This window comes from Desulfosarcina sp., from assembly GCF_055467485.1.
The window spans coordinates 1-57671 of record NZ_JBUOIV010000030.1; the positions used below are offsets into that span (position 1 = coordinate 1).

Here is a 57671-nt window from a genome sequence, read left to right on the forward strand (position 1 = left end):
GCCGCCAGCGTTCATTCTGAGCCAGGATCAAACTCTCCAATTAAACTATTTAACGTTACTTGCGTAACAAATTGACTTAAAGAGACCCAACTCTTAAAAACCTGTCACTATTTAGTTTTCAAAGATCAAAAATGTCGCCTTTCATCGGCTGACGAAAAGCTTAAATATACCATCCAAACGCCTACTGTCAACAATTAAAATATTATAATTTGAGTTGACGGGGAACATTTTTGAAGCCGCCCGAAAAGACCCACTTGAATACCGCCTGAGGCGTGACTGGATCCTTTTCGAAAGGCATATTTTTAAAGATCACAAAGGATGGTTCAGTTGTGTTTTACACACTTGAAAAACGAAGCGCTATCTACACGGCCCTGATGCCATTGTCAACGCTTATTTTAACTTAAAACCACGATCTTGAAAAAATGCTTTTTCCCTGCACGCAGCAATATTTGCATGTCACTGATATCCTTGCTGGTTATCATTTCATCAAAGCGCTCCAACCGCCGGCCATTCACATATCCGCCGCCTTGTTGAATTAAACGCCTGGCTGCTCCGGAAGAGTCGGCCAAGCCGACACGATGGAACAACCTGAAGCTGGGAATGCCATCTTTAAACTCCGCTACGTGCATTTCAACGTGGGGAACCGTCTCGTCATCAGACGTGTCATAAGCCCTCGGGATCTGACTTGACGGCAGCAGGCCATCGGGGATTCGCCTATAACCAAACATTGAAGAGGCGGATTGATTGGCTTTCTGGGCTTCTTCTTCGCCATGTGCCAACCGGGTCGCCTCAAATGCGAGGATCGATTTAGCCGCATTCAGATCTGCCCCCTGGAGGTCGGCAAGAGATTCGATTTCATCCAAGGGAAGAAAGGTGAAAAGAGCCAAGAATCGCATCACATCCCGATCGTCCGTATTCACCCAGAACTGATAATAATCGTATGGGGAGGTTCGATCGGGGTCGAGCCAGACGGCTCCGGCGGCAGTTTTGCCCATCTTGGCGCCACTGGCGGTGGTGATCAACGGAAAAGTGATCCCAAAGGCGCTTTTGCCCTCAACACGCCGGATCAGATCGATCCCGGCCACAATGTTGCCCCATTGATCGCTGCCACCCATCTGAAGGCAGCAATCATATCCCTTGCGTAGTTCTAAGAAATCGTAAGCCTGAAGGACCATGTAGTTGAACTCGATGAAACTCAGCCCCTCCTCCGAATCCAGACGCATTTTGTAGCTTTCCGCCTTGATCATTCGATTGACGGAAAAATGCCGTCCGATATCTCTTAGAAAAGGGATGTATTCCAATTTGGTCAGCCAGTCTGCGTTGTTGACCATAATGGCTTTGTTGTCTGAAAAATCGATAAAACGGGACAGTTGGTTTCTGAGGCCGATAACATTGGCGGCCACATCTTCCACCGTGAGGAGCTTCCGCATCTCGGTCTTTCCGCTGGGGTCTCCGACAAGACCGGTGCCACCGCCCACCAAAGCAATCGGCCGATGTCCGTTTCGCTGCATATGAGCCAGGGACATGATCGGGACCAGACTACCCACGTGAAGGCTCGAGGCTGTCGGGTCAAAACCGATATAGCAGGTCACCTGTTTGGCATCCAGATAGTCGTGCAAAGCCTCATCGTGGGTCGTCTGTTCCACAAATCCGCGCGCCCTTAGTATGTCCAGAACATTTTTCATTTCACATCAGCCTTTTGAGATCAGCGTTTACTGGGCCGCCACAGGTTTATTTATTGGCGTATTCAACCACGCGTGTCTCCCGGATGACCGTCACCTTGATCTGCCCGGGAAATGTCAGTGATTCTTCAATTTTTTTGGCAATATCGCGACTTAACAGCACCGATTCTTCATCCGACACCTTATCACTTTTTACGATCACACGAATTTCACGACCCGCTTGGATCGCATACGTGTTTGCCACCCCCTGAAATCCGTTGGCGATGCCCTCAAGGTCCTCGATACGTCTGATGTAATTTTCAAGCAGTTCCTTTCTTGCCCCGGGACGCGCCCCGGAAAGTCCGTCCGCTGCCTGCACCAGCAATGCATAAACAGAGGATGGGGGGATATCCTCGTGGTGGGCCCCGATGGCATGCACGACGCCGGGAGTCTCCCCAAATTTCTTGGCCAGCTTGGATCCGATCACCGCATGGGGGCCCTCGACTTCATGGTCAATCGCCTTACCGATGTCATGAAGCAGTCCCATACGTCGGGCGACCTTCTCCTTCAGCCCCAATTCAGCGGCCATGATGCCGCACATCACGCCCACCTCCACCGAATGCTGAAGCACATTCTGGGCATAGCTGGTACGGTATTTCAGGCGGCCCAGGTATTTAATCAATTCGGCATGGATACCGTGGACACCTAAATCAAAGGCGGCCTGTTCGCCGGCTTCCTTAATGGCCGTATCGACTTCCTGGCCCGCCTTCTTTACCACATCCTCTATGCGGGCAGGATGAATTCGTCCGTCTGAAATGAGCTTGATCAGGGCCAATCGTGCGACTTCACGACGGACCGGGTTGAAGCCGGAAAGGATAACCGCCTCCGGTGTATCGTCAATGATCAAATCGATACCCGTGGCCGCTTCAATGGCTCGTATGTTCCTGCCTTCTCGGCCGATGATCCGCCCCTTCATTTCATCACCGGGCAACTGAACGACCGAAACGGTCCGCTCGGCAACAAAATCACCGGCATAGCGCTGGATAGCGGTGGCGATGATCTTTTTGGCCTTTTTATCCGCCTCCTCGTTGGCCTCGTTTTCGATACGTTTGATCAGCTTGGCACCTTCATAACGGGCTTCATTTTCCATGGCACGAATCAGTAATTCTTTGGCCTGATCCGCGGTCAAGGTAGAAATCCTTTCCAATTGCGCCTTTTGTTCCGACAGCAGAGTGTTGTATTTTTCCTCTTTATTGGCAAGGGTCTTATCGCGATCAGATAGAGACTGCTCTTTTTCGGCGATTTCCTTTTCACGCTGATCGATCATGTCGGTCTTGCGGTCAATATTTTCCTCTTTTTGAATCAGGCGATGCTCTGCCTTTTTTAATTCCGAACGGGTTTCTTTGGCTTCAGCCTCGAATTCGCTCTTCATCTTAAACAGGAGATCTTTGGCCTCAATGCCCGCCTCCTTGATTAAACTGTCAGCTTTGGCTTTAGCCCCCTTGACGATTAAACCAGCTTCGTTTTCGGCGTTCTTCAGTTTTTTTGATCCCAACGCGCCTTTGAGCAAGAGTGCCACAACACAGCCGATGGCAGCTGATCCCGCAGCGATAATGATGGTATATATGTCCATGTGAATCTCCGATTCCTAAACATTATATATGTAGAGGGTTATCATCTGACAACCAGATGATGCCCATGTTACTCTCAAGGAAAAAGAAAAGGGAACGGGCAGGCGAGCAAAGCCTACGCGGGAATGAAGGAAGGCGGTTGAGAAGCGGGAATGGAACCCCCACCATTGTGCCGTGTTGGCCGGTCTTTGATCCAAAGGATCAAGTGGGCACCTTGTAGTTTCTTTAGGCTTTTCTGTACGGGCAGAACTTGCTCACCAAAACTAGTGAAGGTTCCCGATAAGTAAGTGTTGGGTCAAAGTTCACTTTCCAATCACGAACACGGCAGGGGTTGATTCGATACGCCGTTTGTCAATCACGATTACAGAACCAGTGCTTAACGTCGGTCACCGCTTTGGCAGCAATACACGACCACTTTTGCTATCGTTTTTTGTTTCGGGACATTAAGCAATCGCTTTTTCCAGTTCATTGAGAACCACTGCAGATTTTTTGGTCATACGGGTAAAAAATTGGTGATAACGTTCTTCGCGCTTAAACTGTTCGCTGGCAATATTCAGCCCTGTCAGGACCAAAATCGTTTCTCTATCGACATTAACCGGTTTACCGTCAAACTGGGATTGAACCTTCTGGACGGCATCCTCAAAGTGTGCTGCCACCTTTTCTGCATCGGGCACACCGGAATCTGTCTGAAAAGTAAATTTGCGACCAAATATGTGCAGTGTAACCGTTTGTTCCAATTAGCGTTCGTTCCTATAAATCCCGCAGGTCGGCTTTCTATTCCTCTGTAATCCCTTCTAGTCTTCCGATCAGGCTGTCAATTTTTGCTCTGACGAGTGCCGTCAATTCCTCATGTTTCTTTTCGGCCTCGTCTTTTTCCTGTATCAATTTTTCCAGTTGTCCAATTCGATTGTTCAGATCGTCGTTTTCCTTTTTAAGCTGCTTGCGGGCCTGAACAACATGCTCAACTTTTTGTTCAATGAGTTCAAATTGTTGAAGTATTGCTTCTATATCCAGCATATTAGTTTATCCTTCGCTATATCAATATAACCAGCCAACGGTTTTTAAGTCAAGTGCTTTTCATTAAGGTCAAATCCGGTGGGCATTGATTAACAGGGACGACCATTTAAATTAAACAGTGCATTCGCTGATTCAAAATTCGTTTTTCAATTCGACGTAAAAGGGGCAAACCGAATCCGGTTTACCCCTTTTTACATAATTACCTTCTACCATTTTTCATTGCGCCCCCACCAACGCGAGGGATCAGGGTCGCTATTATTTTTTGTCAGCGCGTTTCGGCGAGTTGTATCCTGCTGATGGCACGAAGCAGTGCCGCCTTGGCACGAACGTAATCGACATCCTTACCACCGGAGTCGAGACGCTTTTCCGCACGTTCAACAGCGGCCTTGGCCCGCTGTATATCAATGTCCTTGCGTCGCTCCGCCGATTCCGCCAAAACCGTCACGCGATCGGGAAGGGCTTCGGCGAATCCGCTGCTGACGAAAACAAACCGCTCGCGGCCACTTTCGTCCTTGTATTTCAGGGCGCCGGTCTTCAGCGTGGTCAGAAAGGGGGTATGACCGCTAAGCACACCGAACTCACCCATTGAACCGGGAGCCATGACAATCTGTGCACTTTCACTGACAACAGACTTTTCGGGAGTAACCACTTCGAGTCTAATGCTTTCAGCCATTTGCTACCTCTTTCTCTCCATTAAGCCTCGGCCATTTCCTTTGCCGCTTCAAGGACTTCTTCGATTCCGCCCCTCATGTAAAAGGCCTGCTCTGGAATGCTGTCGTGAACGCCTTCACAGATCTCTTTGAACGCACGGACCGTGTCTTCAACCTTGACGTATTTTCCGGCTTTACCGGTAAATGTTTCAGCCACGTGGAACGGTTGGGAGAGGAATCGCTGGATTTTACGGGCACGCTGTACAGTCAGTTTGTCTTCATCGGAGAGTTCTTCCATGCCAAGAATCGCAATGATGTCCTGAAGTTCCTTGTATTTTTGCAGCATGTTCTGAACTTGACGGGAAACCAGGTAATGTTCCTCACCAATGACCATGGGATCCAGGATCCGCGACGTTGAGTCCAGAGGATCCACCGCAGGATAAATGCCAAGCTCGGCGATCTGGCGCGACAGCACCACGGTTCCGTCAAGGTGGGCAAAAGTGGTGGCAGGCGCCGGGTCGGTCAAGTCGTCAGCAGGTACGTAGACACATTGAACAGCCGTAATAGAGCCCTTGTCCGTTGAGGTGATACGCTCCTGCAGGCCTCCGAGGTCAACAGCAAGCGTGGGTTGGTAACCCACCGCGGAAGGCATGCGGCCGAGAAGCGCCGACACTTCGGAGCCAGCCTGGGTGAAGCGGAAGATGTTGTCGATAAAGATCAGCACGTCCTGGCCTTCCTTGTCGCGAAAGTATTCCGCACAGGTCAAGGCGGAAAGTGCCACCCGTGCACGCGCCCCCGGCGGTTCGGTCATCTGGCCATATACCAGCGCCGCTTTGGGAAGAACCCCGGACTCCTTCATTTCGTGGTACAGGTCGTTGCCTTCACGGGTACGCTCGCCCACACCGGCAAACACGGAGATACCGCCATGCTGCATGGCGATGTTGTTGACCATTTCCATCATGATAACCGTCTTGCCAACGCCAGCGCCACCGAACATCCCCATTTTTCCACCGCGGGGAAAAGGCACCAGAAGATCGATCACCTTAACACCGGTTTCAAGTACGCGGACTTCCGTGTCCTGCTCGGTGAAAAGCGGTGCCGGACGGTGGATGGGCATCATTTTTTCCTGGCTGACCGGACCCAGGCCATCCACGGGACGCCCGACGACGTTGAGCACACGGCCCAGACTGGCTTCGCCCACGGGCATCATAATGGGGGCGCCGGTATCTTTTACCGCCATACCACGCACCAGGCCATCAGTAACGTCCATGGCGATGGTTCGCACCACATTGTCGCCGAGATGTTGGGCGACCTCGACCACCAGATTGTCCTCCTCGTCACTGATGGTAGGGTTGGTGATCAACAGTGCAGTGAGGATATTCGGCAGCTGCGCCTGTTCGAACTCAACGTCTACGACAGGTCCCATAACCTGTGTGATTTTGCCTATATTCTGTGCCATTTACAGCCTCCTAAAATGTGTTTTACCCCTTGAGGGCCTCGGCGCCGCCGACAATATCCATCAGATCCGCAGTAATGGCTGCCTGTCGGGCTTTGTTGTAAGCGAGGGTCAAATTGTCGATCATATCGTTGCACGCCTTGGTGGCGTTATCCATGGCGGTCATCCGGGCGGCATGTTCGCTGGTGGATGTTTCCAGCAATGCCCGGTAGATCTGAACATACACGTTGCGCGGCAGCAAATCGCCGAGAAGCTCCTCCGGCGATGGTTCACAAATGTGCTCGGCCTGGTATTCCGCAGAACCGCCATCTTCCGTTTCATCTTTTTCGATGGGCGGTATGGGCAGCAGTTTCTGGACTACCGGGAGTTGCTTGGCCATGCTCACGAATTCTGAATAAATAATGTAGACTTCGTCATAGTGACCGTCCAGAAATCCGTCCACCAGCTTTTTACCGGCGGTCGAGGCGACATTGAATCCGAACTTGCTGCCGACAACACCGAGATGCGCATCGACGATCTTACGGTTGTTTTTACGGCACCAGTCTCGCCCCTTCTTGCCGAAGCAGGTGAAGGAGTATTCGGCGCCTTCGATAGAATTGTTTTTAATGTGGTTTTTCGCCCCATCGGTTAGGTTGATGTTAAAGCCGCCGCACAACCCCCGGTCGGACGTGCATAAGACCACATGGATCTTTTTCACGTCCTCCTTGGGAATCAGCAACGGGCTGGCTTCATCACCGGCTTTTTCCGCCAGGCTGCCAAGGACTTCAGAAAATTTTTCGGCATAGGGGCGGAATCCGTCCATCGCCCCCTGCGCACCGCGCAACCGCGAGGTTGCCACCATGTTCATGGCTTTGGTGATCTGCTTGGTCTTCTTGACACCCTGGATTTTTAACTGGACTTCCTTTAACGTTGGCATAAAGTTTACGTCCTTATCGCATATGGGCTGAGTTCAGCAGTTTTCCAAAAGCCTTATTTGATGGTGTCTTTAAATTCTTCATTATACGCCTCAAGGGCGGACTTGAGCAGCCCTTCGATCTCTTCCGTGATATCCTGAGCCTCTTCCAGTTTGGAAAAAATCTGCGGGTAGCGCTCTTCGACGAAGGGATAGAGACCGGCTTCATACTTGGCGACGACGTCGGTGGGGAACTTGTCCAAATACCCACGTGTCGCGGCATATAGGATGGTTACCTGCTTTTCGTGAGAAAGGGGCTTGTACTGGGGCTGTTTAAGCACCTGAATCAGGCGCGCCCCGCGGGTAAGCTGCCGCTGCGTGGCGGCATCCAGGTCACTGCCGAAGGCGGCAAAGGCCTCCAGTTCGCGGAACTGGGCCATATCCAGGCGCAGCGTACCGGCCACTTTTTTCATGGCCTTGGTCTGGGCGGCACCGCCGACACGGGAGACTGACAGACCGACGTTGATAGCCGGTCGAACACCGGCGAAAAACAGCGCGGGCTCCAGGTAGATCTGGCCATCGGTGATCGAAATCACGTTGGTCGGAATGTAAGCCGAAACGTCACCGGCCTGGGTCTCAATGATCGGCAGGGCCGTCAGGGAGCCGGCGCCGAGTTCATCGCTGAGCTTGGCCGAACGTTCCAACAGTCTGGAGTGGTTGTAGAAAATGTCGCCGGGGTAGGCTTCGCGTCCCGGCGGCCGTCTGAGCAGCAGGGAGACCTGCCGGTAAGCAGCAGCCTGCTTGGAAAGATCGTCGTAAATGATCAGGGCATGCTGGCCTTTGTCGCGGAAGTATTCACCCATGGCACATCCGGCGTATGGTGCCAGATACTGCAAGGTCGCTGGGTCGGAGGCGCAGGCGGCAACGATGGTGGTGTATTCCATGGCCCCTTCCCTTTCGAGAACGGCCGCCACCTGGGCAACGGTAGACTTTTTCTGGCCGCAGGCCACGTAGATGCAATATACATCGGTGTTCTTCTGGGCCAGGATGGCATCCACGGCCACCGCGGTCTTGCCGATCTGGCGGTCGCCGATGATCAACTCACGTTGCCCCTTGCCCACCGGGGTCATGGCGTCGACCGCCTTCAGGCCGGTGTAGCAAGGTTCGTGAACCGACTTTCTGGCGATAACACCCGGGGCCACCATTTCCACGCGGCGAAAATCCGGTGTGTCGATGGCGCCCTTGCCGTCGATGGGCTCTCCAACACCGGAAACCACGCGACCGAGCACCGCCTCGCCTACCGGCACCTGGGCGATTTTACCGGTCCGTTTGACCATGTCACCCTCTTTGATGCCGGTGTCCTCGCCCATGATGGCGATACCCACGTTATCCTCTTCCAGGTTGAGCACCAGGCCAAGAACGCCGCCGGGGAACTCCACCAGTTCGAGTGCCATGACTTTTTCCAGGCCGTATACCCGGGCAATGCCGTCACCCACGGAAAGCACGACACCGGTTTCGCTCAGTTCGATCTTCTTGTCATAATCCGTGATCTGCTCTTTGATGATCTGACTTATTTCTTCAGCTCTTAGTTCCATTAGACACGCTCACCCCTTTTTAAAGATTCTCTCATATTGAGCAACTGCGTCCGGACACTGCCGTCCAGAACCAGATCGCCGATGCGGGTCACAATACCGCCGATCAGTTCCGGATCCTGCTCAACCTCCAGAATGATATCCTTACCTGTCCGTTTGGACAGGGCTGACCGAATTTTATCAACGGTTTCGGATGAAAGTTCGGTTGCCGAAACCAGACTGGCCCGGGCGACGCCTTTGAGTTCATCGGCAAACTTTTGAAAAAAGTCGTTGATGTTACTCAAAAACCCGATCCGCCCCTTGTCGAATAGAAAAAGAAGAAAGGTGGCCATGGCCTGAGACAGCTTCAGATTATCCATTACGGTCGTCAGGACTTTTTTGCGCCCATCCGCATCATAGAGCGGATTGACCAGCACCTGTTGAAGGCTCTTTTCCTGCTCGATCAGATTAGCAAAAGCACCCAATTCTTCCCGGTAGGTCTCTGTTTTCCCATCCTCCTTACCGATCAGCAGGAGTGCTTTGGCGTACCGCCTTGCAATCGCCAGATTCTTCACTATGCCACCACCTTCTCTAAGTATTCATCCACCAGTTTTTCCTGGTCTTCCGAGTTGATCCTTTCCTTGATGATCGCCTCGGCCTTTGCCAGGGCCTTTTCCACGATGATCGCCTTGAGTTCTGTTTTGGCCTGTAGGAATTCGTGCTCGATATTCTTGCTGGCCTGCTCTTTGAGCCTTTCTGCGGCCGCCTCGGCTTCTTTCAGGATTCTGGCCTTGGCCTCTTCGCCCTGCTTCACGTACTCGGCCAGCATGGCTTCGGTTTCTTTGTCCAGATCAGCCATTTTGGCATCGTACTCGGCCAGCTTGGCTTCCGCCTCCCGCTTCTTTTCTTCCAATGCCGCCAGCTGCTCTTTGATGCCCTGGATGCGTCCGCCCAGCGCCTGGGAGACCGGTTTCTTGAGAACCAGAAAGAGTCCGATCGCCAACACGGCAAAATTCATCACCCGGTAGGTGTCCGTTGCCATCCATCCCTTGGCTCCTGCCTCACCGTGTCCGCCTCCACTTTCCGCAAAAGCGACAGCGCTTCCAAACAAAAGAAGCGCAGCCATAGCCAGTGGCAACATCCACCCAGCGCTACGGCGGCGCTTCTTGCTGAAAATTGGAACGTTCATTAAGCAACCCTCCCCAATATTTTTTGTCCAATCGCATCTGCAAATGCGTCAATTTCATCCTCCAGCGCGGCCTTGACGGCACCCATATCCTGCGCAATTTTTTCCTTGACTTCCTTGAGCTCGGCCTGGGCGCTATCGTTGATCTTGCCCATGATCGCCTTTTCTTCATCTGCAGCGGCCTGCATCAGTACTTCCTTTTCTTTCTGGCCGGCAGCCCGGGCCTGACGGACACCATCGGCATATGCGTCCTCTTTGTTCTGGACCTGTTGGGCGGAGCCGTCAATGTCGGACTGCATTCCGACCATTTTTTCTTTTCTCTCCAGCAGTATTTTTCGAATGGGCCGGTAGAGCACCATGTTCAAAATCCAAATTAACAGTAAAAAATTCGCAATTTGCAAGACTATGGATCCATCGACGCTTACCATCTAAGAGCCTCCGTTGAAGTAGGATTAAATATCCCAAAAAACAATATATTGTCTATAAATGATATGACTTACGAAAGGTGCGAACTCCGGCGGTCTATACCATCAGCACCGTCGAAATGTCAAAGGTTTTTTAAAATTTAATCCGTCATCCGGATTTCTTTTCATCACGCGTTGTTTCTATCGCTTTTCTTTCGACAGGCATCGGTTGCGGTTTGACCATGCTGCAATTTCCGTTAAAAAAAACCCCTGTTTCAATGGAAATCACCGGCGCCTGGATATCCCCGGTGATTTTGGCCGGCGGATAGACGTCGATTCGCTCGCCAGCCTGAATATGTCCATTGACCGTTCCCTTGACGATGGCTGTTCCCACATGGATATGTGCCTCCACCACTGCTCGTTCACCGATGATCACGGTGCCCTTCTCCGAAACGATTTTTCCACTGACCGCACCGTCCAGCCGGATGGTGTCTTTGAATGACAGGGTCCCTTCGATGGTGGTTCCGACACCCAGCAGTGTGGAAATATGGTCCGAGCTCTCTTTTTTTTTCATCGTATCTCCCTGTTTACGAATAAATAACAAGGTTTTGACACCTCGACCGCGATGGCCGCCCGCTGCGGTTATTCAAATTTGAACCGGCGCATGCTCACATTCATGAGCAGGCCGATGCCCATCATCATGGTGATGATCGACGACCCGCCATAACTCACAAAAGGCAGGGTCACGCCAACCACCGGCATGAGCCCCATGACCATACCGATGTTGATGAGGACCTGCCAGGCGATCATGGCGGTCACCCCCACGGAAAGCATGGTGCCGAAAGGATCACGGCAGCGACCGGCAATGCTGAGCCCCCAGGCAATGATAATCAAAAACAGAACGACCACCGACAACGACCCCATCAGCCCCCACTCTTCAGCCAGCACTGAAAAAATGAAGTCGGTATGCTGTTCCGGCAAGAAAGAAAGCGCGTTTTGGGTCCCCTTTAAGAACCCTTTGCCCGTGAGCATTCCAGACCCGATGGCGATTTTTGATTGGATGATGTGATAGCCGGCACCCAGCGGGTCACGGTCCGGATTCAAGAACGTCAGGATGCGCTGCTTTTGGTACCCACGCAAGAAAAACCAGACCAGGGGGACGAGCATGGTAAAGGTGGCGATCAGCCAGCTCAATGCCCTACGCTCGATCTTGGCAAAAAGCGTCATGGCCCCGGCAATCAGCGCAATCACCATTGCCGTACCCAAGTCCGGCTGGCGAACAATCAGGGCAAAGGGCACCGCTGTAAGAAAAGCCGGGACCATCAGGTCGCGCAGGGTGAGTCCGTCGGTATTGATCATCTTCGCAAAATAACGGGCCAGGACGATGATAACGGCGACCTTGGCCATCTCGGAAGGCTGGAGGGTAAAGGGGCCAATGGCCAGCCATCGCCGGGATCCGCTCACGTACTTGCCGAAGAACAGCACTGCCGCCAATGAACCCACGGATGCCAGAAAAATGAAATTGGCAAACCGTTCGAACTGCTTGTAGTCGAACAAAAAGCAGAAAATCATGACTCCGAAGCCGATACCATACCAGATCAGCTGTTTCCGGAACAGGGTGAGGTCAGGGTCGACGGCACCGGCGGTTACGGCACTGTAGAGCACCACCAGCCCGGCGGTTCCGATGGAAAGGGTGAGCGCCAGGAGCCCCCAATCAAAGCATTGCAGCAATCGTCGGTCAAACATGACTTCCTATTCCCAAAGCGTCTTGTTAAATCGGTTAAACTGGACGGACATACCGGTTATGAAACGATGCTGAGTCCACGTGGAAAAAAGGCCATGCGTCAAACCCCCGATGGCACATGAGGTTTTACCCGCTCATCATTTTTTATTCTTATGCAGCCGCGGCGCCAATCCCCACCACCATAATAGCCAACAATGCCGTGAAGTCACGCAAAACCATGCGGAACTTGACTAAAGCGCCTCATTGACGGGCGATGCACGAGCATTTTTTAACGTGTCGATACCAAATACTGCCAGCGCGTGAGCATGGCGACAAGGGGTCAATCGCCTTCGGCGGAGGTCGCCGGTTCGACAGCCGGTGGCGCATCGGGTTTGGGTTGTCCCCCGGACAGATAGAACCGGATCATTTCAGCCGCCACCGGAGCGGCCGCGCTGGATCCATGCTCTCCATGCTCGATGATCACCGCCACGGCGATCCTGGGATTTTCCCGGGGCGCATAGGCAACAAACCAGGCGTGGTCCTTGATTGAGCCCCAATCATTTTCTCCTTCGGCGGCATCCTCTCGCCGTCCTGCGACCTGGGCAGTGCCTGTCTTGCCGCTCATGCCCATTCCCTCCAGCCGACTGCGCCAGGCAGTTCCGTGCCGATCATTGACGACGTTGAACAGTCCCTCTTTCACCAGCCACAAATTTTTTTCGCTGATTGGCAGCCGGCCCACAACCTCGGGTGTGCTCTCGTACTTGGTCTGCCCGTCCGCTGTCCGAATGCTTTTAACGATCATGGGGCGATAACGCGTCCCCCCGTTGCCGACTGCAGCAGCCACCATTGCCATCTGCAAAGGGGTTGCCAGATTGAACCCCTGACCGATTGACACCGACAGGGTTTCGCCCTTCTGCCAGGAAACCCCCACCCGTTTTTTCTTCCACTGGGCGGTTGGAATCAGGCCGCCCTCTTCATGATCCAGATCGACGCCGGTGGGTTCCCCCAGGCCAAAGGCATTCGCGTACCATGCCAGGCGGTCCACGCCGAGTTCGAGCCCCACTTTGTAAAAATAGACATCGCAGGATTCGCTCAAGGCCTTTAAGACATCCACCTCGCCATGTCCCCACTTCTTCCAGCACCGATAGGACCGGTTGCCGAATTTAAGAAAGCCGGGACAGAAATGGGAGGTATTTTCATCGATAACGCCCTCTTCGAGCCCAGCGGCGGCAACGATGATCTTGTAGGTAGACGCCGGTGGGTATTCGGCCTGGATGGCCTTGTTTTCCAATGGGTGCGAGGGATCCGATACCAAGGCATTCCAGGTTTCATGCGACATGCCCGAAATAAAGGCATTCTGATCGAAGGAGGGGCTGGATGCCATCGCCAAGATCTGACCGTTTGACGGATCCACCGCCACGGCCGCCCCCGCCTGACCCGTCAGCAACTGCTCCGCCGTCGATTGGAGGGCGTGGTCGATGGATAAAACGATATTGTGGCCTGGGGTGGCATCCACCGTATTGATCGCCCGAACCACCTGGCCAGTAGCGTTGACCTCCACCTGCTGGCCGCCGCGCTTGCCGCGAAGCCAATCTTCCCTGACCCGTTCGATACCATATTTTCCGATAAAATCGCCGCTTTTACAGTCGCCATAGATCTTGTTCTTCAGTTCCTCGACGCTGATCTCCCCCATATAGCCCAGGATATGCGCCGAGCTGGGGCTGAAAATATAATCCCGACGGGGAGAGACGCTGACCAGGATACCGGGCAGGTCCCATCGGTTCACCTCGATGGCTGCCAGTGCGTCCCGACCGATATCGGGTTTGAGCAAAACGGGTTTGTAGGCGCGCGTCCCCTTGGCTTTCTCCAGGCTGTCCAACAACAGCGTTTCGTCGATACCCGTATACCGGGATAGCTTTTCAATGGTCCGTTCAAGCGGATGGGCATCCTTGACAGTAATACTCAGGTCATAGGAAGGCCGGTTGTCCGCCATGAGCCGGTCATGGGCATCATATATCAACCCACGGGGCGCATCCACGCTTCTTAACCGAATGCTGTTGATCTCCGACAATCGCCGAAGCTCACCGCCTTCGATCACCTGAAGAAACAGCAGCCGGGCAATCAACACGACGAATGCGGCAATCACCACTGTCAGTGCAGCGCTCAACCGCTTGCTGAACCAGTCGCTGTCCACATTGTCCAGGTAGTTGGTCAAGATGTCCTCAGAGGGCCTTTTTCCGCATAGAAGGATTTTTTCGCCCGATCGACCATTTTCTGACCGCGGATGAAAAACAGCATCAGAAAGGGACCGGTCACCGCCCCCCACAGCACCTGCCCGGAAACGACGGGAAACATGGATTCCACCGGCCAGGGGGCCGACGCCAGCACCACAGCCGAGAAAGCCACCACCAGGCTTTCGAAAGCAACACCGGCGCTGACCAGTAGCGGCAGCAGGATCACATTGCCCACTTGCAGGAACTGGATAGCCCAGCGCACGCCCACGTACATCCACAAATAGGCGGTCAGGTGGACGCCAAATACACCGCCGGAGATGCCGTCCATGGCCAGCCCACTCAACACGAGGACGGGGATGGCCCCGCGCGGCAGGTGGTAAACCCCCAGGTAAACCACGAACGGAGCCAAGAGGTCGTAAAGGTGCACCGCTCCTCCGCCAACCAGCATCGTCGTCTGAAGAATAATCAAAAACAGGCAAATGATCAGATGATAAGCGTAAATCATGGGTCCCCGAGAGGCCTTGGGTAAGCCGGTTCGGAAATGATAAACACTTCTTCGAGAATCTCGAAATCTACATATGGGGTAACCGACACCATCTGAAAGATACCGGCGTTTTGGCGAACGATTTCGGAAATGCGCCCCACCCGGAACCCCTTGGGAAACACGCCGTCCAGGCCGGAAGAGACCACTATGTCCCCCACACTGATCTCATGCTTCCTCAGGACATAGTCGAACACGCAGAAATCAGCCCCCCCGCCTTTGACAATGCCCCGCGCCCGGGTTTGCTGCACCAAGGCATCCACGGCACTGTTGGGATCAGTCAGCAGGAGCACCTTGGCATACTGGGCTGTCGCATCCACAACCACGCCGACAATCCCCTCGGGAATCACCACGGGAGCGCCCTGCCGGACGCTGTCCCGGGTTCCCTTGTCCACAATGATGGTCTTCGACCAGGCAGACGGATCCTTGCCAACTACCTGGGCGGCGATCATTGGTCGCGGAATCTCTTTTTCAAAACCCAGCAGATGGCGGAGCCGGTCGTTGGCAATGTTGGTTTCGCTGCAGTGGTTGAGTTGCTCCAGGCTCTGCCCCAGCGCCTTTTTCAGTCGCTGGTTCTCTTCAGTCGTGGAAACCAGGAAGAAATATTGATTCCACAGGTCCTTGACGGAATTTAAAAATGCGGTGAGCTGTTTCTGGAAGGGCGAGACGATGACGAGGGCACTCCTGCCGAGTCCGGAAGGCGCCTGGGTGTGTTTGCCGGTTATCGTCAAAAGGATGATATTCACCGCGACCAGAACGATCACCAAGGCAACCAGAATCATCCTTTTGGAAAACATGGGATCCGTTAAACGATGACAATCTGTTTGAGGATTTCGAGGCTGTCCAGCATTTTGCCGGACCCTAACGCCACAGTGGACAGCGGATCTTCGGTAACCGTAATGGGAAGCCCACTCTCCTCTCTGAGCAGCTTGTCCAGGTTCTTCAGCAACGCACCGCCGCCGGTGAGCACGATCCCCCGATCCACGATATCAGCTGCCAGTTCGGGCGGGGTCTGCTCGAGGGCTATTTTCACCGTTTCCACGATGGCTTCAATCTGTTCGGATATGGCTTCCCTGATCTCTTCGGAATCGATGGCCAGAATCTTGGGAATACCGGTAACCAGGTCCCGCCCCTTGACCTCGATGGTCTCTAATTTGTTGGGATCCGGATAGGCGTTGCCGATGGTGGTCTTGATGATCTCGGCTGTGCGCTCACCGATGAGCAGGTTGTATTTGCGTTTGACATATTGGATGATGGCTTCGTCCATCTTGTCGCCGGCCACCCGCAGGGAGCGGCTGTAGACGATTCCGGCGAGGGAGATGACCGCCACCTCGGTGGTCCCGCCGCCGATGTCCACCACCATGTTGCAAGTGGGTTCGGTGATGGGCAGGCCGGCGCCGATGGCTGCCGCCATGGGCTCTTCGATCAGGAATACCTCGCGGGCGCCTGCAGATTCCGCCGACTCGCGCACGGCTCGCTTTTCAACCTGAGTGATGCCCGACGGCACGGCGATGATGATGCGCGGCCGGACGAAGGTCCGCCGGTTGTGGACCTTGTGGATGAAGTGGCGCAGCATGGCCTCGGTCACTTCGAAATCGGCAATCACGCCGTCGCGCATAGGCCGGATGGCCACGATATTCCCCGGCGTCCGGCCAAGCATGTTCTTAGCTTCCATGCCCACGGCCAGCACGCGGTTTTTGGTGCGGTTGTCCGTTCGAACGGCAACCACGGAGGGCTCGCTGAGAACAATGCCCTTGCCTTTAACGTATACCAGCGTATTGGCCGTACCCAAGTCGATAGCCAAGTCGCTGGAAAAGACACCCAGAATGGAATCAATGAAGTTCATGCCGCCTCTTTTTCGTTTTGAATCTCAACAGCGCCAATTAAGTCTTGCACGAGGGGCAACGGCAATAGGGCCGGCCTTTCTGCGCAGTAAACGAGCTCAACGCACCGCTACCAGAAATAGCCAGTGATTTCAAGACTTGATTTGTTGAATTCGGCTTTAATCCAATTAGATTTCAAAATGTTCCATGATCCGCTCGTGGATCAGGGGACGGAACCGACCCAACCGGGTATTCCAACGAAAGGGATGCACCCGGTTGGTAAGCAGGATAACGCAGAACTCTTTTTCCAAATCCAACCAGACGGAAACTCCCGTAAAACCCAGATGGCCCACAGCGTCGGCTGAAAAATAACGGCCCGCGCTGGAGTTTTGCGCCGATGGGCGGTCGAAGCCCAGCGGCAATCGATGTTTGCCCTCTCCGTTGAATACACCGGAAAGGATCTGCTTTGAGAAAACGGATGCTGGCGAACGGCCCCGATAGTCGGCAACCAGGAACCGCAGAAGCCGAAAGACGGCCTCGGCCGTGCCAAACAGGCCGGCGTGCCCGTCAACACCGCCGGCAAACCAGGCATTGTCATCATGCACTTCGCCGACCAGCAGTCGGTTCCGAACCGGGCAAAGTTCGGTGGCGGCAAAGGGCCTGCAGGGCAGAAGGTCCCGGGTGAGATCCACGAAAAAAAGATCGGTCAACGCCATTGGGCCATAAATTTCGTCCTGGAGAAATTCATTCATGGGGCAACCGGCCGCCGCTTCGACCAGCCGGCAAAGCAGCATGAAACCCAGATCGCTGTATCGGGTCGTCTCCCCCGGTCGGTCCTCCAGCGGGGTAATTTTCAGCAGATCCAGCACAGCCGCCCTGCGCTTCAACGGTGCAAGGGACTTTAGCGTCATGTAGAAAAGACGGTGGGCGGGGAAACCACTTTGGTGGCAAAGCAGTTGCCGTGCCGAAATAGCCGCCTTGTCGCTGCCGGCCAACGCGGGCAGCCATTTTTCCACAGGCTGGTCCAGATTGATCCGTCCTTGATCCGCCAGCCTGGCCACCGCCAGGGTGGTGGCCAGGGGTTTGGTCAGCGATGCCAGGTCAAACACGGTATCCCGGGTCATGGGTTGGCCCGAGAAAAGGTTGGCCTTTCCATAAGCCTCGAAAAAAAGCCGGGTATCGCCTTTTCCCACCAGGAGCACGGCTCCGGGGAATACATGCTCCCGAAGGCCCTTGTTCATCAGATCGTGGATGGAAGAGTTATTCATCGCTGGCTTCCACTAACGGACGGCAGGTCCCGCAAACGTCAACCGTCCGGAGTCGGTGTCCAGCCGGACGGGCAGGCCCACCGGCAGCGTCATGTTGACCGCGCCGTGGCCCACGTCGAATCCAGCCAGAATGGGGAGGTTCAACCCGCCCAGCCGATCGGCAACGATGCGGTGGACCGTCTCGGCAGATCCGCAGCCGGTAAAGGTCCCCAACGCCAGGCCGGCAAGACCGTCGAAGCAGCCGGCCATCCTCATCTGGGTCAACATGCGGTCGATACGGTAGGCGGCCTCTCCCCGATCTTCGATCAGCAAAATGCCTCCGTTGAGATCCGGCTGAAACGGGGTGCCCGTGAGGTGGCCAAACAAGGTCAGGTTGCCACAAAAAAACCGCCCCACACCGATGCCGGAATGAATCACCCGGCTCGCCGAGGCGCAAAGCGACAGCGGCTCCGGCGTTGACAGCGCCAACAGAAAACGATCCCGGGTCGACGGGTCAGCTTTGCCCAATGTCGTGACCGTCGGCCCGTGGAAGGCCACCATGCGGCAACGCTGTACCAAAAAATCCAACAGCACCGTGATATCGCTAAAGCCGACAAACACCTTGGGATGGTGGAAAATGGTATCTATGTCCAGTAACGGCAGGATGCGCATGGCCCCGTACCCGCCGCGGGCACAGATAATGCCGTCAATGTCGGGATCGGCGAACAGCCGGTTCAGCACGTCCGCCCGGTGCTGGTCCGAACCGGCCAGATAACCGTTTTGGTCGAATATCGATTGCGGAATGACGAGGTTGAAATTCATCGATTCCAGGACCCGAATGCCGGCCTCAAATGATTCACGATCAAACGGGCTGGACGGTGCAACGATGCCAAGGGTATCGCCGGGTTTGAGGGCCGGCGGCAACACCGGCTCGGGTTGGCTCTGGGGGTTCACTTTTTTACCTCTGCCTCCTTGACACCGGTTGATGATGATGCTAAAGAACTGTTTTCTCGTCGGGGCGTAGCGCAGACTGGTAGCGCACTTGAATGGGGTTCAAGGGGTCGGAGGTTCAAATCCTCTCGCCCCGACCAGAATCAAAGCAATCAAGCCACTCAGCAGCACTGGGTGGCTTTTTTTTATTGATCAAACATTGTAGCCCAATTTGTGCAAAAGCTAAAGGCCGGAGTTGCTATTCCGGACGGAGAACATCTTTGATCTCCTCTTCAACGGTGGCCGGTGATACCCTGACCACCCCTTCCGGTTCCACCGCAACGGGGCAACCGAAGAACGATCGGCAGATCGGTAACCATTCATATCTTCAGTTGAAAATCATTTACGAAGTTTATTTAAAAAATGTTGTTCAAGTGCTCACAGACGTCTCCTATCGCAGGTATATTCATTCAATTTGGCGGTGTCCCAAAGGGGTCATGGAATGAACGTCTCGATCACAGGAATCTGAAGCAGGCCAAACAAGGCGTGTAACGGAGAGCGGAAAAACCGTCGACCGGCAATCATCTCAATGGTCGCTAGGTTGTGCGGCAACCTTGGCATCATTTGCCGTGGAATACGGGCTCACGTTTTTCCATGAAGGCGCTGACGGCTTCCATCAAATCTTCGGAAGGCAGGGCCGCGGCGTTTTTCTGGGCCACATAGGACAGCCCGGCATAGACACCGTTGTCCCGGCTGTAGTTGATCACCTCCTTGACGCCTTGAACGGTGAGCGGAGCCATGGCGGCGATCTCTTTCGCCAGATCACCGGCGGCCAGGATTAGCGCCTCCCGGTTCTCGCAGACTCGGGTGACAAAGCCCATCTGAAGGGCCTCATCGGCAGCGAAGTCTCTACCGGTGAGAGCCAGTTCCCTGAACCATCCCTGGCCGATGATGTGGGGCAACCGCTGCAGGGTTCCCAGATCGGCGATGATGGCCAGCCGCGTTTCGCGAATACTGAACAGCGCATCGGCTGAAGCCAGCCGGATGTCACAGGCGGACAACAGGTCCACGCCGCCGCCGATGCAGTGGCCATGCACTGCGGCGATCACCGGCTTCCTGCAGCGCTCGATGGCGTTGTTGCTCTCTTGGAATTCCAGAATGGTTTTCTTCAAGCGTTCCCGGTCGTCGGCACCTTGGCCGACCAGCATGGCCCCGGCTTCCAGAAGGTCCAGGCCCGCAGTAAAGTTTTTACCTTCGGCACGGATGACCACGGCCCTCACGGTGGGGTCTTCATCAAGCCGCCGGAAATGCCCGGTCACTTCTTCAAAAAACGTCATGCCCATGGCATTGTGCCGTTCGGGCCGGCATAAGTTCAGCCAGGCGACATGCCCGTCGATCTCCACCTCGATCGCTTTGGTTTTACTCATTGAGCAATCCCTTTAATGATTCGTCACGAACCGGTCCTTTTTTCAGGTTCTGTCGTTTTTTCTCCATCGCCGAGGCCGCGTTTCCCGTTCGGATGATTAACTTGCAGACGGAGAAAAAATCGTAGCGGAGCCCAGCCCTTCATTCGGGGGCCAATTCCCTTGATTCCCACCACTCTTTTCCGTAATTGACGAAAAGCTGATTGCCGGCAGCTACCGCCTTGATGGTGTGAAACACAATCAGGTCCCGGTCGGTATCGTGCCAGTATTCGGTATTGTGATGATAGGAGTGGTTGAACAGGCTTCCCCATCCAAGCACCAGGGAATAATAGTCCGAATCACCATTATCTTCCTTTGATTCCAGATTGAACACGTAGTCATCGAGTGAGCCGGCGCATTCGCTGGCTTTAATCCGAAGATAAGGGCACTCTTCGAGCGTCGTGTCTGCAGGGATGAACGTTGTCGTGAAAATCCCGTGGCCGAAGCCACATGGAGAAATGACAATCTTGGGATGTCTGAAAAGCGGGTTTGGCTTCATTTTAGCGGCTCGTATCAATTCGAGTTCCTATCAATCCGGTCAGGGATTTACCAACCTGCATGCACAAAGTCAATCCGCAGGATCATCGTCGGCCGGGTGGTCGAGTGAAGGCTCAACAGCGTCGGCAAAATGGTCACCGATTATCGATCATGGGAACCTTCAGCAGCTTTGGTCTGAGATTTTGCCGTGCAGGCGGCGGATTCTCATGCTGAGAACCCGGCAGACATGCAAAGCGATCTGGGGATACTCGCGCACGATTTCCTGAAGTTCCTGCTTGTTCAGGGTCAGGAAACGGGCGTTCTTCTTTACCCGGATGGTTGCCGAGCGGCGATCATCGCCGAAGAGGGCCATCTCCCCGAAGTAGTCGCCCGGTCCGATACTGTCCAACTCGAATTCCCGTTCCGAATTGCAGTCCTTGATCACCGCCACTTCGCCTTCCAGAATCAGAAAAAGGGTGTCGCCGATCTCTCCTTCCCGAAAAACCATTTCATTCTCGTCAAAAGCCGCCTCCTCAGTAACCGAAGCCACCGCTGCCAGTTCGTTGACAGACAGGTCGGTAAAAATTTCGATATTTTTAAGGTACAGGATTTTATCCGTCAAGGGAATCGCTGTCGCTATGTCCATTACTGTCTCCTGCCCGGATGGGGATTCCGTTTTTTTCAAGCAGTTCTATGGCCGCAAGGGATACGTTCACGTTCTCGTGCTGAACAAGCGCCTGGATCCTGACGGTATCCTCTGGCAATACCGATAGTTGCCGGATCAAGGTGAGCGCCAATACCAGCGTAACCCAGTTTCGGCTGCTCAGCAAGCCGTCAAACAGCGCCCAGTCCGTCGACACTTGCAATTCATTGGGAAAAAGCCTTTGGCCCGCAGCAATACGCCCAGAGACATCCATATCGTCCAGCAGTGGTGTCAGCAAGCGCACCAGACTCTTATCCAAAATGTCATCCATCGCTTCCAGGCTGTTGGATCGCTGGCGTTTGTCCGATGAGAAGATGCTTTTGGCAATCTTTTGCATACGCCCCGATTGATCCTGAGCGGCCAACACCCGCAATGTCGTCTGCAGGGTAAACCAGACCCGCTCATCCAGGTGGACGGCCAGCAGTTCCTGCAGCGCCCCGTCGGACAACTGCCTGACACCCTGGGCTTGAACCGTCAGCTGATAACACGTCTGGGCCTGGAGTTGCACAAAACGGAACACGTCCAGATCCTTGATGGCCATGTCAGATAGCAGGCCGAACAGGGATTCTCTCACTTTTTTCTGGGGAAGTGAAAGCGATTTTACCAGCCGCAGACTGTTCTGGTAGTCGGCATTCCTGATCTTCTCGCGGGCGAGCCCGGCAATCGCCTCGGATTCATCCCCCAACAGCTGGATCACGTTCTTCAAAGCGCCCTCATCTTCAATCTGGTAAACTTCGAGCACGGCGCGCCGCATGCGCGGATCCGGATCCCACAGGCGGAGCACCACCAGGGGGTTTAAGCCCGCCACGCTGATGTTGCGAAGACTATCCAGCACCAGCAGCAAGGTGGTATCATCGGCGGTCAACAAAAGCGCTTTCAGCCGCTCCGCAAAACGGATATCCCGGCAAACCCCGGTCGCAATAATGCCGGCACGCAGGCTGTCAGCGTCTTCAGAGCCCAACCACTTGCCGATGACCGGGCCAAACCGGTCCGGGTCCACCGAATAAAGAGAGCCCACGGCGTGGGCCTTGACATCAAGGGGAAAGGGCATTTCGTATATGCGCCGGTTGAAAGGGGCAAAGATCTCGGGTGATATGCGGTGGCCGGCATCGATCAGGGCGGTGGCCAGTTCAGGTGTCCCTTTTTCGATCAGATCGGTGAAAGATTCGACCGCAGCCGGACCTGACTCATTTGAAAGCAGCTCGATGAGTCCGATACGGGTCTGGATATCCTGCTCTTCCCGCAACGCCGCCAATAAATGGGTGTCCAACCCGTCATAGGCGATGGACCTGAGCAGCTGACCATACCACAGGCGGTTTTCTCCTGAGGAACCGTTAAACCGCCTGACGAGGTTGTCCTGGATTTTCTTGTCGCGAAACACCTGGCCCAGTTCACTGGAATTGAGGGAACGGAAATCGACCCTGTTGTCCGAAACCAGATCCAATAGGATGCCGGCATAGCGTCGCTTGAGCACAAATGGGGCGACCACCCAGGCGAATACAAAAGGCAGGGCCACCAGGGAAAGATACCGCGGGTGGAACAGGGTGTCGGAGAGCAGGATGAGCCCGGATCCGAGGAAAAGGCCGATGCGGACGATGGTGCCCCTTAGAAAAGGCCGGATCATGGCCCGGTAGGACTCCGGGAACAGTCCCGTCACCACTGCTACGGCCGGGATGTTGATCGTGGTGCGGATGATGTTGGCGGACATGCGGGCATACATGGCAGACACGGCATCGAACCGCAACAGGAAGGCAATGAACACCACCAGGTAGTTGAAAGGGTGGAACATCAGGGCTACAGGCAGCCCGAACCGGTCGTAGAGTTTCCCCACGAAGAGCAGAATAACCAGGCTGACGATGTTGAGCACGCCCCTGAAGTAGCCAAAAAACTCGATGAGGCCCGATTCGGTGGCAAACTGCTCATTGACGGCGAAGTTGAACTGATAGTTCATGATGGGAATCACGACGTTGGGCATGAAAGTGAGCACAACCAGGATCTTCACCAGCACCGAGGATTTCATCAGCGGCAGCACTGTCTTGAATTCCTCGATCATGGAGGTGCGACTCTTTTTTCCATGCACTTTTGTCTGCTGGAACAGCAAGGTGGGGTAGCGCTTTCCCATGGCCTGCACGGCCCAGGCGCCAGCCAGTGCCGTGACCATATATACCAGCAGCAGGTTGTCCAAGTGCAGCCAGCGGGCCACCAGTGGCGTGGCAAAACTGCCCAGGATCTGACCGATGACCCCGCCGGCGGTGATCAGCGGGAAAAGACGCTTGGACTGACGCGTGTTGAACAGGTCATTGGCCAGATTCCAGAACAACAGCGCCAGCAGCACCTCGTACTGGGATTTAAGCATGAACAACGCCGGGTAAACCAGATCGATACCGAAGGGAATAATTGCCCGGATACACGCCACGGACAGCCCGCAGAAGATGAAGAGACGTGCCAGGAGCCGGGCGCCGGGTAACCGGGTCATGAACCCGGTCATGACCCCCATGACGAAAAAAGTCACCACGGCGTTGATCATGTTCACGACAGGCATGTATTCAACGCCGTAGCGTTTGAGAAACGCTGTTTCGGCGTAATTGTTAAGGAAAATCCCGGAACTGCGGACCAGAAAAAGCAGGACGACAGTCCACATGAACAGGCCGAGTTCATCCTCGTGAACATTGAACCAGTGGCCTATTTTTGTAGTGATTGCCAACGCGGATCGTCCCTTTCGAGAAGCACGTCTGGTGCCGGTCCGTTTAAACCAGCAGCGGATGCTGCGGGTCAAACGGCTGATACTGACGCTGTTCGGTTATCGGGGCTGAGAAGTGTCGTCCTGCCGGTCAGGCAGCACCATGACCAGCCGGAAGCCGGTGTTCTGCAGCCGGCTCATGGGGTGGCCGAAAGCCCGGTTGGCGCTGCGGCAAGAATAGCCGGGACCGAACCAACTGCCTCCGCGACGGACCCGGTCTCTGCCCGATTCGGTTTCCCAGGGATCGACCACCGAAACGACATCATAACGGGCGAAAAGGTCCTCGCACCACTCCCAGACATTGCCGTGCATGTCAAAAAGCCCCCAGGCATTGGGGGCATAGTGTTTTACCGGTGCCGGACCATCGGAATCAAGGCTCGAAGACCGGTTGACGGAAACACAAGCGTTGTACTTCATGGAATTGTTGGCAAACATGGCCCGGGTACAGTCGATCTTACCGCCCCAGAAATAGGCCGTCGTACTGCCTGCCCGGGCGGCGTATTCCCACTGGGCCTCGGTAGGCAAGGCGTAGCGATCGCCGGTCATCAAATTGAGCTTCCGGATAAATTTCTTGCAGTCGTGCCAGGACACCTTGACCACCGGCATATCTCCGGCGCCCTTCTTCCTGGCAAAAAAGCGCCGCCCCATGACGGCCCGCCATTCATCGACGGTCACTTCGTTGGTCTGCATGTAAAAGGGCCGGGAGATGGTGACCGGATGCTGGACCTCGGAGGCGCCCCGGTGCACTTCGTCGATGGGACTGCCCATGATGAACATGCCGGCGGGGATCAGGACAAACTCCATGCCCAGGGAATTGACCACTTTCTTCTCCTGAGCATAGCCCACTGTTACCAGGCTGTTCCCGAGGGACAGGGCAAAGATCAGGAAGAGTTGCATTAAAATGGTTTGTTTTGGACGCGCCTGAACATGGAACCGTCGTCGTGTACCGGTCGAGATGCTCAGGGTGGTGTGCTGCCCATTCATAATCAGCTCAGGCCTCTATTCTAATACAGTTTAAAAGGAGTTCGCCAGCAGGTCTTCAATCGATTTCCAGTGCGTTTGCATCCCCCGCCACAAGCGGGCGGGGGATGCAAACGCCATAGCGGTTCAGCGGCGTCAGGCTGCCCGGATCCAACGGTTGAGCAGCGCCCTGTCCGCCTGGTCCATATAGGTGACGTGCAACCGGTAGACGGGCGGCTGGCTGGCATTGTCCACATCGACAACCTTGGCGTAGATGTCTGAAAAGCAGTGTGCCTCCTGGCAAAACGTAAATAAGAGCTTTACATTTGTCAACGGCAGGAGTGCTTCTGCGAATTTGACGTCAATAGTGGTTTCATTGAGTTTGCGGGTTTCACCCGTAATGGGGCCGGCAACCACCTTTTTGCCCTCCAGGCGCCACAGTTGAAGGGGCAGGCAGATCTCGACCAACGGATCGGGAGTTTTAAGGGTGAATCGGACATCGTAAGGCGGACCGATGGCGGTCACCGGGTAGCAAACCAGGGGGCGCTTGAGGCCCTTCATCATGACAGTCATGGGCGGTTCCGCCGCCACCTGTGTGCTGACCTTTGCGTAAGTGGCCTCACCCACCAGCACCTGTCCACCGACGGTGTTGGATTCGATACGCGATGCGACATTGACCACAGCGCCGACAATGCCATATTTGGTCCTGGCTTCGGAGCCCAGGTTTCCCACGACCACCGGGCCGGTGTTGATCCCGATCCCCATCTCCAGGGGAGGCAATCCGTCTGCCGCGAAATCCCGGTTCAGATCGGCCAGGGTCTGCTGCATGGCAAGCGCACAGGCAACGGCGCGATTCGGGTCATCGGCTTTCTCCTCGGGTATGCCGAACACGGTGAGGATGGCATCGCCGATAAATTCGTCGATCACGCCGTCGTATCGCTCAATGACCTGGGTCATCGCCTCCAGGTAGCGGTTGAGTATCCGGACCATCTCCTCCGGGTCTCTGGAATCGGACAAATCGGAAAAGCCCCGCAGGTCGGACATGAGCACGGTCACCGTCTGCCGACGACCGCCGATCCGCCTTCCGTCCGGAGACTCCAGTATCTCGTCGACGATCTTGCGGCTCAAATAACGGCCGAAGGTGTCCTTGATAAAGTTGACCAGCTGAAGCCGCTGATTGGACACATTCAGTATCGCTTCCAGCATTTTGGCCCGGGTGGAAACGATCTCCCGGATCTCCACGGCCACATCATCGTCCAGGGGCACATTGTCCACCTCGGGATGAGTCACATCCAGCCGGCGATTTCCCTCGGAAACCGCCTCCATGGGCCGGATGATTTTCCTCTCCAGGAACCGGCGCAGGGTCACCATCATGAATATGAGAATGACGATTACCAGCAGGATGATGCGAACCGCATACCATAGCAGATCCGGCCCCGCCGTGTCCTGGGAGATCATCTTGTATAAAACCGACCAGGCCAACAGAATCATCTCAATGAAGAGGATCCGCCAGAATACGCCGGCCAAAAGAATCTCGCGGATGCCTTTCTCCGGGGCGGTGTTTTTACGGTGATGTATTGACGCGTTAGATTTCATATGACCCATAACGAACAGGTTTGGCAGTCGATTCAACCCGGCAAAAAACAGTCAACGTGTTCGACTTCAGAAAATACGCTACGGTTGCTGCATTCGTCGGTCAAGTCCAAGAACCCTTACATGGTGAACGATCGCCGGGGTCTTTTATGCGCACACGCTCAACGATTCGGGATCGAAAGGTCCTTACCAAGCGGCATGGTCAGCTCGTGGCCGTCCAGCCTCGATAGATAGTGATCAAGATCAGGGCATGCGGAAAATTTCTTGCCGCAGGCGTCCCGAAAGAGAAACCCTCGGCGTGCATATCGAAAATGCGCCGAGGATAATATTTTGAGTACAACGCAAATATCGGTTAAAATAATCGATTTTGAATCGGTCGCCAACTAAAGTAAATCCGTCAACCGGATTAGGCAATGCCCGGCTGCAAACTAAAACAGAAAACAGGAAACCCGGTGGCCGGCGTCAAGCGTCTTCAATATGGGTGCGTGCAGGTTACAGAGATTGTCCACGGCCAGACGGCAGCGGGGGTAGAACAGACAGTGGTCGGTTTCGGGCCGGGGCCTTTCGACGTCACGCAAGGTATCGAACCCGTGACGGTTGCTGCAGCCGAAACGGGGGTGGGCGTCCAGCAGCGCTTTGGTGTAAGGATGTCGCGGATGCATGATGGTTTCCCGGGCGGTTCCCTGCTCCGCCAGCCGTCCCCGGTAAATCACCCCGACCCGGTCGCACAGGTTGCGGGCCGCGGCCAGGCTGTGGGTGATGAACAACATGGTAACGCCGAAGGTTTCCCGCAGGCGGTGCAGCAGCCGGAAAATCTGAAACGAGATGGAGGCATCCAGCATAGACGTCGGCTCGTCGGCAATCAGGAACCGGGGCTCCAATACCATGGCCCGGGCAATGGCCACCCGCTGACGCTGCCCCCCGGAAAGCTGATGGGGATATCGGTTCAGGTAGGCCTCCGGTGGCGTCAATTCGGCGGTCTCGAGGGCTTCGCAGACCCGGATCCGGCGCGACCCCCGGTCCCCGATACCATGGATAACCAGCGGTTCGCACACGGTGTCGAAAATGGAGAGGTGGGCATTGAGGCTCTGGTAGGGATCCTGGAAGATCACCTGTACCTGCTTGGTGAACTCCCGTTTGGCGCGCCCCTTGAGACCCACGATGTTCTCCCCGCCGAACCGGATCTGCCCGTCATCCGGCGTTTCCAGACCCACAATCAACCGGCTGGCCGTCGTCTTGCCGCTCCCGCTCTCCCCGACCAGGCCAAAAATTTCACCGGCATTGATTTCCAGGGATATGCGGTCCAGGGCGACGACACGGCGTCCGGAGGCGGCCAACAATGAACCACCCGAACGGTAGCTTTTGGTCACGTCACTCATCGAAAGAATCGGAGAATCTCTCAGCGCATTCATATCAAGACTGCTCCCCGGCGTGTTGACAGCGCACCCGATGGGTCCTTGACAGGGTCACCCAATCGGCCTTCCCGCGCCGACAGGCGTCGGACGCATTCGGACAATGGGTGTGAACCGGACATCCGCCGGTCATGGCGGGCCCATTGGACGAGGGGCATACCAGACCGGCAAGGTCTGCCGGCTCATCCGAGAGGGTGAGCAAGGACCCCACCAGCATCCGCGTGTAGGGGTGTCCCGGACAGTCCAGCACTTCCTGCCGAAGCCCGTACTCCACCAGAATGCCTGCATGCATCACGCCGATATGGGTGCACACATCCGCCACCACGGCCAGGTCATGGGAGATAAAGATCATGCCGATATTCATCTCCTTTTGAAACGTACCGATGGCGCCCAGAATCTGGTTCTGGACAATGACGTCCAAAGCGGTGGTGGGCTCGTCGGCAATGATCAGCGAGGGGTTGCAGGCCAGGGCCATGGCAATGACCACGCGCTGACGCATTCCGCCGGAGAACTGGTGGGGATAATCCCGAAGCCTGCTCTCGGGAATCTTTACCAGGTCGAATAGGGATCTCGTCCGGTGGGTGACGGCATGTCTGGACAGACCGGGTTCGTGGGTCATGATGGCTTCGGCAATCTGATCCTGAACCCGGTGAACGGGATTCAGCGCATTCATTGCGGCTTGGAAAATCATGGAGATCCGACGCCATCGGATCTGGCGCATTCTTTTTTCACTGACGGTGAAAAGGTCTTCACCTTCAAGACGGGCCTGTCCGGAAACGATCCTTGCATTGGACGCCAACAGCCTCATCAGGCCCATACCGATTGTGGTTTTACCACACCCGGATTCACCCACCAGCCCCAAGGAACCACCCCGCTCCACGCGAAAGGAGACCCCGTCCACCGCCAGGTTGATGCCGGTGGCGGTACGATAGCCGATGCTAAGGTCGTCAACTTCCAGCAAAGCCGTGGTCACGCTTGGGTCTCCTCTTTGCGCAGGCGCGGATCCAGCACGTCGTCCATGGCCCGGCCGGTCATGTAAAAGGCCATCGTGATCAGGGAAATGCAAATGCCCGGCGGCAGCAGCCAGTATGGGGCCTGGAACATGTGGCCGGTCTTCCACACCCACTGGAGCATCATCCCCCAGCTGACCGTACCCGGATCCCCGAAGCCCAAGAAGGCCAGGGCCGCCTCGATGATGATGGCCGAGGTGACCCTGAAGGTCATGTATAGCAGGGCCAGGGGCATCACGTTAGGCAGGATGTGCCGGAAAATAATGCGCAGATGGGAGGCGCCGGACACCCGGGCCGCCTCGATGAAGGGACGGTGCCGCAGGCTCAGGGTCTGGGACCGGATTACCCGCGCAACACCGGGCCAGCGGAACAGGGCGATCATCAGCACGATGACCCAGATATTGAGCTGGCCAAACAGCGCCGACAGGATCAGCACGACCAACAGGGTGGGCATGACCATGATCATATCCGCCAGTCGCATGAGAACCAGGTCCGTGCGCCGGCCTGCGTAGCCGGCCACCATTCCGATGGAGGTGCCGAACAAGATGCTGATCAACGCCGACGAAATGCCCACCATGAAGGCGATACGCGCGCCGGCCAGCAGCTGGCTGAAGATATCCCGGCCAATGTAATCGGTGCCCAGCCAGTGCCGCAGGCTGGGACCGGTGCTATGGGAGATCAGCGGGTCCACACCGGTCATGGGATGGTAGATGGGGTTTACCCATGGCGGGATAAAGCTGGCCGCAGCCATGAGGGCGAATAGCCCAAGCAGGGTTACCCCAATGCGACCGATGGTGTTTTTCCGGTATACCGACCAACCATCCAGAAAACGTTCCAGCCAGTGGGAACGGTGCCTGTCGCTCGTGAGGCAGGGTGTCTTTCCGGGAGCCGTGGGTTGTACCAATCTATTTGACATATCAGTATCTTATCCTCGGATCCAGGTAGGCGTAAAGGACGTCCACCACCAGGTTTGCCAACAGCACCACGATGGCGATGAGCAGGAAGGCCGCCTGGGCCAGGGGGTAGTCGGCATGGCTGACCGAAAAAACCAGCTCCCGCCCAAGGCCCGGCCAGGTGAATACCGTTTCGGTCAAAGCACCGCCGTTGATGGAAAAGGCCAGGCTTAACCCCACGCTGGTCACCACGGGCAAAGCCGCATTGGGTGCCGCGTGGTGGTCCCGGATGGTTTTTTCATCCAACCCCTTGGCCCGGGCGGTGATGATATAGTCGTCCTTCAGCGTTTCAAGCATGCTGCTGCGCATCACCAGCAGGTAGCTGCCGAAATGGATCAGGATCAGTGTCATCAGGGGCAGGGCCATGTGGTGGAGCACATCCAGGGCCTTGACCACGAAACCGGCATCGGGATCGATCCACACCTCCGGCGAGACCATCCCGGTAATTGGAAACCAGCCGACCCAGTAGGCGAAAAACCAAATCATGATCAGGGCCAGCCAGGGCAGAAACAGGGTGTGGCAAAACAGCGCCCCGATCGTCATCAGCGTGTCGGTTCGCTCGCCTTGTTTCCAGGCGGCGATTTTTCCCAGGAATACGCCCAGCAGGGCCGACAGGATGATCGATGTGGTAAACAAAAGGATCGTGTTGGGCAACCGGTTCATCAGGATATGGCTCACCGGTTCACCGTAGTGGAAGGAAACGCCCATATTTCCGGTGGCCGCGTTCTTCAAATAATAGAGGTATTGGGTCCAAACGGGCTGGTCCAGGCCCATGCTCGTCATGAGCAGACGGGCGTCCTCCGGCGTCATGGAGGGATCCACCATCCGCGACACCGGGTCCCCGGGTGCCAGTCGGAACAGGATGAAGAGTACCGTCATGATCACGAAGAAGATCACGGCGATCTCCACCAGTCGTCTGACAATGAATCGCTTAAGTCCCATCATTTTTCACCGGTTTGACCTGGCACATGGACCAGATGTTGCCGATCCCTTCCAGCATCTCCACCCAGCCGTCGAAGCGGTCCGTGCGCACCGCCTCCACCACGGAGGGTTTGTAAAGGGGGATATAAGGCAGGTCGCGTGCGATCAGTTTCTGCATTTCCATCACCAGCACTTGCCGTTTGTAGGGGTCTATTTCGGATGTGGACCGATCGGCCAATTCATCGAAGGCGGAATTGTGGTACCCGCTCATGTTCCAGCCCCGGGCCTTGTCATTGTCCGAATGAAACAGGTTGCGCACATAGTCCGGATCCAGGCGCAGACGCCCGTAACCCAGGATGAAGGCGTCAAAGTCATGATTGCCTTTTATCTGGTCCAGCATGGAAGAGAAGGCCATGGGCCGGGCATAGGCGGGCATGCCCAGTTCCCGGAGCCACTCCTGGATCATCAATCCGCTGGTGGCCCGGTGAGGATCGTAGTCCGCCGGCGGCGTGAGTATGGTGAACCGTTCCAAGGGTTGTCCCCCGGGCAGCCGGATCTCCCTGGCCGGCTGAAGATTTCCGGCGGCATCCACCGGCGGCACCGCCCAACTGTACCCCGCATCGACGAGCACCTGGTAGGCGGCTTTCAGCCGGCTCTCCCGGTTCATGCCGTCCCCGTAGCGCGGCAAGTCCGTGCAGCACCAGAAGCGGTTTTCAGCCGGTACCACCGAAAACATCTTGGTGCCCTGGCCCTGAAGAATCCGCGAGACGATGAATTCCTTGTCGATCAGATAGGCCACGGCCCGCCGCAGAGCGGCATCGCTGAAAGGAGGCCGACGCAGGTTGAAGCCCATGAAATAGAGGGCGCTCTTCTCGTTGGTGAACAGGCGGATTTTTTTCTGCCGGCTCAGATCGGAGATATAGCCGGGCTGGATGGGCCACCAGAACATGTCGATGTCGCCCTTTTTCAGGGCCAGTATGGCCACATCGGAAGTGCCGTAGACGCTGTAGACGAGATCGTCGACAAACGGCCCCAGGGTGCGGCCGTTGATGGTTTGCCCATTGCCGAAAAAATGGGGGTTTTTCTTCAGGTGCAAAAACGCCCCCTGCCGCCACTGCATCAGAGAAAAAGGGCCGGTGCCCACGGGATGCATCACGCGATGGTTGATCAGGGTCGCCAGGGGCTTTTCGGTGTTGTTCGCCTGATCGACAATACCCGACCACTCCTTCTCCTGGACGATGGGTGTGGCCAATGTCCCACTCAGGAAGGCTGCCATGGGCTGTTTCAGGGAGAAGATCACCGTACGGGGGTCCGGCGTGTCGATACGGGCGATGAATTTCCAGCTGGACGCATAGCGGGGCACCTTGAAGGATTGAATCAGGCGCCCGGTAAAGGCGACATCCCGCGAGGTGAAAGGCGTACCGTCCGACCATCGCGCCTGGCGGAGCGTCACCGTGTAAGACAGTGCCCGGGCATCGTACACCGGCATGGATTCAGCCAGCCAGGGCACCAGATCCAGGGTTTCCGGATCATGCACATACAGGGGCTGATAGATCAGGGAGAGGACCTTGCGGGAATTGGCATCGCTGGCCAGCCAGACATTGAGGGTGCGGGGTTCTTCAGCCAGGCCGATTTTCAGGACACGGGAGCCGTCATACTCATGACAGGCAAACACCGCGACAGCCATGAACAAATAAATCATCAGGCAGCGCCACCGATTCACGCGACCCACGCTCAGGCCCGCTTCCGCCGGGGCAAGGGGCTGATGGAGCTTACTTTTTTCTCAATAAATTCGATTACTTTTAACTCCAGTCGGTCATTGTTTAACCGGTTGATCCGCGGGATACCGCCCGGGCTGACACAGTTCACTTCCACCAGTTTGCCGGCAATGATATCGATACCCACAAAATAGAGACCGTCGGCGATCAGTTTATCCTTGATAACCTGGCAGATTCGCCTCTCCCGCGCCGTCACCCGGTGGGCGAACACCTCGCCTCCGGCATGGACATTGGTGCGAAAGTCCCCTTTTTTGGGTTTCCGGCGCATGGCACCGATAATTTCGCCGTTGAGCAAAAGAATCCGAATGTCCCCGTCCTGCTTGACACTTTTCAGGTATTCCTGCACCATGATCGGTTCACGCCGGGCATAGGATTCATAGGCCCGCACATAATAGTGGATCAGGGAGTTCAGGTTCATCCGGTCCCGGGTGCTCACCTTGATCACCCCCTCTCCGCCAAACCGCTGAAGGGGTTTGACCACCATGGCCCCGCCGAAATCGTCAATGATCTTGCGCAGGCGCGAGGGGTCCCTGGACACATGCGTCTCGGGAATGATCTCCGGAAAATTGAGGATGTAGAGCTTGCTGTTGCCCAGGATCTGTCCGGTGGTGCTGTTGAGGATGAAGACGTGATTGTTGACGGTCTGTAAAAACTCCATGATCTGGTAGTTGAGCGGCGGGTTGCTGCGCAGAAACAGGGCGTCGAGCTGGGTGATGGCTTCGAAGATGAGGTGGTCCTGCTTGGTGCAGCGGATGACCGCCTGCCAATATGCCGCCATGTCGAGGCCCGGTTTCACCGTTATGTTACGCATGCGGGCCACGACCTGTCCGTTGCGGATATAGACATCGTGGGGCTCTAAAAAATAGACCGCGTGCCCCCGCTCGTTGCATGCGTACATCAGGTGACTGGTAGTCTCGTTCTCCGGCTGGATGCTTTCCAGCGGGTCCATCAGGTACGCGATCTTCATGGCAAGGTCATTCCTTTATCAGGATGCATGACAGGATGATTTTATTTACTTCAATTTAAACCAATTAGCAACCCTCGGCTACGGAGCGCCATGACTGGGGTCCGCCGGGCCCTTTGCAATTGACACCACCGCGCAAATTCCCTATGGTTCTGGCCATCGTAGCGTTCGCCAAATCCATTCAGGCCCGGCACCACGATTCCTGCTAAATATCGCCGAAGAGGTTTTCATATGGCAAAGAATCCGCGGCAGATTATCGACCTGGTTGTCTCTTTTGAAAAAGATCTGGCCGCGTTCTACGCAGACCTCCAATTAAAACCGGCGTTGAAACCGCTGGCTAAAATCTGCCGATTCATGGCGCAGCACTCAGCCATCCATGCCGAAATGGTTGCCAACTATCGCGACAACGCCGTGGTGCCGCAAATCGACACCAAGCCGCTGGAAACCCTGCACGACCGAGTGAAAACCAGCCTGCGCAAAGAGCTGGCCGCCACCGAGGACATCCATGAAGCGGCCCTTAAACTAGCCCAGGCCGAGGAGATTGTCAGCCAGGCCTACGCAAAGATCGCCGGCCATTACGCCCAGGTAGCCGACATCTACCAGATGATTGCAGGCAAGTTCAACGCCCTGGCCGATGATGAGCGCAGCCATCGCGAAACCATCATTCGGGAATATGAACGGCTGAAGCAGACCGGTGCGGATCTGACATCGGACGAAGATCGTTGAGTGCCGGCAACCGGCCACCGGCCGCCTGAGAACCGCTACCGATAATAGAATATGACCGCTGCATCCTCGTTTTCGATTCTGCTGATTCAGCCCACCCCAGCGTCGCCCGGCACGCCGCCGCCGACCCTGGCCCAGGCGAAGAACCTTTCTTGCGCGAGATCGATAAAGACCCACCGGTTGGATGTTCGTCCGGATGGGTCGACCAATGGCGGCAAGCGCCTGCTGGATCGATTGGAGCGACTGTCCGCACGATATCATGCCATCCACTCCTTTAGCTTGGATGAGATCCCGCCGACCCTGTTTAAAGACCTGGTGGCGGCACTCAACGAACGTCGACCGGGGTTGCGCTTGTCTCTCTGCACGGTCATCGATAAAAAAAGTGCTTCCGCTTTCAAGGTTATGGATGAGAGCGGCAGTCTCGTTCAAGTCCAATGGCGACTAACGGGTCCGCTGCCGGATGTCGATTTTTTCAAGGCCTTCTCCCGGGCAGGAATCTGGAACCACCTGGTGCTCGATGGCACGATTGCCTCATCAGCAACCTGCCGTGTAGTCGCCAGCCAGCCGAATATCATCCACTCCTGGGAGATAACCTACACCGGCGATGGGAGTTGCCATGCCAATGGCGTTTACGACCAGGTGCGCCCGCTGCCCGGCTTGCCGTTATGGCAGGTGATGAGCGATCCGGTGAACCGGTTTTTACTGGTGGACCGGCTGAGCAAGGATAGGGTGCTCCGCCTGCGCGTGGATGACGACGGTGAAAGCCTTTTTACGATCGGCGCCTCTCTCGAGTACCACTACCTCCCGCCGGAAGGTCTGCCGGACGGATGCCTGGACGAGATCTGCGCCATGGTTGCGGCCGGAGGCACGGTAGCGTCCACCCATGTCCGGTTCAACCTGGAGCGGGCGCATCTTATCGGTTATGTGCAGGAAAAAGGCGTCATCGTCGGCAATTCCAGCCTCAAGAACCCCAGACCCGAATACATCGAGGCGGTCCAACGTCGGACCGGGCTGGATCTCAGCGGATTCGTCGAACGGGGCTATACCTCGGTGCGTCCGGAATACCGGGGATTGGGCATCGGGACCCGTCTCCTGGAAGGGCTGACCCAGCGGGCCGGCGACCGTAAGATCTTTTCGGTCATCGCCGAGGACAATGCGGCCACCAAGATCATCGCCATACGCAACCGCACCCGCCAGGTGGCCACCTATTTCAGCGAAAAGGCCGGCAAGCCGGTGGGCATCTGGATGCCCGAATGGATCATCGACACCCATGGAAGGAACACGCCAAGGTGAGCCTGTGCATCGGCATCATTACGGTTCAGGGACCCGGCTACCACCCCAACCGCCGACTGCTGGAGGCGGCCAGCAAGGCGGAGCACCAGGGCATGCTCATCCACCCCTACCGCCTGTGGCCGATAACGGCGGCAGGGCAATTGGACGTCACCGGCGCCCATTGCGCCCCCCTTCCCCACGTGGTGCTGCCACGGCAGGGCGCGCAAATCGGCGATGCCTGCCTGGCCCTGATTCACCAGCTCCAACTCATGGGCGTGCCGCTGGTCAATAGTCATGAGGCGGTTTGCATCGCCCGCAACAAATTTCTCACCCAGCAGGTGCTGACCGCCGCCGGCCTACCCTGCCCCGACACCGTTTTGATCAACGACGAATCGGGTTTCTATCGGGCTGTCGGACATTTGGGCGGCTACCCGGTGATTTCCAAACAGTTGAGCGGGCGTCAGGGAGACGGGGTATTGCGGATCATGGACGCGAGCGACGCCCGTCAGCGGGCCCTGCCCGCACTGGATCGACGCCGGGGACTGATGGTTCAGCGCTACTTGCCGGTTGAACAGCGCCGGGATGTTCGTGCACTGGTCATCGGTGGCAAGGTGGTCTGTGCGGCGTCGCTGATCCCGTCAGCAGGCGAGTTTCGGGCTAATTTCCATCTAGGGAGCGACATCAAGGCCACGACACTGTCCTGCGAACTCGAACGCATCGCCGCCGGCGCCGCGACAGTGGTCGGATGCGATGTGGCCGGCGTGGACATGATCGTGGACAAGGATGATCGCCCGTACATCGTGGAGGTGAACTACGCACCGGGCTTCAAAGGCCTGGAGGCGGCCACCGGCCTTGACATCGCCGGCCGCATCATCCAGTTTGCCGCCGACCGGTATCACCGGCAAAGAGAAATCATGGAAGGGTGAAATGAAGCTTTCCAACCTGCATATGCGAAAAAGCGACGGCTTGATCCGGGCCGCGGCATCGGTGGCCTTTGAAGACAGCGATCGGCCGGTGCATGAAATTTTCATCGAAACCGAATCGGCCTACGCAGAGTCGATCTTTGCCAACCCCCACGCCTTTGCCGTGGGCGCCATCATCCCGGCCCTTTTCTTCGGAGAACGGCGGTTGGCTCTCGACGAAGCCATCTGTCCCCGGCTCAAGGAAGGGCTGGAGACGGTCATGGCCCTCATGCATCACTGGACCGATGGCGCCTTTCAACCGCTGACCATCGATGCGCCGATTTCCAGAACGGCCCTGCATGAAGATAAAAACCGTCATGCGGGAATCTTCCTGTCCGGGGGCATGGATTCCCTGGCCGCCCTCAAGCGGATCAAAGACAATTATGCCCCCTCGCATCCGGGGTATCCCAGGGATGCCCTGCTGGTTCATGGGTTCGACATCGGCGGGGTGATCGAGCGGGGTGCGAAGTACCACGTATTCGAACGCGCCAGGGCCGCCATGGCGCCCGTGGCCGCCGACGCCGACCTGGCCCTGATTCCCATCTATACAAATATCCGCCACCTCTGCGACAACCGCGACCTTTGGCTCAACCAGTTCTTCGGCGCCGTGCTGGCCGCGGCCGTCCACGCTTTGTCCCCGCGCATCAACCTGGCCTGGCTGGCATCTTCCTACGACATCCCCCACCTGCACCCATGCGGCTCCCACCCTCTGCTGGACCCGGAATACGGCAGCGCGGATCTTCAGATCCGGCATCGCGATGCCGGATTGTCTCGCATGGAAAAGCTGAATATAGTGGCCGGATGGGATGTGGCCTTCCAGAATTTCCGTGTATGCCTGGCCAACCTGCCGGAAAAGCTCAACTGCGGCCGTTGTGAGAAGTGCGTGCGCACCATGCTGGAGTTGGAGGCCCTGGGCCTTCTGGACAAGACCCGGGCCTTTGAGGAAAATGCCGTCGATCCGGCCTGGCTGGACGCCTTCAGCATTACCATCCGTGTGCGCGAACCCTTCTATGAAGAACTGATAGGACCGCTTCGGATCCGCGGCAGGGGTGATCTTGCAGAAAAAATTGAAGAAAAACTGTCCGACCGGCATAGATGACCGGTCTATACTACCCAGATTCCTTCGGCCGGCTCCATTCCTATTTCTAATAGAATTTGAAGCCGGTCTTTTTTCTTGAGCCAAGATAAGTAGAGATTGTGAATAGGGGAATTGGGTTTTGCGTCAGACCTATCCATTAGGTCCTTGTTAAATTGGCAAATCATGGCAATCCACCAGCATTTTACAATGGTCCTGCACAGAACAGATCCCGATCATCCGTGGCAGTCCCTTTACCCATTTTTTTAGCGGTGGCAAATATCCTGTAATTGACGATGAGGCGGGCTTGTCAGGCGACAATTTAATTCGACAGACAGTATCCAGGGTACACCTTGCTACGGCGTATTTCTATTAAATTTGGATGGTTTCAGAAGATATTTGGATATTTTCAACTGTTTCAAGGGCACACTGGACCATTTGCTGACACGGACCCAATTTTGACGGTTCTCACTATTCGACCGTCTTTCCTTGGATCGGCGTCTATCCTGCCGGCCGTAAAAGAGTCCCTTGATCGAGAAAAGCCGTCGCCTGTCTTTTCCTGTCCTTCTTTCGATGAATGATCGATCGGTTCGTGGCATTGAATAAACCTCTGTCAGTCATTTTCGTTGGAATAGCAGCGCAGCGCCGGCAACTATCTCTGAGTTTCGGACGCTGGTAAAAACAAGTGTCTATCGACTATCTTTTGCCGCCATCCGATGTCTCATTTTTCGCCTGTTTTTTTTCCTTTTGTCTCTATCCGGGTCGAGCATGGTGTGAACCACTCGCCTGTCTTTTCCACTTCGCTCATCAAATTCTTTAGTGTCGCGTGGCGTTGGATGCGTATCTATTCTGTCTATCATTGGTTTATCCTCGCTGAATTCGGTTTTATTTCAAATTACCAGCGGCCTTTGCCAAAGGATGATCGCCGTTTAACCGCTAAACAGTGGTTTTTTAACAAGTTAATACCTGTCTAACTCAAATGCAATTAATGTGCAAATTTAAGAAAAAGCCACGTTTAATCAATAATATCGATTAGTAAAGGAATTTTTGTGTTTTGCCGGCAAGCAAGAAATTATGAATTAAATTTCATCATTCCGGAAAAAACTATTGAACATTCCCCGCGGCAGCGCTGCGCAGCAGCGTAATTAGGAAAATTAATTCCCATCCGCCCGCTATCACGGTTCAGTGTCCAGTATCATCGGATCTTCCCACCGGCTGATCGATTTGCGGAATCCTGGAAACGGTTTTGCTTCAGAAGCCTTGCTTCAGCCGCGTATTGATTTCCTCCGGGTAGGCCATGCACAGGGTTTCGTTGAACAGGTTGCGCAAGGCGCCGATGTCCGGGGTGCCCAGTTTCTGATTGAAAAAGGTGCGAGGTGAAAAGAGCAGGTGAAACCGGAAGTGATCGTCGCCCCAGGCGGCGGTAAAAAAATTCATATTGAAGCTGTAAACCCCCATCTTGTCGTATTCGACCATCAAATGAGCCAAACCGGTGGCCATGTCCAGGATGTCCTCGGCAGTGAGATCCAGGGTGCAGCGGGCATCTTCCGCCACTGCCAGGACATCGCCGGCAACCCCCATGGGGGCGAAAGCGGTCAGCCAGTGCGTGCGGCCGATCTGCCCCAGGTAGCGCTGGCCGGCATCCTTTTCTGCAGCCACCAGGTCGCCCCAGTAAGTGGAACCATGGGTGTCCCTGTAGTTGCGTGACGCGTCTATTTCCTGGCGCATGAGGTTGGGGGCGGTGGAAGTGGAGAAAACCTGCAGGTGGGGGTGAATCAGCGAACTGCCTGCCGGCGGCATGTAGTTCCAGTTGACGATGTGGTAGACCGATTCCGGGTGGCCGGATTGCGCCACGCGTCTGAAAAAGTCGAGGGCGAAGCCAAAGGCATCCGCCATATGGGTCGGGGTGAACGCCGTCATGGGGATGTAATGCCGGGGGCCGAAGGTGGCCACGGCACCGATGCTGTCGTAGGGGGCTATGTTGGGAAAAATGACCATGTCGTTTTTTTGCATGCGCCCCTCGGCAATGAGGTCCTTGGGGAAACTGGGGGTCACCTCGAGCAGTTTCTCCCCACAGAAGGGGCACCACGTTTCGGTGCCGGCCACGAGGGCGTCGAAATCCGGTTTTTCCCACTGCAGTTTCATGAAATGGCAAATCCGCGCGGTCCGGCCGGTCAGCGGATCGACGCGGATCTCGCTGGGGATGCGCCGCTCGGCCATCTCCTTTTGCGGATTGAGCATGACGGTCTCTTTCCTGATGGCCTCGAATTTCATGGCAACTCCTTTGAAGCCGCCTCACGGCAGTCCGTGATTCGGTTTTGCTATAGGGTTGACAGGATAAGCGGCTGCGGCGGACTGCTAAGGATAGGGAAGCGCCTTTGACGCAACGGCACCCTTCCATGGACCATAGAACCCAATGGTACAGGATGACCACAAATTTATATCCATGTCAATGCGTTGTATCCAACCCGGCCCGCCATTGCCTTTTCACGATGGTCGCTTTGGCCGGGCCGTCGTGATCCCCGACGGGTTAAGCGCAACCCGCCCGCGGCTCGATCTAAGTGGCAGTTTCATCCTATCAATGGCCACCGATTCTAATCGTATTGAAATATCCTTGCCGGCTGATCATTATTAGGTGACAGTGTTGATATGAAGGTGATGATGCGATCCTGAAAATGAGGTGACCGGATGAAAATCGACGATTTACTCAAAATGCGATTTGCTTATGCGCTGGTGATGACCCTCTTGCTTGCACCCCCGGCAGGCGCAACCGAAGTTGAAAACGTGGTTTTCGCCAAGCAAGTGGTGGTTGACCGACAGACCCTGGAGATCAAGGGCGCCGGCGTGCTCAGATACCTGCGTTTTATCAAGGCCTACGCGGGCGCGCTGTACGCCCCACCCGGGATTGCGCCAGAAGCGGTCCTTTCCGACACGCCCAAGCGACTGGAAATTGAGTATTTTTATTCACTCAAAGGCGAGGACTTTGGACCGGCCACCTACAAGGGGTTGTCGGAAAACCTTGACGCGGTGGAGATCGAACGGCTGCGACCACGAATCGACTACCACAACAGCCTATATGTGGATGTCCAGCCCGGTGATCGCTACGCCCTGACCTATATCCCCGGTGCCGGCACGGAACTGGCCTTAAACGGCAGGCCCATCGGAGTGATCGAGGGTGCGGATTTTGCAGCGGCCATTTTCTCCCTGTGGCTCGGGAAAAATCCCTATGACCGGCAATTCAAAAACGCCCTGCTGGGCCTGGACGGTTGAGCCATGCAAACTGCATCCTTCACAACGCGTTTGGCTTATGCGATGCCGGCCTTTGCCCTGGCGATTATCGGCATACCGGTCTATGTTTATATTCCCAAGTTCTATACGGACGTGGTGGGCATCGATATCGGCCTGGCGGGCCTTTTGCTGTTCGGCGTACGCCTTTTCGATGCTGTGACGGATCCGCTTATGGGAACCCTGTCCGACCGGACGCGTTCCCGATTCGGCCGCCGCAGGCCCTATATGCTGGCAGGCTCGGTGCTGATCGCCGTCGCCCTGATTTTTCTGTTCAATCCCCCCGAGGTATCGGTCACCTGGAGCACACTCTGGTTTGCCTTTTGGATATACGCGCTGTTTTTGTTCTGGACCCTGGTCACGGTTCCCTATGAGTCGCTGGGCCCTGAAATTACCTACGACTACAATGCGAGAACGGCCTTGTTTGCCTGGCGGGACGGTTTTCTGATCGCGGGCACACTGGCCGCCGCGGCATCTCCGGCGCTGGTGCAGGCCATCTTCCAGACCGGTGACGATGCGGCCGGCCAACGCAGTCAGTTTTTCTGGATTTCGGTGATCTACGCCCCACTGATCGTGGGCATGTGCGGATGGTGCGTCAGGGTCGTGCGCGAGCGGGAGTATGTTCCCACCGTTGCATCGGCAGTGGGCTGGCGAGACCTTCGAACCGTTTTCAAGAACCGGCCGTTCATGATCCTGTTGGCGGCCTATACCATCAGCGCCATCGGCAGCAACCTGCCGGCGACACTGATCCTTTACTACGTTCAGTATGTGCTCGGTTCAAGCCAGGCGGACGTATTTCTCATGCTCTACTTCGTGACCGGTATCCTCCTCCTTCCGGTCTGGGTCCGCCTGGCGCACCGCTTCGGCAGAAAGGAGACCTGGATTGCATCCATGGCGGTCAACACCGGAGCATTCATCGGCGTATATTTCCTGGGCCCGGGTGACACAGCCATTTACGGGATTTTGGTGGTGGTGTCCGGCATCGGGTTCGGCGCCACCCTGGCCCTCCCCTCTGCCATCCAGGCGGATGTGATCGATTACGATGAGCTTCGAACGGGCCGCCGCCGGGAAGGCCAGTATGTCGGGCTGTGGTCCATCGCCAAAAAACTGGCTGCCGCCGTGGGCGTTGGCGTGGGTCTGGCCGTTCTCGGCGCCGCCGGTTATACGCCCAACGTTCCTCAGAGTGACACGGTGCGCCTTGCCCTTCGTGTTCTCTATGCCCTGGTGCCTTCGGTTTGCAACCTGCTGGCCATCGCAATTGCCCTTTACTACCCCATCAGCGGAGACATTCATGGACGTATCCGGTCGGCCATCGACCGGCGACAGGCCGGCCATATCGTTATTGACCCGCTGAAACCCACAGAAACGATCGGATAAAGACGATGACCATGGAGAACTGGATCACTATACCGATGATCAACCTGGCCACCGTTGCCGCAATGATGACTGTGGGATGGGTTTTCAGTGTTTTGCGTCAGAATGTCACCATCGTGGACAGTCTGTGGGGCCTGGGATTCGTGCTGGTGGCCGGGGTCACCTATTGGACGGGTGACGGGTTCACCGGTCGCAGCCTGCTGATTCTGATCCTGACCGCCGGCTGGGGCTTGCGTCTCGCCGGCTATCTGACCTGGCGCAACTGGGGCCACGCGGAAGATCACCGCTACGGCCAGTGGCGCGAGAAAAGTGGACAGCGCTTCTGGTTGGTCAGCCTCTTCAAGGTGTTCTGGCTGCAGGCGGTCTTTCTCTGGTTCATCTCTCTGGTGTTACAGAAAGCGCAGTTATCCGCAGAGCCGTCCCGATTCACCGCGCTGGACATTTTCGGCACTCTGGTGTGGGCGGCTGGTTTTGTTTTCGAGTCGGTCGGGGACTGGCAGCTGGCCCGGTTCAAGGCCAATCCTGAAAACCGCGGTCGGGTCATGGACCAAGGGCTGTGGGCCTGGAGTCGCCACCCCAACTATTTCGGTGAGTTCTTGATTTGGTGGGGCTTTTTCCTGGTGGCCCTGGCGACACCGGGCAGCTGGTGGACCATTGTCAGTCCGCTTATCATTTCCGTGGTGCTCCTCAAAATGACCGGTGTGCCCCTGACCGAGGCGGCCCTCAAGTCCCGACGCCCCGGCTATGCGGACTACATAAAAAAAACCAGCACCTTTTTTCCGCGCCCCCCCAGAAAGGAGGTCACATGAAGTCGCTTATCGATCTGGCCGACCGGGCATGGCTTCCCGATGCATTGATCCGGATAGGTATCCGCCGGTTGAACAGGCTGCGCCTCAATCAGGAATCCGAGAGACATGGCGGCGACCGCTTGCAGGCGATCGCCGAGTTCATAAAAACGATGGGAACAAGTCCGGTGGCGCTCTCCACGGACGAGGCCAATGCGCAGCATTACGAGTTGCCGGCACCCTTTTTCGAACAGGTGCTGGGAAAACACCTCAAATACAGCAGTGGCTTCTGGAATCCCGGCATCACATCCCTGGACCGGTCAGAGGCAGACATGCTGGCGATCACCGCCGAACGGGCCGGATTGGCAGACGGCATGGACATTCTGGAACTGGGCTGCGGATGGGGGTCACTGACCTTGTGGAATGCTGCCAACTACCCCAACAGCCGCATCACGGCGGTTTCGAACTCCGCTTCCCAGCGACGTTTCATCGAACGCCGCTGCCGTGAACGGGGACTTTCCAATGTTCAGGTGATCACCGCCGACATGAACCAATTTTCAACCGACCGGCGCTTCGATCGGGTTCTGTCCGTGGAGATGTTCGAACACATGCGCAACTGGGAGTTGCTCCTGTCACGGATCGACGCCTGGCTCAAAGACCGGGGTCGGGTGTTCATTCACATCTTCACCCACCGCCGTTACGCCTATCCATTCGACACCCAGGGCTACGACAACTGGATGGGCCGGTATTTTTTTACTGGCGGGATGATGCCCTCGGATGACCTGTTATTCAATTTTCAACGGCATCTCGTTGTGGAAAAACACTGGCGGGTCAACGGCAGCCACTACCGCAAAACCGCCGATGCCTGGCTGGCCAACATGGACAGCAGAAAAGATGCAATCATGCCGATCATGACGGACATTTACGGCCAAAAGGATGCGGCGATGTGGTTTCAGCGCTGGCGGATCTTTTTCATGGCCTGCAGTGAACTGTGGGGATACGCCGATGGAGAGGAATGGTTGGTGTCTCATTACCTCTTGAAAAAAGCGACGGCGGGTAAATGACCGAAGCGCCGGGTCAAAGCCGATTGACCCCATGCGATTTGCAATTGGTTTGCATTTCTGCCGTTTGGCGGCGTGACAAGCGATGCGCACGATTCGGCGGGGTGTAATCTTATCGCAGGATCATATGGCCTGCCTGCCACGCCATTTATAGTTAGGCGGTTAACCTCGAAACCTCCCTGTTCCATGGTTTTACAATAAGTAAAAGCGTTCGATTGCACGGTTTAACGATATTTTCGTAACCCCTTGGCAAAAGTTCCACTACCAATTCAATTGTTGCAACGCCACCCGAAATAACAAGCCCGACCATCATCAGGTGCTGTCGGGTGCAATTTCTCAACCCTGCACGTGTTTCATCCAGCACGGTGCGGAACGTGGGCCGTGGCTCAACACCGGCATGGCCAATTGCTTCCCACCAGCGCGGAAGAGCGTTATCGGGATCTATTCGAAAATGCCAATGTGCTCATTCATAGAGTGACATCCGACGGTCGATTTGAGCATGTCAACAAAAAATGGATCGACACGCTTGGTTACACCACGGAAGACCTCCCACAACTTACCCTATGGGATATTATCCACCCGGATTATATGGACCATTGCAAGACCAGTTTTGAAACGATCTTTTCCGGCAATCCCATGGAAAATATGCAAGTCATGTTTATTACCAAAGATGGCAGGCCCATTTCCGTAGAGGGGAATGTCAGCTGTCACTGTGTAAATGGCGAGATTGTGTCTATACGCAGTATTTTCAGGGATATCAGCGATAAAAAACGGGCCGATGCAGAACGGAAAATTCTGGAAGCTAAACTCCAGCGTGCGCAGAAAATGGAGGCGATCGGAACCCTGGCCGGTGGCGTTGCGCATGATCTGAACAATATTCTTACCGGAGTTGTCAGCTACCCTGATTTAATCCTGATGCAGTTGTCGCCAGACAGTCCCTACCGCAAGTCGATTTCCAAGCTAAAGGAATCAGGTCTGAAAGCGGCAGCCATTGTAGAAGATTTGTTGACCCTGGCCAGAAGAGGGGCTGCGGTTAAAGTCATGGTCAATCTTAACCAGATCATTTTGGAGTACCTTGACTCGCCTGAATTTGAAAAACGAAAAGAGTTTCATCCTGATGTCAGCATTGAAACCGACCTCGAGACGAATGTATTCAATATCTACGGCTCGGGTATCCACTTGTCCAAAACAGTGATGAACCTGGTTTCCAACGCTGCCGAGGCGATCGAAAATAATGGTAAAGTTCTGATTTCATAACAAAACATTTATGTTGAAGTACCCATCGCAGGCTACGACACGATTGAAGAAGGCGATTATGTCCTGCTAAGCGTCTCCGATACTGGTGTGGGTATCTCACCGGAGGACAAAGATCAGATATTCGATCCCTTTTTTACCAAAAAGATCATGGGCCGGTCTGGCACCGGCTTGGGTATGACGGTTGTGTGGGGTACCGTAAAAGACCACAATGGATATATTGACGTTCGCAGCAGTCAGGAGAAGGGCACGCGTTTGATGCTCGATTTCCCCATCTCCCGTAAAGAATTGGCGGACAAGGCCGCCAGCCCGTTTATCGACGAATATCGCGGTCGAGGCGAGTCCGTATTGGTGGTGGATGATGTGGAGAGCCAATGGGAAATTGCCACGATGATATTGACACAATTGGGGTATTCGGTGGCTACGGCATCCAGCGGAGAAAACGCCGTTGCCTATATGCAGACCCATCAAGCGGATTTGCTTTTGTTGGACATGATAATGGATCCGGGCATGGATGGTTGCGAGGCCTACCCCCAGATTATCAAATCGCACCCCCGTCAGAAAGCCGTCATCGCCAGCGGGTATTCCGAATCTGGACGGGTCCAGGAATGCCAACGGCTCGGTGCCGGCCCTTATGTGAGAAAGCCGTATACCCTTGAAAAAATCGCCAGGGCCGTTCGCCAGGAGCTCGATCGAGATTTTTTAGGAACTGACGGATGACTATCATCATACCTTAGCTCCGCCGCGACCGGCTTGCTTCAATTTAAACGCTTCTGTTCCTCCCTGGCATCAATCTCTCTCTTTTCTTATGTAATTTCTCATCTGGTATACTTACAAAAAAGGGGGTATGCGGTTGCATCGCGCATACCCCCTTTTTTAATTTTGGTTCAGGCCGAAACCTTAGACAACCGTCACGTTGGATGCGGACGGCCCCTTGGGACCCTGAACGATCTCGAAAGTGACCCGGTCGCCTTCGTTGAGAGATCGGAAACCGCTTGAATTGATACCTGAATGATGGACGAACACATCCGGCCCATCTTCCTGCTCAATGAAGCCGTAGCCTTTGCTGCTGTTGAACCACTTTACTACGCCGTTAATCATGCTGGCACCCTCCTTTCAAAAAAATTCTCTTGCTTCATACATAAAGGGTGCCACTGGACGAACATGACCAACACCTTCATAACGAAACCGGCCCGCCAAACTGAAACGGACCTTCGATTGACGCAATAATAACACCACCATAGGAGAAATCAAGAAAATTGTTGGGTTTTCAAAAATTTTTGCACAATCCACCCTCTCAAATGCGGGGAAGCCTCCGAATATGCGGTTTGGAAAATACCATCTGGACGTTGCCGATGTACCGTTCCAGAAACCCCCCTTCGCAGTAGCTCAGATAATAGTCCCACATGCGGATGAACGCATCTTCGAAGCCCAGTTCGCGGACCTGGTCGAGGTTTTCGAAGAAACGTTCCCGCCACATCCGCAGCGTGGTCGCATAATGGGGGGTAATGTCCTCCATATGGAACAGCCGCAGATCGCTTGACCGGGACATGGCTTCGAGCAGTGCCGTCACCGAGGGGATGCAGCTGCCCGGAAAAATGTAGCGTTTGATGAAATCGACCGAATTTTTGTGCTGTTCAAATGCGTAGTCGGCGATGGTGATGGCCTGGATGGCCATGAGGCCGTCATCCTTGAGATATCCGGCGCAGGCCTGGAAAAAGGTATCGTAGTACTGGTGGCCCACGGCTTCGATCATCTCGATGGAAACCAGTTTGTCGTATTGGCCGGTCAGCTCGCGGTAGTCGGATTTCAGCAGATGGATGCGCCTGGATAGTCCTGCCGCCTCAATTTTCGCTTTGGCAAAGTCGTACTGCTGTTGGGAAATAGTGGTGGTGGTGACTTCACACCCGTATTTTTCTGCTGCGTGAAGGGCAAACCCGCCCCATCCGGTGCCGATCTCCAGCACGTGATCGTCGGGGCCCAGATCCAGCTTTCGGCACAGGCGGTCGTATTTGGCGATCGATGCCGCCTTCAGCGAACTCGCCGGCGTCTCGAAGATGCCGCTGGAGTAAGTCATGGTCTCGTCCAGAAACAATCGGTAGAAATCGTTTCCCAGGTCGTAATGGGCCATGATGTTCTCGCGGCTGCCGGTAGGCGTGTTCCTGCGCATCAGGTGAAAGATCTGGTTGACGGGACGCGAGAGCATGGTCCAGCCCTGATCCATCTCTCCGAACACCTGGTGATTCCGGACGATGATGCGCATCACGGCGGTCAGGTCCGCGGACGTCCAGTATCCGAGCATGAATGCTTCGCCCGCACCGATGCTGCCGCCAAAGGCGCAGAAACGGTAAAAATCCTCCCGGTGAACCTGGATGGTGGCCGACAGGTCGAATTCAGGGGTCTTGCGGCCGAAGGTTTTCACCGTTCGGCCGTCTTTCAGAGTCAGCCGGCCAAATTGAATCTTTTCCAGCATTGCCAGCACGAGACGGCGTCCGACGCCATTGATGGAACGCACAGGGCCGGAAATGGACAGACTTTTCTTTTTGGGTACAATGGTTGTTGTGGTCATACTGACACCTCCTATATCATTTCACACGCAGCTTCCGACCGGGGTGGTCATAAAATGGGGTTTGTTTGAGCTTCAGTTTGAGTGCCTGCCAATAGATCATGGCGACGACCTTGACAGTCATGGCCGGGTAAAGAATCAACAACCGGGTCAGATTCTGCCTGGTCATCGGCATCCGGGACAGGCTCAGGGTGGCGTCGAAAACCCGCTTGCCGTCTTTGAAATTCATCAGATGCACATTAAGGCGGTCCCCCGGAACCGAAAACCGCCAGTCGTAATCGATCTCCATGGGCATGTAGGGCGAAATGTGAAAGGCCTTCGAAAAACGGAACCGGCGCCACTTGCGATCCGGATGGATGTTGTTTGCATCATCCAGAACGTAAAGGTGGCGCTCCCCCCAGGGCGTGTTGGTGATCTCGGCCACAATGGTCTCCAGGCAGCTGTCGCTGCCGCCGTAAAGGAAATAGAATGTCACCGGGTTGAAGCAGTGGCCGAAGTAGCGCAGGTGGGTGAGCACGCGAATGGGTCCCGATGGCCGCAGGCCGGTTTTTTCTTCGACGCGGTCCCGTATCGCCCGATCCAACGGGATCTTGACATCGCCGAAATGGTCCCGCCGCCGGAAATAGGCCAGATTCACGCGGTCGACCGACCACAACGGGTGAATGGCCAACGCCCGCGACATTTCCGCAAGGTCCAGAAACATGAAGAAAATGCGGTACTGGAAGGCATTGACAACCGGCGTAAAGCGGCGGTGACGGATGCTGCCCCGGTAGATGGCGCTGTTCATGGCAGATCCTTTCCAAAAGCGCGGCACACCGCCAGTGCGCTGTTGACCCCGTCTTCGTGAAACCCGTATCCCCAATAGGCCCCGCAAAAAGACGTACGGTTCACGCCACTGATCTCAGCGTGCCGGCGGCGGGCGGCCAGGCTGTCAGGTGTGTAAATCGGATGGTGATAGACGAAATGGCGAATGACCTTGGCCGGATCGATGCGTTCGCCGATGTTCAGGGAGACGCAGAAGGTCTCATGGGCATCCAGGGTTTGCAGCATGTTCATGTTGTAGGTCAGGGCCACCCGGTCCGATGCCCGTTCGGGAGTCAGGTAGTTCCAGCTGGCCCATGCCTGCCGCTTGGAAGGCAGCACCGATGTATCGGTGTGCAGCACCACCTGGTTCTCCTGGTAGCCGATGCGGCCCAACACGTCGCGTTCGTTGACCGTTGGGTCGGTCAACATGGCCAGTGCCTGATCGGAGTGGGTGGCAATCACCACGTGATCGAAGTCGTCGACGCACCCGTCGACAGTCTTTATGCTCACCTTGTCCGGCGACCGGGTGACCGCCGACACCGGCCGGTTCAGTCGAATGCGGTCGGCGAATGGCCGGGTGATGGGCCCGATGTAAGTCCGGGAGCCTCCCTTGATGACCCGCCATTGAGGCTGATCGGAAATGTTCAGAAAGCCGTGGTTTTCAAAAAATTCGATAAAGTAGCGCGCCGGAAACTGCCGGAACGCACCCGGACCCGCCGACCAGATGGCCGCACCCATGGGGATCAGAAAATGGTCGATGAAGCCAGTACTGTAGTGATGGGCGGCAAGGTAAGTCTCCAGGGTGATCTGGTCATCTCTTGATACTAGGAGCTTGCGGGCCCCGCGCCGGAAACGCCAGGCATCGAACAGCATGCGGTAAAAATCAGGACGCAACAGATTCTTGCGCTGGACGAACAATGAATTGAAAGTGGTGGGGCAGAACACCAGCCCGCTCTTGGGATCCTGGAAGCTGAAACTCATCACCGAGGGCTGAGAGGCCACCCCCAGATGATCCATCAGCCGCGTGAAGTGGGGATAGGTCTTGTGGTTGAAGACGATGAAGCCGGTGTCCACCGGCCAATTGCGGCCGTTTGAATGAACATCCACGGTGGCGGTATGGCCGCCGATGGTGCTTTTGGCCTCATAGACCGTCACCTCGTGATCTTCGCTCAGCAGGTAACCGGATGTCATCCCGGAAATGCCGGTGCCGACAATGGCGATGCGCATAAACGATTCTCCCCGGCTGAAGCGGAAGGCAAAGGACCGGCCTTAGGCCGATTTATCCGGAGCGGAGCCTTTCAGGCAGCGGTCGCAAATCCCGAACGATGCCGACCCCTTCCAATAGCTTCAGCAGCAAATAGGTGATGTCGATTTCCCACCAGCGAAAGCCCTGGCGGGCCGACACCGCGTAGTGGTGATGGTTGTTGTGCCATCCTTCTCCCAGGGTGATCAGGGCTAAAAGTGCATTGTTGCGACTGGTATCCGGGGTGTCGAAACGCCGGGTGCCGAACATGTGGTCCAGGCTGTTGATCGTGCAGGTGGCGTGAAAGAGCACCACGGTGGAGATAAAAAACCCCCAGACGACCATCTGGCCGCCGCTGGTTCCCAGGTGCGGGGCCACCCGCTCCAAAAGGGCACCGATCAGGTAAAGGCAGAAAACCAGCGAAACGGGAACCATCGTGTCGAAACGGTTGAGCCAAACCAGTTCGGGAAAGCGGGTCCACTCGTTGACATATCGGTAGGGCGTCGCAAAGTTGGCGCGGGAGGTCAGCCATCCCATATGGCTCCACCAGAAACCGTGCTGGGAGGGGGAGTGAACATCCTTTTCCGTATCCACGAAACGATGGTGATGACGATGATGACCCGCCCACCACAGCGGCCCCCGCTGGGCCGACGCGTTGCCCAACACGGCAAAGACGAATTGCCAGACTCTTCCGACCTTGAAGGCTTTGTGGGCAAAATAACGGTGGTAAAAGCCGGTGATGGCGAACATGCGCACCAGGTAGAGGAGAAGGGAGCTCCACACGGCCACCGGGCTCCATCCGACCCACAGGACACCCAGGCAGGCCAGATGCAGCACGACAAACGGAAGAATTCTCGGCCAGTCAACGGTCTTATGGAATTCGCCCGGCTCGAGGTCTTCAATCCCGGCTTCCGAATCAATCCATCTCAATACCGCATACTTAAGTTCTTTGCCCATGGCTTCGACGCTCGCGTGTGGTTGTTGGGGACTGGAACCGTGCGGAAGGGGTTACGAAAAAATTTAATCTTCGCTCAACACCCTCACTATATAATTAAATGACCAATCGCCCCAAGTCAATTGTAAGGAATGGGGACGGGAAGGCAATGGGGAGTCATCGACGGCACACTGGTGGGTATAACCTATCAGCAAAACGGTTTCCAAAGGGTGCCGCCGGCAGCGGTCCGGCAGTCAATTGACAAAACCAATGGGGTCGACTAAGAATTTGGGCAGATGGTTTGCATGGTCCTTTTGCCGAATCAGAAAACCTACGGATCACCACCGTGACCCTCAACACCTTTACCTGCCACTGCATCGGCGACACCCTGGACGGCCTTCGTGACGGCCTGTCACACTTCTCGGGCCCCAGCCGGGCGGCCATGGTGTTTGCCATGGAAGCGGACAGCCCCATGTTTATCTTCGATCCCCAGAATCTTCTTTCCGGCCACGAACCCCGGCTGAAGGAATTATATGTGGATAACCAGGAATGGCGCACCCGTCCGTCTATCCATCGCGGCAGCCTGAAATACAGCCACATCATACCCGAAAAGAACCTTCAAATGACCGGACTGATCTCCTATGGTGGCCGATCCGGATCCGTCTGCTTCCAGATGTGGTTTACCGAACATCATCCGGACATGTGCAGCATCGGGCCCACCGAACGCTGGCTGGAACACGCGGCCTGGCGGTTTTCCCACGACATGGCCAGTGAAAGCACATTCTACACCGGCATCTCGGGCAGCTTTCTGAGGGAATACGCCACTCATGCCGTTCGCGACGATGTGGTCGACCGCATGAACGTCTTGCTAGGCTGGGATACCCGGCTGCGCATCTACCCCATCCTGGATGCGGTACTGGAACTCTCACGAACCCGTGAAGAGGGTGCCTGGCCGCGCGGGGATCTGGTTTTTGTGGAACCCCAGGCACTGGCCCACATCCCTTTTTTGGCCTATTTCTCCCCGTCCGAGCAGCCCACCATGGGAAACATCAAACACGTGCGAAAGCTGTTGGCCGCCGTCGAGGGGTCCAACCTCAAACTGGTATCCGACGGCCGCTGCGTGGCCGGAATCGCCGTCGACCGCCTGCCCGATTTCAGCATTACCGCCGATTTCAGGGGCGGGCACGGATTTCTGAATGTTGTCGACGACAGGGTTTGCAGTTTTGCCGACGGCTGCTACCAGTCAACCACCCGCCGGGCCAACCTGGTACACCTGGAAGAGGCGCTGCTGGAATCGGACCTCGATCCGGAAACCGGCAACAGCGTTTTGAAAATCATTGCCGCCCTGGTTCACCAGGCCGAAGACCAGAAGCACGGCGCCACCCTCGTCCTGGACCTGAATCCTTCGCCGGTGATCATTTCCGGTCAGTGCTTCGACCGCCCCCTGGACTTGCGGGAACCGGCCATCCTCGACCTGGCCAAATCTCTTTTCAAGGTGGACGGCGCCCTGCATATCGGCGCGGACATGCACCTGCACGGGTTTGCCTGCCTGCTTGACGGGCGGGCTATCGCGGGCGAAAACCGGGCCCGCGGAGCACGCTACAACTCGGCCCTGCGATTTACCGCCGAGCACGCGGATATCATCGTCGTGGTCGTTTCATCGGACCGGCCGGTATCCATCATTCAAGCTGGGGTTGAAGTCAGCGCTGCCTGTCAGTGGAAGCCCATGTCCTGCCGCATTGTCGAGCCGATCCGCCTGGACCAATGGGTGGCCCGCAATGGTGAGTAGACAGCAAGGTCATGAAGGAGCGAAATGAAAGGCTCCTGAAGCGCGAAGCATCCCTGAGAGCACCTGTTCGTAAATACGATGACGCACCGAGATTGCCGAGGCGCCCGGATCGCAAGACGGGAAAGCGCCAATAGCAGCGCTATTGACGCGCCGAGCAACGCGGCCAGTCGTGATGGATCGGCGATCAAATGCCATCGTATTTGTGAATAGGGGCACTACGCCAGCAGAAAGTGCCAGAAGCCGAAAACAAGATGCTCAAGGGATTGTTGCCCATCTGCTCCGTTTGGAGGAAATAAAACGTTGTCAGGAAAACCGTCAGATTCATTTCAACCAACGCTTACCATATTGAGGAGGAAAGCAATGAAACGGTTTAAAAATGATCTTTTGCTGGTACTCGTTCTTCTTTTTACCACTGCCTGTGCCCATACCAACAGTGGTCCCATGACCACCTCGAACCTGGACCGGATTGCCCAAAGCGGCGTGCTTCGCGTGGGCACGGCAGCCAATATGCCGCCGCTGAACATGCTGGACAAAGCCGGCGTGCCCATGGGCCTGGATGTGGATCTGGCCAGCTATATGGCCAGGGCCATGGGCGTCGAGCTGAGCCTGGTTATCAGGCCCTTCTCCGAGTTGCTGCCTGCACTGGAAGCAGGTGAAGTCGACATGGTCATCTCAGGCATGACCATCACCCCCGAACGTAACATGAAAGTGGCCTTTGCCGGTCCATACCACATCTCCGGAAAAGCCCTGTTGACCAAGTTCAAGTCTCTGGTAACCTCCGAAGACACCTCGAAGCTTAATTCCGAGGCATTTGCCTTCACGGCTCTGGAAAGCTCCACATCGGCAGATCTGGTCGAAGCCATGATGCCCAAAGCCCGGCTGGTCACCGCCAAGGATTACAATGAAGCCGTCGATATGGTTCTTTCCAACAAAGTCGACGCCCTGGTGGCCGATTATCATGTCTGCGTGCTGTCGCTGCTTCGCCACCCCAACGAAGGATTGGTCTCTCTGATCACTCCGTTCACCTATGAACCGCTGGGCATCGCCATGCCGCCTGGAGACGCCCAAATGATCAACTGGACCACCAATTTTCTCAACACCATGCGGGAGTCCGACGAGTTGATCAGGCTGAAAATCAAATGGATCGAGGATCCCTCATGGCTGTCGGATCTGAAGTAGTATCCTGATGTCGAACAGCAAGCAGGGGTAAACCGGAGGCCTTTGGGCGTACATCCGTTCATCCCATGTGCGCCCGACACCATTGACGATCACTAAAAAAAGGGACTGACGCATGACAACGATATTTCGTAAATCTATCCACCTGCTTGGTATCATCTTGGTTTGCAGCATGGTTCTGTGCGCCTGCGCCACGCCACCGTCACCGGTCATCGAGGCCGATCCGGGCATTTTGCGGGTGGGCGTTTCACCCGATTCGCCGCCGTTGATTTTCAAAAAGGATGATCGGATCGATGGACTGGAAGCCGATATGGCCCTGGCCCTGGCCGACTATCTTGGAAAGACGGCGGTTTTCGTCGAGGTTCGATGGGAGGATCAGATACCGGCACTGTTGGACAACCGCACCGACATCATCATGTCCGGCATGTCCGTCACTCCCGCGCGACAGTATGCAATCGCCTTTTCAAAGCCATACTTCAAGGCAGGCCTGATGATACTGGTGAAAAATCTTCAAAAGTATAATTTTATCAAGAATACGGAAACCGTCCTGGCGCAGTCCATTACCTGGCGGATGGGGGTGGTCAAGGGGACCACGGGAGAGTCGTTCACCAGGCAGAAAAATATCGGCGCCAAATCCATCGCTGCCTATGAAGACCAGCGAGAAGCCCTTAACGCCCTGGTCGCCGGGCGCATCGATGTCTTCATTCACGATGCACCCAATGTGCTGATGCTGGCGGCCCAGCACCAGGCCGATGGTGTTAAACCCCTGCCGGTCATGCTCAATGAGGAGTATCTGGCCTGGGGAATCGAAAAAGGAGATTCCGAACTGGTTAAAGCGGCCAACGCCTTCATCGACCAGGCCATGCAGAAAGGAACGATGCAGGCAATTATCAAGCGCTGGATTCCGCTGGCAGAGTGACCCGTTGTCCGGTAGTGCAGGTTGAGTTATCGTTCAGGCCGCCGGCCCACCCGATGGACGGTGCGTTGATCGCGGTTGCCTGAACACCTGCATCAGTCGGTTGGCATCGATACTGACAACCTGGCTTTCCGGCCCGTGAACGGCGCCGCGCTGCAGCCGTCCAGGATCGAGAAATGCGCGTTATCCAACCCGGGCCTGCGCTCGGCCGCACCCAGCCCCACGACCGATCTGCAAGATCAAAGACCGCGCCGCCCGTCGATCACGGTTCCCGCCGACTGGTTTATACCTATCCAACCCATCCCCGGATATGCTATAAAATGACGATCATTTCCGCCCAGAGCCAGCTAATGGAGGATGACCCGTGAGAGAGTTCACCAAAGCCCAGAAAGCCCGTCATGCCATTCGAGAATTCAAAACCCTGACCGACGCATCGGCTATCCGCGGTTTCTATCGTCCATGCGGGAAAATGGGCAAGGCGCTGGAGCAATGCCTGCGAAACCTGAGTCCGGAAATTTACGGCAGCATGAACGATCCCCGGATCGTGGAACTGAAAGGTCTCGAATACGTCATCGATCGCCTGCCCAAAGGCATCGAAGAGTGCAATCGCATCATCCTCACCGAGGAGGACCCGTTTAAAAACGAGGCGCTGAAGCCGATCATCCCCTTAAAGCGCCGGCGCACCTGCTACCGGGTGGGGCAAAACGAAATGTGTTTTGTGATCACCCGGGGTCTCAGCGAGATATATGACATTCTCACCCATATGACCTTTCTGGTTGTCGAGGCCCGCAAAATCCACAGCCGCATGACCGACGATTCGGGCAGCCTCACCATCGAATGGAGCGAACTGGACAAATCCGTTCGCCAACAAGAGCCGTTCTCCGATGCCGTTCTGGATCAGGCCCTGTGGAGCCTGAGCATTATTTTGGGCCGGCCCTACCGGGAAACCCGGGACACGTATCACTGCCTGGAGGCCAACAAAAAAAGCCATGGCAGCAACAACGGCCTGCTTCACCTGATTCACAGCCTGGGCCAGCGCATCGATGCCGAAAAAACCAACCGAAACGACGCCATCGTCGTCTACCTGACCCCATCGCTCATGCGCATCATCGGCCAGCAGGAGTACGAAAAAAAGTGGGCCTCGGATATCAAGGAGCAGTTGATCCGGCAGAACCTGCACCAGCGCCCCATCCACATTGTCAGCGCCAACCTTCACAGTGTTCTGAACGCCATATACGGCTATGCGGCACTGCGCAAAGCCGGGCAGCCACCCGGCGACAACCTGTATGACTTTTTCCATAACCTGCGCCAACACCAGGACGACATCCAACATTTCGCCGCGGCGCATGGTTTCTGGGAACTGCCGGACCGCTCCGGCGCGCACATCGACTGCCAGATCATCGATACCGGCCAGTTGAAGGGGGTGGAACTGCATCCGGAGCTCAACATCGTCGTGCCCGAAACGGCGCAATGCGCCCCGGTCATCCTGGTAATCGACTATGCCTTCGGGGCACAGGCCTTCGAAATCATGGAGAATCTGTTGGAATCCCACAGCAGAAACGGGTCCACGGTCGCCTTTGACTACAGCTCCATCTCCATCATGGGCAAGGCCGGTATCCTGACCGGCGACAAGGGGGACATCATGCTGGCCACGGCCCACGTTTTCGAAGGCACCTCAGACAACTACCGCATCGACAACGATCTCTCTCCATCGGATTTTCCCGATACGGAGAGCGTGTTCGTGGGCCCCATGGTCACCGTTCTGGGCACTTCGCTGCAGAATCGGGACATGCTGGAGAAGTTCCAGTCGGACTGGAAGACCATCGGGCTGGAAATGGAGGGCGGCCATTTTCAGCGGGCGATCAGCGCGGCCATCATCAAGGGCAACGCCCGTGAAGACATGCCGGTGCGCTATGCCTACTATGCCTCGGACAATCCCATTAAAACGGGAAGCACCCTGGCCGCCGGAGCCATGGGCAGGGAGGGCGTCAAGCCCACCTACCTGATCACCAAAGTCATCCTCGAAAAGATCATGGGCAGCCACTGAGCCGGAAAAACCAACGCCATGAAACTGAAAAACCTGCCGCGTAACAATATTGTCCTGCTGGTCTGCCTGCTGGCCCTGATCATCCTGTTCCCCCTTTTCAAGGAGAGGGATTCCCTGGTCAGGGACCTGCTTCTGACGGCCATTTTTTTCTCTGGCATTTTCTCGCTGGATTTCTCCACCAAATCGTTAAAGATACTGCTCCCGCTGGGAACGGCAACTGCAGCCACCACCTGGCTCGGCCATTTTGTAGAAAATGACGGGGTCTTCCTGGTCGACTTCATCACGACGTTTCTATTTCTGGCAGCCATCGTGGTATTGATGATCCGTCACATCGCCCGCAGCCAAAATGTAACCCCCACCATCATACTCAGTTCCATTAACGGATACCTGCTGATAGGCGTGCTCAGCGCGGTGTTGCTGGCCGTTTCAGATGTGGTGCATCGCTATGTTTTTTCTTCAGGAAGC

52 protein-coding genes, 1 tRNA gene and 1 other RNA gene (1 of these 54 running past the window's edge) are annotated in these 57671 nt (G+C 55.8%); 16 read left to right on the forward strand and 38 right to left on the reverse strand.

Going from position 1 to position 57671, the window contains the following annotated elements:
* Positions 1-395 precede the first annotated feature (395 nt).
* The 20 genes from tyrS to ACZCED_RS14810 form a co-directional block, all read right to left on the reverse strand.
* Positions 396-1685, reverse strand: coding sequence for a tyrosine--tRNA ligase (gene tyrS, locus ACZCED_RS14715; RefSeq protein WP_462968659.1), 1290 nt, complete (start codon positions 1683-1685; stop codon positions 396-398).
* Between the two features lie 46 nt (positions 1686-1731).
* A complete protein-coding gene (rny, locus tag ACZCED_RS14720; protein WP_464861103.1) occupies positions 1732-3294 on the reverse strand; it encodes a ribonuclease Y in 1563 nt (520 codons plus the stop codon).
* A gap of 152 nt (positions 3295-3446) precedes the next feature.
* Positions 3447-3626: non-coding RNA, 6S RNA (gene ssrS / locus ACZCED_RS14725), on the reverse strand.
* A gap of 109 nt (positions 3627-3735) precedes the next feature.
* Positions 3736-4029, reverse strand: coding sequence for a cell division protein ZapA (gene zapA, locus ACZCED_RS14730; RefSeq protein ID WP_462968661.1), 294 nt, complete (start codon positions 4027-4029; stop codon positions 3736-3738).
* 37 nt (positions 4030-4066) lie between these two features.
* Positions 4067-4309 (reverse strand): hypothetical protein, encoded by a 243-nt coding sequence (locus ACZCED_RS14735; protein ID WP_462968662.1) that lies wholly within the window; start codon positions 4307-4309, stop codon positions 4067-4069.
* A 265-nt stretch (positions 4310-4574) separates the two neighbouring features.
* Positions 4575-4982 (reverse strand): F0F1 ATP synthase subunit epsilon, encoded by a 408-nt coding sequence (locus ACZCED_RS14740; RefSeq protein WP_462968663.1) that lies wholly within the window; start codon positions 4980-4982, stop codon positions 4575-4577.
* A gap of 20 nt (positions 4983-5002) precedes the next feature.
* Positions 5003-6418: a F0F1 ATP synthase subunit beta gene (gene atpD, locus ACZCED_RS14745; protein ID WP_462968664.1), complete on the reverse strand. Its 1416-nt coding sequence runs from the start codon at positions 6416-6418 to the stop codon at positions 5003-5005.
* 22 nt (positions 6419-6440) lie between these two features.
* Entirely contained in the window at positions 6441-7331 is an 891-nt protein-coding gene (gene atpG / locus ACZCED_RS14750; protein ID WP_464861104.1) for an ATP synthase F1 subunit gamma, read from the reverse strand.
* A gap of 53 nt (positions 7332-7384) precedes the next feature.
* Positions 7385-8902 (reverse strand): F0F1 ATP synthase subunit alpha, encoded by a 1518-nt coding sequence (gene atpA, locus ACZCED_RS14755; protein WP_462968666.1) that lies wholly within the window; start codon positions 8900-8902, stop codon positions 7385-7387.
* A complete protein-coding gene (gene atpH / locus ACZCED_RS14760; protein WP_462968667.1) occupies positions 8902-9453 on the reverse strand; it encodes an ATP synthase F1 subunit delta in 552 nt (183 codons plus the stop codon). The genes atpA and atpH overlap by 1 nt, the downstream gene beginning before the upstream one ends.
* Positions 9453-9920, reverse strand: a complete 468-nt coding sequence (locus ACZCED_RS14765) for a F0F1 ATP synthase subunit B family protein (protein WP_462968668.1) — start codon at positions 9918-9920, stop codon at positions 9453-9455. Before ACZCED_RS14765 ends, atpH begins: the two co-directional genes overlap by 1 nt.
* Positions 9921-10066: 146 nt before the next feature.
* A complete protein-coding gene (locus ACZCED_RS14770; protein ID WP_462968669.1) occupies positions 10067-10492 on the reverse strand; it encodes a F0F1 ATP synthase subunit B family protein in 426 nt (141 codons plus the stop codon).
* Positions 10493-10637: 145 nt separating this feature from the next.
* On the reverse strand, positions 10638-11042 hold the full coding sequence (locus ACZCED_RS14775) for a bactofilin family protein (protein ID WP_462968670.1): 405 nt from the start codon (positions 11040-11042) through the stop codon (positions 10638-10640).
* A gap of 68 nt (positions 11043-11110) precedes the next feature.
* Positions 11111-12214: a rod shape-determining protein RodA gene (gene rodA, locus ACZCED_RS14780; RefSeq protein WP_462968671.1), complete on the reverse strand. Its 1104-nt coding sequence runs from the start codon at positions 12212-12214 to the stop codon at positions 11111-11113.
* Positions 12215-12531: 317 nt separating this feature from the next.
* On the reverse strand, positions 12532-14406 hold the full coding sequence (gene mrdA / locus ACZCED_RS14785; RefSeq protein WP_464861105.1) for a penicillin-binding protein 2: 1875 nt from the start codon (positions 14404-14406) through the stop codon (positions 12532-12534).
* Entirely contained in the window at positions 14403-14930 is a 528-nt protein-coding gene (locus ACZCED_RS14790; protein WP_462968673.1) for a hypothetical protein, read from the reverse strand. The genes mrdA and ACZCED_RS14790 overlap by 4 nt, the downstream gene beginning before the upstream one ends.
* Positions 14927-15763, reverse strand: coding sequence for a rod shape-determining protein MreC (gene mreC, locus ACZCED_RS14795; protein WP_462968674.1), 837 nt, complete (start codon positions 15761-15763; stop codon positions 14927-14929). The genes ACZCED_RS14790 and mreC overlap by 4 nt, the downstream gene beginning before the upstream one ends.
* Positions 15764-15771: 8 nt before the next feature.
* Entirely contained in the window at positions 15772-16812 is a 1041-nt protein-coding gene (locus ACZCED_RS14800) for a rod shape-determining protein (RefSeq protein ID WP_319404849.1), read from the reverse strand.
* 165 nt (positions 16813-16977) lie between these two features.
* Positions 16978-18057: a serine hydrolase domain-containing protein gene (locus ACZCED_RS14805; RefSeq protein ID WP_462968675.1), complete on the reverse strand. Its 1080-nt coding sequence runs from the start codon at positions 18055-18057 to the stop codon at positions 16978-16980.
* A gap of 12 nt (positions 18058-18069) precedes the next feature.
* Positions 18070-18990: a S66 peptidase family protein gene (locus ACZCED_RS14810; protein ID WP_462968676.1), complete on the reverse strand. Its 921-nt coding sequence runs from the start codon at positions 18988-18990 to the stop codon at positions 18070-18072.
* A gap of 60 nt (positions 18991-19050) precedes the next feature.
* On the opposite strand from ACZCED_RS14810, the gene ACZCED_RS14815 reads away from it, so the two are divergent.
* Positions 19051-19127 (forward strand) — tRNA-Pro (locus tag ACZCED_RS14815).
* A gap of 459 nt (positions 19128-19586) precedes the next feature.
* Here ACZCED_RS14815 and ACZCED_RS14820 read toward each other — a convergent pair.
* The 12 genes from ACZCED_RS14820 to ACZCED_RS14875 all read right to left on the reverse strand — a co-directional run bounded on the left by ACZCED_RS14820 (position 19587) and on the right by ACZCED_RS14875 (position 33943).
* Positions 19587-20393, reverse strand: a complete 807-nt coding sequence (locus ACZCED_RS14820) for a crotonase/enoyl-CoA hydratase family protein (RefSeq protein WP_462968677.1) — start codon at positions 20391-20393, stop codon at positions 19587-19589.
* A gap of 139 nt (positions 20394-20532) precedes the next feature.
* On the reverse strand, positions 20533-20928 hold the full coding sequence (locus tag ACZCED_RS14825) for an SET domain-containing protein-lysine N-methyltransferase (protein WP_462968678.1): 396 nt from the start codon (positions 20926-20928) through the stop codon (positions 20533-20535).
* Between the two features lie 159 nt (positions 20929-21087).
* A complete protein-coding gene (locus ACZCED_RS14830) occupies positions 21088-21552 on the reverse strand; it encodes a cyclic nucleotide-binding domain-containing protein (protein WP_462968679.1) in 465 nt (154 codons plus the stop codon).
* A complete protein-coding gene (locus ACZCED_RS14835) occupies positions 21518-24313 on the reverse strand; it encodes an Npt1/Npt2 family nucleotide transporter (protein WP_464861106.1) in 2796 nt (931 codons plus the stop codon). The genes ACZCED_RS14830 and ACZCED_RS14835 overlap by 35 nt, the downstream gene beginning before the upstream one ends.
* Positions 24314-24409: 96 nt before the next feature.
* Positions 24410-25333 carry a formylglycine-generating enzyme family protein gene (locus ACZCED_RS14840; RefSeq protein ID WP_462968681.1) on the reverse strand — a complete coding sequence of 308 codons (924 nt, stop codon included), beginning with the start codon at positions 25331-25333 and terminating at the stop codon, positions 24410-24412.
* A 132-nt stretch (positions 25334-25465) separates the two neighbouring features.
* On the reverse strand, positions 25466-26905 hold the full coding sequence (locus tag ACZCED_RS14845; protein ID WP_462968682.1) for an adenylate/guanylate cyclase domain-containing protein: 1440 nt from the start codon (positions 26903-26905) through the stop codon (positions 25466-25468).
* A gap of 425 nt (positions 26906-27330) precedes the next feature.
* Complete coding sequence (locus ACZCED_RS14850; RefSeq protein ID WP_462968683.1) at positions 27331-28314, reverse strand: ABC transporter ATP-binding protein; 984 nt, start codon at positions 28312-28314, stop codon at positions 27331-27333.
* Between the two features lies 1 nt (position 28315).
* Positions 28316-29287 carry an ABC transporter ATP-binding protein gene (locus ACZCED_RS14855; protein ID WP_462968684.1) on the reverse strand — a complete coding sequence of 324 codons (972 nt, stop codon included), beginning with the start codon at positions 29285-29287 and terminating at the stop codon, positions 28316-28318.
* Positions 29284-30240, reverse strand: coding sequence for an ABC transporter permease (locus ACZCED_RS14860; protein ID WP_462968685.1), 957 nt, complete (start codon positions 30238-30240; stop codon positions 29284-29286). Before ACZCED_RS14860 ends, ACZCED_RS14855 begins: the two co-directional genes overlap by 4 nt.
* A 1-nt stretch (position 30241) precedes the next feature.
* Complete coding sequence (locus ACZCED_RS14865) at positions 30242-31222, reverse strand: ABC transporter permease (protein ID WP_464861107.1); 981 nt, start codon at positions 31220-31222, stop codon at positions 30242-30244.
* Positions 31209-32900, reverse strand: coding sequence for an ABC transporter substrate-binding protein (locus ACZCED_RS14870; RefSeq protein ID WP_462968687.1), 1692 nt, complete (start codon positions 32898-32900; stop codon positions 31209-31211). The genes ACZCED_RS14865 and ACZCED_RS14870 overlap by 14 nt, the downstream gene beginning before the upstream one ends.
* A gap of 32 nt (positions 32901-32932) precedes the next feature.
* A complete protein-coding gene (locus tag ACZCED_RS14875) occupies positions 32933-33943 on the reverse strand; it encodes an ATP-grasp domain-containing protein (RefSeq protein ID WP_462968688.1) in 1011 nt (336 codons plus the stop codon).
* 228 nt (positions 33944-34171) lie between these two features.
* Between ACZCED_RS14875 and ACZCED_RS14880 the strand changes: the two genes are divergently transcribed.
* The 4 genes from ACZCED_RS14880 to ACZCED_RS14895 are packed head-to-tail and all read left to right on the forward strand — an operon-like array spanning position 34172 to position 37996.
* Positions 34172-34666, forward strand: coding sequence for a ferritin family protein (locus tag ACZCED_RS14880; RefSeq protein ID WP_462968689.1), 495 nt, complete (start codon positions 34172-34174; stop codon positions 34664-34666).
* Positions 34667-34717: 51 nt separating this feature from the next.
* Entirely contained in the window at positions 34718-35956 is a 1239-nt protein-coding gene (locus ACZCED_RS14885; protein WP_464861108.1) for an N-acetyltransferase family protein, read from the forward strand.
* A complete protein-coding gene (locus ACZCED_RS14890; RefSeq protein ID WP_464861109.1) occupies positions 35917-36861 on the forward strand; it encodes an ATP-grasp domain-containing protein in 945 nt (314 codons plus the stop codon). The genes ACZCED_RS14885 and ACZCED_RS14890 overlap by 40 nt, the downstream gene beginning before the upstream one ends.
* Before the next feature lies 1 nt (position 36862).
* Positions 36863-37996, forward strand: a complete 1134-nt coding sequence (locus tag ACZCED_RS14895) for a hypothetical protein (RefSeq protein ID WP_462968692.1) — start codon at positions 36863-36865, stop codon at positions 37994-37996.
* A gap of 1227 nt (positions 37997-39223) precedes the next feature.
* Here ACZCED_RS14895 and ACZCED_RS14900 read toward each other — a convergent pair.
* On the reverse strand, positions 39224-40246 hold the full coding sequence (locus ACZCED_RS14900; protein ID WP_462968693.1) for a hypothetical protein: 1023 nt from the start codon (positions 40244-40246) through the stop codon (positions 39224-39226).
* Positions 40247-40660: 414 nt separating this feature from the next.
* On the opposite strand from ACZCED_RS14900, the gene ACZCED_RS14905 reads away from it, so the two are divergent.
* From ACZCED_RS14905 to ACZCED_RS14930, 6 genes are all read left to right on the forward strand, one after another.
* Positions 40661-41242, forward strand: coding sequence for a chalcone isomerase family protein (locus ACZCED_RS14905; protein ID WP_462968694.1), 582 nt, complete (start codon positions 40661-40663; stop codon positions 41240-41242).
* A 3-nt stretch (positions 41243-41245) separates the two neighbouring features.
* On the forward strand, positions 41246-42634 hold the full coding sequence (locus ACZCED_RS14910) for an MFS transporter (protein WP_464861110.1): 1389 nt from the start codon (positions 41246-41248) through the stop codon (positions 42632-42634).
* Positions 42635-42639: 5 nt separating this feature from the next.
* Positions 42640-43440 (forward strand): DUF1295 domain-containing protein, encoded by an 801-nt coding sequence (locus ACZCED_RS14915; protein WP_462968696.1) that lies wholly within the window; start codon positions 42640-42642, stop codon positions 43438-43440.
* On the forward strand, positions 43437-44480 hold the full coding sequence (locus ACZCED_RS14920; RefSeq protein WP_464861111.1) for an SAM-dependent methyltransferase: 1044 nt from the start codon (positions 43437-43439) through the stop codon (positions 44478-44480). The genes ACZCED_RS14915 and ACZCED_RS14920 overlap by 4 nt, the downstream gene beginning before the upstream one ends.
* Positions 44481-44858: 378 nt before the next feature.
* Positions 44859-45734 carry a PAS domain S-box protein gene (locus ACZCED_RS14925; RefSeq protein ID WP_464861112.1) on the forward strand — a complete coding sequence of 292 codons (876 nt, stop codon included), beginning with the start codon at positions 44859-44861 and terminating at the stop codon, positions 45732-45734.
* 42 nt (positions 45735-45776) lie between these two features.
* On the forward strand, positions 45777-46451 hold the full coding sequence (locus ACZCED_RS14930; protein ID WP_462968713.1) for a response regulator: 675 nt from the start codon (positions 45777-45779) through the stop codon (positions 46449-46451).
* A gap of 180 nt (positions 46452-46631) precedes the next feature.
* On the opposite strand, the gene ACZCED_RS14935 is transcribed toward ACZCED_RS14930, so the two are convergent.
* The 5 genes from ACZCED_RS14935 to ACZCED_RS14955 form a co-directional block, all read right to left on the reverse strand.
* Positions 46632-46832: a cold-shock protein gene (locus ACZCED_RS14935; RefSeq protein WP_372681713.1), complete on the reverse strand. Its 201-nt coding sequence runs from the start codon at positions 46830-46832 to the stop codon at positions 46632-46634.
* A gap of 196 nt (positions 46833-47028) precedes the next feature.
* Positions 47029-48300, reverse strand: coding sequence for a class I SAM-dependent methyltransferase (locus ACZCED_RS14940; protein WP_464861113.1), 1272 nt, complete (start codon positions 48298-48300; stop codon positions 47029-47031).
* A gap of 16 nt (positions 48301-48316) precedes the next feature.
* Positions 48317-49084 (reverse strand): DUF1365 domain-containing protein, encoded by a 768-nt coding sequence (locus ACZCED_RS14945; protein ID WP_462968701.1) that lies wholly within the window; start codon positions 49082-49084, stop codon positions 48317-48319.
* Positions 49081-50328: an NAD(P)/FAD-dependent oxidoreductase gene (locus tag ACZCED_RS14950; protein ID WP_462968702.1), complete on the reverse strand. Its 1248-nt coding sequence runs from the start codon at positions 50326-50328 to the stop codon at positions 49081-49083. Before ACZCED_RS14950 ends, ACZCED_RS14945 begins: the two co-directional genes overlap by 4 nt.
* A gap of 52 nt (positions 50329-50380) precedes the next feature.
* On the reverse strand, positions 50381-51301 hold the full coding sequence (locus ACZCED_RS14955; protein ID WP_462968703.1) for an acyl-CoA desaturase: 921 nt from the start codon (positions 51299-51301) through the stop codon (positions 50381-50383).
* 323 nt (positions 51302-51624) lie between these two features.
* On the opposite strand from ACZCED_RS14955, the gene ACZCED_RS14960 reads away from it, so the two are divergent.
* The 5 genes from ACZCED_RS14960 to ACZCED_RS14980 all read left to right on the forward strand — a co-directional run.
* On the forward strand, positions 51625-53067 hold the full coding sequence (locus ACZCED_RS14960) for a DNA integrity scanning protein DisA nucleotide-binding domain protein (RefSeq protein WP_464861114.1): 1443 nt from the start codon (positions 51625-51627) through the stop codon (positions 53065-53067).
* A 360-nt stretch (positions 53068-53427) separates the two neighbouring features.
* On the forward strand, positions 53428-54246 hold the full coding sequence (locus tag ACZCED_RS14965) for a transporter substrate-binding domain-containing protein (RefSeq protein WP_464861115.1): 819 nt from the start codon (positions 53428-53430) through the stop codon (positions 54244-54246).
* Positions 54247-54358: 112 nt separating this feature from the next.
* The gene (locus tag ACZCED_RS14970; RefSeq protein ID WP_462968706.1) at positions 54359-55162 is read left to right on the forward strand and encodes an ABC transporter substrate-binding protein; all 804 of its coding nucleotides are present in this window, start codon (positions 54359-54361) and stop codon (positions 55160-55162) included.
* Between the two features lie 361 nt (positions 55163-55523).
* Positions 55524-57206 (forward strand): DUF6909 family protein, encoded by a 1683-nt coding sequence (locus ACZCED_RS14975; protein ID WP_462968707.1) that lies wholly within the window; start codon positions 55524-55526, stop codon positions 57204-57206.
* A gap of 18 nt (positions 57207-57224) precedes the next feature.
* Positions 57225-57671, forward strand: partial view of a DUF1345 domain-containing protein gene (locus ACZCED_RS14980; RefSeq protein WP_462968708.1) — the 5' portion only. Its footprint extends 219 nt past the window's final position; only the first 447 of its 666 coding nucleotides appear in the window; its start codon is at positions 57225-57227; the stop codon falls past the right edge of the window.

Excerpts from the sequence above, each read along its gene's own strand:
- ACZCED_RS14790 (WP_462968673.1), bottom strand. The coding sequence starts at position 14,930 with ATGATTTACGCTTATCATCTGATCATTTGCCTGTTTTTGATTATTCTT.
- ACZCED_RS14950 (WP_462968702.1), bottom strand. The coding sequence starts at position 50,328 with ATGCGCATCGCCATTGTCGGCACCGGCATTTCCGGGATGACATCCGGT.
- ACZCED_RS14840 (WP_462968681.1), bottom strand. The coding sequence starts at position 25,333 with ATGAATGGGCAGCACACCACCCTGAGCATCTCGACCGGTACACGACGA.
- mreC (WP_462968674.1), bottom strand. The coding sequence starts at position 15,763 with ATGTTTTCCAAAAGGATGATTCTGGTTGCCTTGGTGATCGTTCTGGTC.
- ACZCED_RS14775 (WP_462968670.1), bottom strand. The coding sequence starts at position 11,042 with ATGAAAAAAAAAGAGAGCTCGGACCATATTTCCACACTGCTGGGTGTC.
- rny (WP_464861103.1), bottom strand. The coding sequence starts at position 3,294 with ATGGACATATATACCATCATTATCGCTGCGGGATCAGCTGCCATCGGC.
- ACZCED_RS14830 (WP_462968679.1), bottom strand. The coding sequence starts at position 21,552 with ATGGACATAGCGACAGCGATTCCCTTGACGGATAAAATCCTGTACCTT.
- ACZCED_RS14965 (WP_464861115.1), top strand. The coding sequence starts at position 53,428 with ATGAAACGGTTTAAAAATGATCTTTTGCTGGTACTCGTTCTTCTTTTT.
- ACZCED_RS14880 (WP_462968689.1), top strand. The coding sequence starts at position 34,172 with ATGGCAAAGAATCCGCGGCAGATTATCGACCTGGTTGTCTCTTTTGAA.
- tyrS (WP_462968659.1), bottom strand. The coding sequence starts at position 1,685 with ATGAAAAATGTTCTGGACATACTAAGGGCGCGCGGATTTGTGGAACAG.
- ACZCED_RS14825 (WP_462968678.1), bottom strand. The coding sequence starts at position 20,928 with ATGAAGCCAAACCCGCTTTTCAGACATCCCAAGATTGTCATTTCTCCA.
- ACZCED_RS14865 (WP_464861107.1), bottom strand. The coding sequence starts at position 31,222 with ATGATGGGACTTAAGCGATTCATTGTCAGACGACTGGTGGAGATCGCC.
- ACZCED_RS14890 (WP_464861109.1), top strand. The coding sequence starts at position 35,917 with ATGGATCATCGACACCCATGGAAGGAACACGCCAAGGTGAGCCTGTGC.
- ACZCED_RS14905 (WP_462968694.1), top strand. The coding sequence starts at position 40,661 with ATGAAAATCGACGATTTACTCAAAATGCGATTTGCTTATGCGCTGGTG.
- ACZCED_RS14970 (WP_462968706.1), top strand. The coding sequence starts at position 54,359 with ATGACAACGATATTTCGTAAATCTATCCACCTGCTTGGTATCATCTTG.
- ACZCED_RS14765 (WP_462968668.1), bottom strand. The coding sequence starts at position 9,920 with ATGGCAACGGACACCTACCGGGTGATGAATTTTGCCGTGTTGGCGATC.
- ACZCED_RS14895 (WP_462968692.1), top strand. The coding sequence starts at position 36,863 with ATGAAGCTTTCCAACCTGCATATGCGAAAAAGCGACGGCTTGATCCGG.
- ACZCED_RS14805 (WP_462968675.1), bottom strand. The coding sequence starts at position 18,057 with ATGAATAACTCTTCCATCCACGATCTGATGAACAAGGGCCTTCGGGAG.
- ACZCED_RS14875 (WP_462968688.1), bottom strand. The coding sequence starts at position 33,943 with ATGAAGATCGCGTACCTGATGGACCCGCTGGAAAGCATCCAGCCGGAG.
- ACZCED_RS14940 (WP_464861113.1), bottom strand. The coding sequence starts at position 48,300 with ATGACCACAACAACCATTGTACCCAAAAAGAAAAGTCTGTCCATTTCC.
- ACZCED_RS14845 (WP_462968682.1), bottom strand. The coding sequence starts at position 26,905 with ATGAAATCTAACGCGTCAATACATCACCGTAAAAACACCGCCCCGGAG.
- ACZCED_RS14910 (WP_464861110.1), top strand. The coding sequence starts at position 41,246 with ATGCAAACTGCATCCTTCACAACGCGTTTGGCTTATGCGATGCCGGCC.
- ACZCED_RS14885 (WP_464861108.1), top strand. The coding sequence starts at position 34,718 with ATGACCGCTGCATCCTCGTTTTCGATTCTGCTGATTCAGCCCACCCCA.
- ACZCED_RS14870 (WP_462968687.1), bottom strand. The coding sequence starts at position 32,900 with ATGATTTATTTGTTCATGGCTGTCGCGGTGTTTGCCTGTCATGAGTAT.
- ACZCED_RS14850 (WP_462968683.1), bottom strand. The coding sequence starts at position 28,314 with ATGAATGCGCTGAGAGATTCTCCGATTCTTTCGATGAGTGACGTGACC.
- ACZCED_RS14935 (WP_372681713.1), bottom strand. The coding sequence starts at position 46,832 with ATGATTAACGGCGTAGTAAAGTGGTTCAACAGCAGCAAAGGCTACGGC.
- atpG (WP_464861104.1), bottom strand. The coding sequence starts at position 7,331 with ATGCCAACGTTAAAGGAAGTCCAGTTAAAAATCCAGGGTGTCAAGAAG.
- atpD (WP_462968664.1), bottom strand. The coding sequence starts at position 6,418 with ATGGCACAGAATATAGGCAAAATCACACAGGTTATGGGACCTGTCGTA.
- ACZCED_RS14945 (WP_462968701.1), bottom strand. The coding sequence starts at position 49,084 with ATGAACAGCGCCATCTACCGGGGCAGCATCCGTCACCGCCGCTTTACG.
- ACZCED_RS14915 (WP_462968696.1), top strand. The coding sequence starts at position 42,640 with ATGACCATGGAGAACTGGATCACTATACCGATGATCAACCTGGCCACC.
- ACZCED_RS14770 (WP_462968669.1), bottom strand. The coding sequence starts at position 10,492 with ATGGTAAGCGTCGATGGATCCATAGTCTTGCAAATTGCGAATTTTTTA.
- ACZCED_RS14955 (WP_462968703.1), bottom strand. The coding sequence starts at position 51,301 with ATGGGCAAAGAACTTAAGTATGCGGTATTGAGATGGATTGATTCGGAA.
- atpA (WP_462968666.1), bottom strand. The coding sequence starts at position 8,902 with ATGGAACTAAGAGCTGAAGAAATAAGTCAGATCATCAAAGAGCAGATC.
- ACZCED_RS14820 (WP_462968677.1), bottom strand. The coding sequence starts at position 20,393 with ATGAGTAAAACCAAAGCGATCGAGGTGGAGATCGACGGGCATGTCGCC.
- ACZCED_RS14735 (WP_462968662.1), bottom strand. The coding sequence starts at position 4,309 with ATGCTGGATATAGAAGCAATACTTCAACAATTTGAACTCATTGAACAA.
- ACZCED_RS14860 (WP_462968685.1), bottom strand. The coding sequence starts at position 30,240 with ATGTCAAATAGATTGGTACAACCCACGGCTCCCGGAAAGACACCCTGC.
- ACZCED_RS14920 (WP_464861111.1), top strand. The coding sequence starts at position 43,437 with ATGAAGTCGCTTATCGATCTGGCCGACCGGGCATGGCTTCCCGATGCA.
- ACZCED_RS14900 (WP_462968693.1), bottom strand. The coding sequence starts at position 40,246 with ATGAAATTCGAGGCCATCAGGAAAGAGACCGTCATGCTCAATCCGCAA.
- ACZCED_RS14800 (WP_319404849.1), bottom strand. The coding sequence starts at position 16,812 with ATGAACTTCATTGATTCCATTCTGGGTGTCTTTTCCAGCGACTTGGCT.
- rodA (WP_462968671.1), bottom strand. The coding sequence starts at position 12,214 with ATGTTTGACCGACGATTGCTGCAATGCTTTGATTGGGGGCTCCTGGCG.
- ACZCED_RS14740 (WP_462968663.1), bottom strand. The coding sequence starts at position 4,982 with ATGGCTGAAAGCATTAGACTCGAAGTGGTTACTCCCGAAAAGTCTGTT.